Here is a 57,671-nt window from a genome sequence, read left to right on the forward strand (position 1 = left end):
CCGGGGTCGCGCGCGTGGGAACGGCTGCGGGTTGGGGATCCAACGCGATGTCCGCTGGTTCTTGGTGGGCGTCGAGGAGGTAGGCGTGAAGACGGCGATGCTCGCGGGCAAGGACGTGGTGCTTCGCGTAGGTTGGCGAACCCGCCTCGCGCAACTTTACCTGGGCCGTGACCCGGTCGTGCCCTTGAGCCAGGTCGAGTGGGTTGCGTCGGTTGGTCGCCTTCACCGCATCGACGCGACAGCGTTCGTCGAGTTCAGCGTGATGGGCTCGCTGAGCGTTGCGCAGACCTGGTCGTACTCCGATGTCCGTGCGAAGTCCTCGCACGGAAGGGGGCGAGCCTATGTACGGGTGCGGTTCCGCAAGCCTGTGTACGTCGTCAAGGTGCGCTCCGGCGGAAAGTGGGCCTTGCTTCTGTTCTCTGCCCGTAACGGTGACGAGCTCATGGCCGCGATACTCGCCGCGAACCCGCGGGTACGTAGGCGACAAGCGCGAGAGCTCATCAATCCACGCCTTCACCCGTGACGTGCGCCTCGGGACTCGCGGGCGTGTAGTCGCGGAGTCGACCCCGTCGGCCGGGATCAACCCCGATGCCGTGACCGAGTTCAACCGGACCTACTCCTACGACATGGCCGGGCGCCTGATCGAGGTCACCGACCGGACCGCGACGCTCGGCGAGGTGCTCAACACGGATGCGTCCGCCGGTGATGTCACGCCGTGTGTCACCCGCTCGTACGCGTTCGATGTGCGCGGCAACCGCCTGTCCCGCACCACAGGCGTGTCCGACGCTGATGGGGTGTGCGTGACGGCGGGCGCCGGTGCCAGCGAGAGCTGGACCTATGACAGTGCCGACCGCGTCCAGACCGGCGCCAACGCTACCGGCGCCTACGTGTACGACCCGCTGGGCGGGGCTGCCCCAGGGGTGGGCGATGACGATAAGCCTGGGCAGATCGAAGTTGCCTCACCCGCACATTTGCCTCGCGGTTCTCGCGTCCCACGCCGAAGTTGCGTCGAGTGTGGCCCGGTTGCGTCGGGTTCCCCGCTCTGTTCTGCGGACGTCGAGCTCTCGAGGGCCCGTCGTCGCAGCTCGGCTCGGGCCACCGTCCCGTGGGAAATCGCACCGCCCGCCGTGGGAAACGGACATCCGACCCTGGGTGTCACCCCAGGTACCACGATTGTCCGAACCAGCCACCATTGAAGAAGGCCCCCGGGGTGATCCCCGGGGGCCTTTCTCGTCGCCGGGCGGTGTCAGAACCGGAGCGACCTCAGGTAGGCGAGGCCCTCGACGGACGGTCCCCACGGGTCGTACGCCGGGTCGTCCACCGGGTCACGCTCCACCACGTAGAACGCGATGTCCGGGCCGGCCGCTTCGAAGATCGCTGGGAAGTCGATGATGCCCTCGCCCACCGTGGTGATCTCGCCGTCCTCGGACATGTCCTTGACGTGGAGCAGCGCGATCCTGTCGCGGTGCGCGGCGACGAGCGCGGTCGGGTCCTCGCCCGCGGCGGCCGCCCAGTAGAGGTCGAGCTCGAAGGCCACGTTCTCGGGAGAGGTGTGCTCCAGCAGGACGTCGAAGGCGCTCTGGCCGTCGTACACGGACGTGAACTCGTAGTCGTGCAGGTGGACCAGGTAGCGGATCCCTTCTGCGGCGGCCATCTCACCCAGGTGGTCGATCCTCTCCGCGAACGCCACCCACTCCGCACGCGAGGTGAACGTGCGCGGGTTCTCGCCGGCGCCGACGTATCCCGCGCCGAGCGTCGCCGCGGTGTCGAGCTTGCCCGCCCACTGCTCGTCGGTGGTGGCCATGGTCACCGAGGTGTGGAGCGAGCTCGCCTGGAGGCCGTTGGCGTTGAGCAGCGCGCGGTACTCGCGTGCGTCGAGGCCCTGGAAACCCGTGTAGTCGACGGGCTCGACGAAGCGGTAGCCCGCCTCCGCGAGCGAGGCGAGCACCTCCTCCTGGCGGGCCTGCGCGGCCTGGTCCTCCCCGAACCCGATCTCATAGAAGAAGTTGAAGAGCTGGACGCTGATCCTCGAGTCGGGGATGGACGATGCGCCGGTGGCGGAGGTGTCCGGCTCGGCGGGGGTGGTGGGCGCGCACGCGGTGATCAATGCCGCCATCACGAGGGCGAGGGCTCCGCGCAGCGACATGCCTCTCCTCCCGGACCGGGCCGTGGATCGGCCTCCGTCACCCTAGGGCACGGGCAGGGACCCGACACGAATCGCACCCATGGAGGCCGTGCGCTCGCCCGGGGCGACACGATCCGCACCCGTTCTTTGGTGGTGCAAGACCGCGCCGGGAACGGGTGCGGATCGTGTCGTGTCCGGGCACGCGGTCCGGACAACGGGTGCAGATCGTGTCGCCCGGCTACCCCGCCGGGATCTCGCAGGCGTCGAGGATCTCCTTCTCCGTCTCGCGCAGCGGGCCCGCGGTGGCGGTGGGCGTCGGCTCCGCGGAGGAGTCCGGGGTCGCCGCGTCCGAGGGCGACGGCGTGGCCGAGGGCTCCGGCGACTGCGTGACGTTCTCCTCGGCCGTGGTGATGGGCCGGTCCGCGATGATCGCCTGCCAGGTCTCGGTCGCCGCGGGCTCGGTCGCCACCACGTCGCTCGTGCCGTCGCCCGGGTAGTGCCACGGCACCGTGTAGAAGTGCAGGTTCTTCGTGTCGAAGCCGCGCAGGCTGTACGCCAGCCCGACGAGGTTCTTCAGCGAGCCGAGCTCGGTGTCCATCGACAGCGACTCCGCGCCCGCGCGGATGAACTGCGTGAGCGCGGGCGCGTTGGTCAGGTAGTTGAGCCCGAGAACCTTGCGCGCGGTGTTGGTGAGCAGCTCCTGCTGGCGCTCGATGCGCGCGAGGTCGGTGCCGGTGCCGCCCAGCCCGATCCCCTTGCGGGCGCGCGCGAACGCGAGAGCCTGCTTGCCGTCGAGCACCTGCGCGCCGGCCTGCAGCTCGAGGTGGGCGTCCTTGGAGTACATGTACTGCGTGATGCACATGGGCACGCCGTCGATCGCGTCGACCATGCCCTTGAACCCCTCGAAGTCCACCATCATGAAGTGCCCGCCGAACTCGACCCCCGTGGTCTCGGTGACGGTGGTCATCACGCACGCGGCGGCCTCGCCGAGGTCGCCGTTGCGGCCGCCGATCATCAGCGCGGCGTTGAACTTGCCGGTCTGGGCGTAGGACGTCGAGCCGTCGTAGAAGCGGCAGGACGGGATCGCGGTGCGCAGGTCGCGCGGGATGGACACGACGTCGATTCGCTCGCGGTCCTTGCTGATGTGCAGCACCAGGGTGGTGTCGCCGCGCATGCCCTCGACGTCCCCGTCGCCCGAGTCCGGATCCGTGCGTTCGTCGGAGCCGATGAGCAGGATGTTGAGCGCCTCACCGCTCGCGAAGTCCGTGGGCTCGGCGTCCTCGGCCGTGCCGTCGTCCGCGACCACGGTGCTCACGGGGTCGTGGCCCAGCAGCGAGGAGATGTCGTGCGTGTCGAAGGCCCGCTGCACCAGGACGGCGTTGGTGCCCACGTACGTGAGCGCGAACCCGGTCACGCCCGCGACGGTGCCCCAGAGCCCGCGCAGCAGGCGCCGCCGCATCGGCCGGACCGAGTGCCGTGCCCGCGTCACGCGCGAAGCTCCATGGATGCGCCCCCTTGGCTGCGACCGCGGGGGCCGCCTCGGCGACTCTATCCCGCGATCTGTCAGGACCGACGCATTTCGCCCAGGCGCCGGAGGCGCAGCCCGATCAGCCGTACGACTCGCAGCCCCAGCCGTCGCCGTCGGCATCGAGCCGGTGGTAGTCCGGCGGGTAGACACGGACCTTCTTGCGGATGTCGCTGCAGTCGAGGTCGGGGCCCGGCTGGTTCCACGGCTGCGATGCGGCCGACGAGGACGTGCTCGACGACGATGAGGTCGAGGCGAGCGTCACCTTCGCGCGCGCGGGCTTGATGACCGAGAGGTTGCTCCCGCACCAGCGCGTGAGCTGCGTGCTCAGCGCCGTCTTCTCGTTCGCGTCGACCGCGAGGTCCCAGCGCCACTTCACCGCGATCCACTGCTTCACGTACGTGCAGCGGTACGCCTTGTTCGCGGGCAGCCACTGGCCGGGCTCGCGCGCGCCCTTGGCGCGGTTCGACGCGGCGGACACCGCGATGAGCGAGCCGAAGTAGCCGAGGTCGTTGGCGTAGCGCGTGAGCGTCGCGGTGTTCCACCGCTTGGCGCCCGAGCCCCACGCCTCCGCGAGCGGCACCATGTGGTCGACGTCGAACGTGGACGGGTTGGTGGTGACCTTGCCGTCGTAGCGGGAGACCCAGCGACCGCCCGAGAGCTTGCACGTGGAGGACACGCGGGGAGTCTTGGCCGCCTCGGCGATGAGCACCTCGTAGCGCGCGTTGCACACGTCCTTGTCGGCCGTGTCGATCCAGTGGCGGAACTTCGCGCGGTCGTAGCCCGCGTTCGTCTCGGCCTTGACGTCGAGCTGGCGCAGCAGCGTGCGCGCGCTCACCTTGGTCGAGGCCGCCTCCGCGGTCGCGCCGCCGTCATGGGCGGGGCCGATGACGGCGCCCACCGTGAGGGCGCCGAGGAGCATGAGCGTGGCAAAGCGTCGCATGCCGCACCCATCGACCGCCGCAACCCCTCGGTGAGGACGATGCGGGTTCAGGTCCCGATCGGCGCAGTGCCCGCCGGCTCAGCGCCTCTCGGCTCAGTGCCCGCCGGCGGCGATGTACGCCACGGCGCCGAGCACGGTCAGCGCCGCGATGCCGAAGCAGATCCCGCTGAGGATCTTGCGGCCCGTGGGGATGTGGCCGTCAGCGTCGCGCGCGCCCGGGCCCTCGGCGATGCGGACGCCCAGCGCGAACAGCGCGGGCAGCCCGGCCCCGACGATCAGGCCCCACAGGAGGATGTTGCCCAGCGCGTCCCACTCGACGTAGGTGCTCATCGCTTGCCTCCCAGCTTGCGGCGCTTGCCCTTCTTGGACACGCGCATCAGCTTCATGTCGTGGTCGACCACCGACTCGGCGAGGATCGACTCGTTGTCCTGCTTGGGCTTCCAGTCCTCGTTCACGTTGTGGTGGCCCACGGCGTCCTTCCGCGAGGCGAACCAGATGGCCGCCGAGGCGATGATGAGCGCGGCGAAGACCACGAACGAACCGGCGCCGCCGCCCACGAGCGCGCCCAGTCCGTACGCGAGGGCGCCGACGGTGCCTGCGGCGGGGACCGTGATGAGCCATGCGAGGAACATGCGGCCCGCGACGGACCAGCGGACGGACGCGCCCTTCATGCCCACGCCCGAGCCGAGGATCGAGCCGGTCGCGACGTGCGTGGTGGAGAGCGAGTAGCCGAAGTGGCTCGACAGCAGGATCACCGCGGCGGACGAGGTCTCCGCGGCCATGCCCTGGCGGGACTCGAGCTCGACGAGCCCCTTGCCGAGCGTGCGGATGACGCGCCAGCCGCCCAAGTAGGTGCCGAGCGCCATCGCGAGGGCGCAGGACAGGATCACCCAGAACGGGACGCCGGAGTCCTCGGGGACGGCGCCCGCGGCGATGAGCGCCAGCAGGATGATGCCCATCGACTTCTGCGCGTCGTTGGTGCCGTGCGCGAGCGAGACGAGCGAGGCGGAGCCGATCTGGCCCCAGCGGAACAGGCGGTCGTTGTCCTCCTGCTTCACGTCGTTCGTGAACCGCGTGACCAGGCGCGTGCCGACCGACGCCACGAGGATGGCGACCACCGGCGCGATGAGCGCGGGGAGCAAGACCTTCGAGATCAGGCCATCCCACAGGACGCCCTGCGTGCCGGCCGCCGCGAGCACGGCGCCGACGACGCCTCCGATGAGCGCATGGGACGAGCTCGACGGCAGGCCGAGCAACCATGTGAGCAGGTTCCAGAGGATGCCGCCCGTGAGGCCCGCGAGGACGACGCCGAGCGTGACCACGTTCGAGTCGACGATGCCCTTCGCGATGGTGGCGGCGACCGTGAGCGACAGGAACGCGCCGACCAGGTTGAGGAGCGCCGAGAGCAGGACTGCCTGCTTGGGCTTGAGGGCGCGTGTCGCGATGGACGTCGCCATCGCGTTGCCGGTGTCGTGGAAGCCGTTCGTGAAGTCGAATGCGAGGGCCGTCGCGACGACGACGGCGAGGAGAAGTGGCTCGGTCACGGCATCCATTGTGGGGGGTCTCCGAGGGTGCTTCGGGTGCAGAAGGTCATGCAGTCCTCTGGACCCTACTCCGGGTCTGGCGCAAGGTGCCGTTAACCTGATGTTTACCTGGGAGGATGGTGATCCTAGGAATCAGTCGAGATCTCCGTCGACGTACAGCCAGCGGCCGTCCGCGCGCACGAATCGGCTGGTCTCCCGGTGCCGACCCAGCGAGATCGCGCCCGTGGCGTGGTGCGCCACGAAGGTCACGGTGCCCGCATCGTCCCCTTCGAGGCCCTTGGTGGTGCCCAGGATCTCGAGGCCGCGCCACTCGGCCTCATCGAGCCCTTCCGCCACGTCGAGCGGTCGGGTGCTCGGGTGCCACGTGCTGGCGAGGTAGGCGGCGTCGCGGCGGACGAACGCGGTGTAGCGCGAGCGCATGAGCGCCTCCGCGGTGGGGGCGTCGGCCTCGCCGCGCAGGTAGGGACGGCAGCACTCGGCGAACGATGCGCCCGAGCCGCACGGACAGGCCGCGGCCACTAGCGCGCCCCCGTCGGTACGGCCTCGACCGCCTGCTGGACGGCCGCCGCGAAGCCGTCGACGTCCTGCGCGGTGGTGTCCCACGCGCACATCCAGCGGGCCTCGACGCTGTCGGGCGCGGTGCCGGGCTGCCAGTCGTAGAACCGGAACGCGGCGCGCACGGCATCGGCCGCCGCGCGGGGCAGCTCGACGAACACCGCGTTCGACTGGGTCTCCTGCGTGAAGCGCAGGGCCCCCGCGTCCGCGAGGGGCGCCAGCGCCGCGCGGAGCCGCGTCGCCATGGCGTTGGCGTGCGCGGCGTTGCGGTGCCACAGCGGGTCGCCGGAGACGTCGGTGGACGTCAGCAGCGCCGTCAGCTGGGCCGAGACGTACCGCATCTTGGAGCCGAGCTGCATGGTGGACTTCCGCAGGTAGGGGAGATCGTGCGCGAGCGAGCCGCGCAGGTCCTCCGCCAGGATCACCACGGCCTCGCCGAGCATCGCGCCGTTCTTGGTGCCGCCGAAGGACAGGACGTCCGCGCCCTTGACGGCCTCGGCGAGGCTGACGCCGAGCGCCGCGGCCGCGTTGGCCAGGCGTGCGCCGTCCATGTGGACGCGCATGCCGAGCTCGTGAGCGGCGTACGTGAGCTCGGCCATCTGCTCGAGCGAGTAGACGGTGCCGAGCTCCGTCGACTGCGTCACCGACAGGACCACCGGCTGAGCGCGGTGAGGGTCGCCCAGGTCGTCCGCGTACCGGCCCAGCTGGTCGGGCGTGAGGCGGCCGTCCACGGAGGGCAGCGGCAGGATCTTGAGCCCGCCGACGCGCTCGGGCGCACCGTTCTCGTCGACGTTGATGTGGGCGTGCTCCGAGGCGACCACGCCGCCCCAGCGCGGGCTCAGCGCCATGAGGGACACGATGTTGGCCCCGGTGCCGTTGAACACGGGGAAGCCGAGCGCGTGATCGCCGAAGGTGGAGGCGATGGCGGCGTCGAACGCCGCGGTGGCGAGGTCGGCGCCGTACGCGACGTCGTGACCCTCGTTGGCGGCGGCGATCGCCGCCATGACCTCGGGGTGGACGGCGGCGTAGTTGTCGGACGCGAAATGGACGATGCGGTTCACCTCAGAAGTGTGTCACGCGCCGATGCCCGCGCCGCGACGGCCTACAGCTCCCGCACCCAGCGCGTGCCCTGCGTGCTGAAGCCGACATTGCGCAGGTACTCGCGGTCCAGCTCGGGACGGGTCTCGATCTCGACGCGTCGGAAGCCGGCCGCGGTGAGCGCGCCCGAGTCGCGGTAGACGAACTCGCCCGGCGTGAAGTCGCGGAAGCGCGGCTTGACCCAGTCGAGCTCGACCAGGCCCACGCCGGCGCCCTCGTCGTGGAGCGCGACCACGCCCACCGCCTCGTCGCCGCGGGTCACCAGGAAGGTGGTGCGGCGACCGGCCGTCGCCAGGGTCTTCGCGACGAAGTCCGGGCGGTGCTTCGCGATGTCCGCCGCGTGCACGCGCAGCACATGCTGGAGGAACGGATCGTCGGGGGCGAGGGGGAGCACCTGGTAGACACCGGGATCGTGGCGCTCGCGCTGGAGGCGGATGATCCAGTAGGTGTTGATGATCGCGATCGCGCCGTTCATCGCGACGAACGGCCAGATCTGGAAGACCGCGTTGTACCCGGTCGCCAGGATGGAACCCGCGAGGTTCATCCAGCGGAAGCGCAGCACGCGCGACTGCGTGAGCGACCACACGACCAGGATCGAGCCGATCCAGCCGATGACCTCGAAGACGGAGTCCATGGCCCCAGCGTAGGCGCGTCCAGGTACGATGCGCCGGGTAACCTCGACGGATGGCCGAGTCGGTGCGGGTGGACGCGTGGGTGTGGGCGGTGCGCCTGTACAAGACGCGCTCGCAGGCGACCGCGGCGTGCCGCGCGGGCCACGTGCGCATCGACGGTGAGCGCGCGAAGCCCGCCCAGAAGGTGGGCGTCGGCAGCACTGTCGAGGTGCGCGGGCAGGAGCGCGTGCGGATCGTCGAGGTGCGTCAGCTCCTGGTCAAGCGCGTGGGCGCGCCCGTGGCCCAGGCGGCCTACCTCGACCACAGCCCGCCGCCCCCGCCCAAGGAGCTGGCCTCGCCGTTCGGGCAGCGCGATCGGGGAGCGGGCCGGCCGACCAAGAAGGAGCGCCGCGACCTCGACCGCCTGCGGGGCCGCGCGCCGCGCTGACCCTCCGCGGTCCTCGCGCCTTTCCTGCACGAGGGGCGGCTCGGTGGTGGGGTGTGTGCCGGGGTCCTCGCGCCTTTCCTGCGCGAAGGGCGGCTCGGTGGTGGGGTGTGTGCCGGGGTCCTCGCGCCTTTCCTGCGCGAAGGGCGGAGGCTGGGGCGCGCCGCGCGCTCGCCCTTCGTGCAGGAAAGGTGCCAGCGCGCGGACGCGAGGGTGCCGGTGCCGCGCGACACGCCGCGCGGGCCGCGCGCGCCCGCCCTGCGATGATGACGGCATGACCTCCCCCTTCCGGATCATGACCGTCTGCACCGGCAACATCTGCCGCTCGCCCATGGCCGAGGTGGTGCTCAAGGCGCGGCTCGCGGAGGCGGGGCTCGGCGACGCCGTCGAGGTTACGTCCACCGGCGTGAGCGACGAGGAGCGCGGCCGTCCCATCGACCGTCGCGCCGCCGCGGTCCTGCGTGAGGCCGGCTTCACCGTCCCGCGCCGCGCCGCGCGCAAGGTGACCGCGGCGGACCTCGGCAGCGTCGATCTCGCGCTCGCGATGACCGAGGGCCACGCGCGCCGCCTACGCGTGCTTACCGACCGTCCCGTGGTGCGCCTCTACCGTGAGTTCGACCCCGACGCCCCCGCGCTGGTCGAGGGCCGCGAGCAGGAGCTCGACATCGACGATCCCTGGTACGGCGGCATGGAGGACTTCCGCACCACGCTCGCGCAGGTCGAGGCGGGTGCCGAGGGCATCGTCGCCGCGGTGCGCGCGGCGCTCGCGGTCAGGTAGCGCGCACGGCGGGCCCCGGAGGACCCGCCGCGCGACGGACGATGCGGGGGCTCAGCCGGCCTGGTGGACCGGCTTGGCGCCCCAGATGCGGTCCAGGTAGTCCTGGATCGAGCGGTCCGAGCTGAAGAAGCCCGAGCGGGCCACGTTGAGGACCGCGGAGCGGCTCCAGGCCTCGTGGTCCGCGTACGCCTCCTCGACCCGGTCCTGGGCGTCCATGTACGAGCGGAAGTCCGCCAGCGCCATGAAGCGGTCGCGCTCCGTGAGGCTCGAGAAGATCGAGGCCACCGCGCCGCCGCGCTCGCCGCCCGTGAACGCGCCCGAGGCGATGAGGTCGAGCGCCGCCTTGAGCTGCGGGTCCGACTCGTAGTACTTGCCCGGGTCGTAGCCCGACGCCTGCAGGTCCGCCGCCTCGGGCTCCGTCATCCCGAACAGGAAGAAGTTGTCGTCGCCCACGAGCTCTCGGATCTCGACGTTCGCGCCGTCGTCCGTGCCGATGGTGAGTGCGCCGTTGAGCGCGAACTTCATGTTGCCGGTGCCCGACGCCTCCTTGCCGGCGAGCGAGATCTGCTCCGACAGGTCCGCCGCGGGGATGAGCGTCTCCGCGAGGCCCACGTTGTAGTTCGCGGGGAAGGCGACCTTGAGGCGGCCCTGAAGGGACGCATCGTTGTTGATGGTGGCGCCCACCGCGTTGATGAGCTCGATGGTCTCCTTGGCGCGCACGTAGCCCGGCGCGGCCTTCGCCCCGAACATGAAGGTGCGCGGCGTCACCGACTCGAGCGGGAGACGTCCCGACGTGATGCCCTCGTACAGCGACACGATGTGCAGCAGCTTGAGCGACTGGCGCTTGTACTCGTGGAGGCGCTTGACCATCGCGTCGAGCATCGCGTCTCCCGCGATCTCGATGCCGTCGCGCTCCTTGAGCACCGCGGCCAGGCGCGTCTTGTTGGCGCCCTTGATCTCGCGGAAGCGGCGCCGGAACTCGGCGTCCTCCGCGAGCGGCTCGAGGCCGCGCAGCTGCTCGAGGTCCGTGATCCAGCCGTCGCCGATCGCCTCCGTGATGAGCCCCGACAGCCCCGGGTTCGCGAGCCGCACGAAGCGCCGGGGCGTCACGCCGTTGGTGACGTTCGTGAACTTGTCCGGCCACAGCTCCGCGAAGTCGTTGAGCACCTTGTCGCGCAGCAGCTCCGAGTGCAGCGCCGCGACGCCGTTGACCTTGAAGCCCGCCACGGTTGCGAGGTGCGCCATGCGCACCGAGCGCTCGGGCTGCTCGGCGATGATCGACATGCGGCGCACGCGCAGCTCGTCGCCGGGGTAGGCGGTGCGCAGCTCCTCGAGGAACTCCTCGTTGATGCGGTAGATGATCTCGAGGTGGCGCGGCAGCAGGCGTCCGAGCAGGTCCACCGACCACACCTCGAGCGCCTCCGGCAGCAGCGTGTGGCACGTGTACGCGAACACCTTCTGCGTCACGGCCCAGGCCTCGTCCCACGCCCAGCCGCGCTCGTCGACCAGGATGCGCATGAGCTCCGGCACCGCGATGACCGGGTGGGTGTCGTTGAGCTGCCACGTGATGCGGTTCGGGAGGTTGTGCAGGTCGTAGTCGTCCGGCAGCACGGTCTCGAGGAAGTCGCGCAGCGACGCCGCGACGAAGAAGTACTGCTGCTGGAGGCGCAGCTCCTTGCCCTGCGGCGTGGAGTCCTCGGGGTAGAGCACCTTCGAGATGTTCTCCGCGAAGGTGCGCGCGCGGACGGCCTCCGCGTAGTCGCCGGCGTTGAAGATCTGCAGGTCGAACTCGTGCTGCGCCTTCGCGCTCCACAGCCGCAGCGTGTTGACGCGCCCGTTGCGGTAGCCGGGGACCATGTAGTTGTACGGCACGGCGGTGACGTGCCAGTCGGGCACCCACACGCGCGCGTCGGGTGAGCCGCCCTCGACCTCCTCGGTGCGGCCGCCGAACGCGACGTCCACCGCGTTCTCGGGGTGCGGGATCTCCCACGGCGAGCCGAGCCGCAGCCAGTGGTCCGGCTTCTCCACCTGCTTGCCGTCCACGAAGGTCTGACGGAAGATCCCGTACTCGTAGCGGATGCCGTAGCCGACCGACGGCACGTTCAGCGTCGCGAGCGAGTCGATGAAGCACGCCGCGAGGCGGCCCAGGCCGCCGTTGCCGAGCCCCGGCTCGATCTCGACGCTGCGCAGCTCGTCGATGTCGACGCCCAGCAGGCGCAGCGCCTCCGCCGCGATGTCCTCGAGGTCCGTCGCGAGCAGCGCGTTCTCGAGCTGCGGGCCCAGGAGGAACTCCGCCGACAGGTACGCGACGGTCTTGGCCTGGTCGTGGTACTGGTTCCGCAGCGCCTCGAGCCAGCGCGTCGACAGGTAGTGCCTGACGGTACGGGCGAGCGCCAGGTACTTGTCGTTCGCCGAGGCGCGGTCCAGATCCACGCCCTGGCCGTAGTTGATCTCATGCAGGAAGTGCCAGGTGAACGCCTCGACGGAGTGGTCGGGCGCGGCCATGGGCGGAGGGAATGCGTTCACATTGGCCAATGTATGCGCTTGCGGTCCTGGTCGTCCTGGTCGTCGCACACTTTTAACATTCCGTGCGGACGATGCGAGGGCGGGCCGGGCGCCGCTGGCGCCGCATCGTCCCCGCACGGCAGACTGGCGCCCATGCGCGGCATCATCCTCGCGGGCGGCTCAGGGACGCGCCTGCACCCCATCACCCAGGGCGTCTCGAAGCAGCTGCTTCCGGTGTACGACAAGCCGCTCGTCTACTACCCCCTGTCGACGCTCCTGCTCGCCGGGATCGACGAGGTGCTGGTCATCAGCACGCCGCACGACCTCCCGCAGTTCGAGCGCCTGCTGGGCGACGGCTCCCGCTTCGGGATCCGGCTCGAGTACGCGGTGCAGCCCGAGCCGAAGGGCCTCGCGCAGGCGTTCACCATCGGCGCGGAGTTCATCGGGGACCAGAAGGTCGCGCTCGTGCTGGGCGACAACGTGTTCTACGGTCCCGGCCTGGGCCTGCACCTCCAGAGGTTCGCCGACGTCGACGGCGGCGCGGTGTTCGCCTACCACGTGGCCGATCCGCGCGCCTACGGCGTGGTCGAGTTCGACGCGGAGGGCCGCGCCCTGTCGATCGAGGAGAAGCCCGAGCACCCGCGGTCCGAGTACGCGGTGCCCGGGCTCTACTTCTACGACAACGACGTGGTCGAGATCGCGCGCTCGATCGAGCCCTCTCCCCGCGGGGAGTACGAGATCACGTCGATCAACCAGCACTACCTGGAGCGCGGCCGGCTCCACGTCGAGGTGCTGCCGCGCGGCACCGCGTGGCTCGACACCGGCACGTTCGACTCGCTGCTCGAGGCGAGCCAGTTCGTCCAGGCGGTCGAGCGCCGCCAGGGGCTCAAGATCGGCGCGCCCGAGGAGATCGCGTGGCGCCGCGGCCTCCTCTCCGACGACGAGCTGCGCTCGCGGGCCGAGGCGCTCGTGAAGTCGGGCTATGGGCAGTACCTGCTGTCGCTGCTCGAGCGGGAGCGCGCGACCCTGGGGACCGTGCGATGAGGCTCCTGGTCACGGGAGGCGCGGGCTTCATCGGCGCGAACTTCGTGCGCCTCACGCTCGCGACGCGGCCCGACGTGAGCGTCACGGTGCTGGACCTGCTCACCTACGCCGGCAACGCATCGTCCCTGCCGGACGATGCGCGCGTCACCCTGGTCAAGGGGGACATCGCCGACCCGGAGATGGTCGACGCGCTGGTGCGCGAGGCCGATGCGGTGGTGCACTTCGCCGCCGAGTCGCACAACGACAACTCGCTCGACGAGCCGTGGCCGTTCGTGCACACCAACCTGGTGGGCACGTTCCAGCTGCTCGAGGCCGCGCGCCGTCATGGCGTGCGCTTCCACCACGTCAGCACCGACGAGGTCTACGGGGACCTGCCGCTGGGCACGCCCGATCGGTTCACGCCGGAGACGCCGTACAACCCGTCCTCGCCGTACTCGTCGACCAAGGCGGGCTCGGACCTCATGGTGCGTGCGTGGGTGCGGTCCTTCGGGCTCGAGGCGACCATCTCGAACTGCTCGAACAACTACGGGCCCTTCCAGCACGTGGAGAAGTTCATCCCGCGTCAGATCACCAACCTCATCGACGGGGTGCGACCCAAGCTCTACGGGGCCGGGCTGAACGTGCGCGACTGGATCCACGTCGACGACCACAACCGTGCCGTGTGGACCATCCTCGAGAAGGGCGCGATCGGGGAGACCTACCTCATCGGCGCGGACGGCGAGGCGTCGAACAAGGACGTGATCGCCGCGGTGCTCGAGCTCATGGGGCACGCGCCCGACGACTTCGAGCACGTGCCCGACCGCCCGGGGCACGACCTCCGCTACGCGATCGACGCGACGCGCCTGCGCGAGGAGCTCGGCTGGGAGCCCCAGTACGGGGACTTCCGCGCCGGGCTCGCGGCGACCATCGCCTGGTACCGCGAGCACGAGCCCTGGTGGCGGCCCCAGAAGCTCGAGACCGAGCTCAGGTACCAGCGCCTCGGCCGGTAGCGCCGCGGCCGCGGACAGCACCGCCGGCCGTCGTCGGTCCGGCCCCGCGCCGCCCCGCGGAAATGGTAGGTAGTGGTCGGTTTCCGCGGATCGCGGCGCCGCAGTGGTACGCCATTGTCGCGGCGTGGGAGACCCTTCACGGCGGCGACAACCACGCACCACTGTGAGGCGAGGATTGCCCGAAGCCGACAACCATCTACCACTTCCCGAAGCGGGAGGGGGAGGGGGAGGGGGAGAGGGAGAGGGCGGGAGGCTCAGCCGATGACGGACCGGAACAGCGCGCGGTACCTCTCGCCCACGGCCTCGACCGAGTACTCCCGGGAGCGGGCTCGCGCCGCCGCGCCCAGTCCCGCGCGCAGCTCCTGGTCCTCGGCGAGCACCTCGAGGCTGCGGGCGAGCGCGTCCGCGTCGCCCTCGGGGACCAGGACGCCGGAGCGGCTGGCCTCGATCGCCTCGTTGAGCCCGGGCAGGTCCGAGGCGACGATCGCGCAGCCCGCGCCCATCGCCTCGAGCATCGCCACGGGCAGGCCGTCCTGATCGCCCGAGGCCGCGCGGCGGGACGGGAACACCGCGATGCCCGCGCGCGACAGCGCCGCGTCGAGGTCGGCGCGCCCCAGCTGGCCCAGGAACGTCACGGGCAGCCCCGCGGCGAGCTCCTCGAGGCGCGATCGCTCGGGACCGTCGCCCACGATGGTGACGTCGAGCCGCGCATGAGTGCGCCGCATCGCCTCGAGCAGGACGTCGAAGCCCTTCTTCTCCACCAGGCGGCCCACCGCGAGCACGTGCACGGGATGCTTGCGCGTCGCGGGCTTGGTGACCTGACGGTCGTCGTGCGCGATGGACCCGAAGCGCGCGCCCATGGGGATCACGTGGGTGGTGGCGGCGTCCGCGCCCAGCTCGATCACGCGCGCCCGCATGTCCTCGTTCATCACGGTGACGGCGGCGGCATCGCGCACCACGAGCGACTTCTGCGCGCGGGCCGGGCCGGAGTTGAGCGCGTACAGGTCGCCGCCGAGCGTGGTGACGACAGTCGGCACCGCCCGCGCGACCCGGCGCGCGACGATCCCCTGCGGGATGATCCAGTGCGCGTGGATCGCATCGGGCCGGAAGTCGCGGATCTCGCGTCGCATCGCCGTCGCGAGACCGCCCAGCAGGAAGGGCACCTGCGCGAGGCGCGAGCGCTTCGCGCGGACGTTCTCGAGGATCGCGCCGTCGGCCAGGTCCTCCCATCGCGCGGGGAAGTAGCGGTACCGGACCACCTCGACCGTGTCGCTCAGCCACTCGCACTCCGGGGCCCCCGGAACCGCGGGAGCGAGCACCTTCACCTCGAACTCGCGCCCCAGCTCGCGCGACAGGTCCGCGACGAACGCGGGCGTCCCGTCCCCCTCCCGCGCGGGCAGCGTGGAGGTCAGGACGAGCACGCGCGGGAGCGCCATAGGATGAACTCCGATGTGGAGAGGCGGGTGGGTGAGCACAGTGTATGACGTGGCCGTCGTCGGCTCCGGCGGCTTCCTGGGCTCCGCGATCACCGCACACCTCGGCGCCCGCGGCGCCTCCGTCACGGGCTTCACCAGGGACGACCCGATCCTCGCGGACGATGCGCTGGCGCCCCGCGCGGCCGACGTCCCGGTGATCGTGTGGGCGGCTGGGGGCATCACCCCGACCGTCGCCGCGGACGATCCGGACGCGGTCGCCGCCGAGCTCGAGGCCTTCCGCGCCTTCGCCCGCGCGGCCGCCGCGCGCCCCGTCCCCCCGCGCATCGTCCTGATGTCCTCGGGCGGAGCGATCTACGGCCGCCCGGCGCTGCCCCCGTACGGGGAGGCCGATGCGCCGCACCCGCCGAACGCGTACGGCGCCTACAAGCTCGCGCAGGAGGCTGTCCTCGCCGAGGCGGGCCTCGACGCGACCGCCATCCGCGTGGCGAACGCCTACGGCCCGGGTCAGCGCGGCGCCCACGGCCAGGGGGTGCTCGCGATCTGGATGCGCGAGGTCCGCGAGGGCCGCGCGATCACCTTGCACGGCGACGGCTCGGTCGCGCGCGACTACGTGCATGCGGACGACGTCGCCGACCTGGTCGCGCGCGTGATCGCGCACCCCGCGCCGCCGGCGGTGGTCAACTGCGGCTCCGGGAGCCCGACCTCGCTCGCGGAGCTCCTCGAGCTGCTCCGCGCGGCCGTGGGCGACGCCCTCCGCGTCGAGCAGCTGCCGCACCGCGGCGTGGACCCCGACTCGACCTGGCTCGACGCGACGCTCGCGCGCGAGGCGCTCGGCTGGGAGCCGCGCATGGCCCTCGCGGACGGCATCGCCGACATGTGGGCCAGGACGGCCGCATGGCACGGGACATCCGCATGAAGGCGGCGCTGCGCTGGGGCTTCCTCGCAGTCGCCGTCGCGCTGCTCGCGTGGGCGGTGATCACCGGCTGGGACGAGGTCTCGGTCGCGCTGCGCGACCTCACGTGGGGCGCGATCGCGGGCGCGCTGCTCGCGTGCGTGGTCGCGCTGGGCATCAACGCGATGTCCTGGCGCGCGGTGATGCGCTCGATCGGGCTCACGGCGACGGTGCCCGAGGCGATGCGCGTCTTCCTGCTGTCCCAGGTGGGCAAGTACGTGCCCGGATCGGTCTGGCCGGTGCTCGCTCAGGCGGAGTTCGCGCGCGATCACGGCGTCAGCAGGCCGCGCGCGATGACCGGGTCGATCGTCGCGATGGTCGTCGGGGTGGTGACGTCCGCGGTGGTCGGCGCGGTCGGGCTGCTGGTCGCGGTGCCGGACGCGCTCGCGACCTACTGGTGGGTGCTCGTGGTCGCGGCGGCGCTCGCGGCGATGCTGGTGCCGTCCGTCCTCGCGCGCGTGGTCGCGCTCGCGTTCCGCGTGACGCGCCGCACCGAGGAGCCCGCCCGCATCGGCGGCCGTGCGCTCCTCGTCTCCGCCGCGTGGTCCGCGCTCATGTGGGTGGTGCTCGGCGTCCATGCGTGGCTGCTGCTGCGCGAGCTCGCGCCCGGCGCGGGGCTCGCGGTCGCGACCGGCGCCTTCGCGTTCGCGTGGCTCGTGGGCTTCCTCGTGGTGATCGCGCCCGCCGGGGCAGGCGCGCGGGAGGTGGCGCTCGCGCTCGCGCTGGGTCCCGTGGCGACCCCCGCGCAGGCCCTGAGCCTCGCGCTCGTGAGCCGCTTCGTCATGACGGCGGCCGATGCGATCGGCCTGGGGATCGGGATCGCTATCGGTGCGCGGGGTCGCGCAGCGGCTCCTCGGGAGCCGCGGCCGGAGCAGGCTCCTCCCGCATGACCGCGGGCCGGCGTGCCGGCCCGTACTGCTGCTCCTTGAGGCGCTCCAGCTGGTCCTCCGCGAGGATGCGGTTGGTCTTCTGCAGGTCCGAGAGCACCCCGAGCGCGACGCAGATGATCGCGGCGGACAGCAGCGCGAGGCCGAGCATGAGCGACTGGATGTGGTTGCCGTCGTCCCCGAGAAGGCGCAGCACCGCGAACCGCGCGTACGGGAACACGCCGGCGAGCCCGAACAGCGTCGCGAGCGACGCGAAGATGCCCCACGGCTTGAACATGATGTACGAGCGCAGGATCGCCTGGCCCGACTTGAGCATGTGCTCGAACATGTTCTTGAACAGGCGCGACTCGCGCGTCTTGGGGTTGGTCTCGACCGGGATCGACGTGATCGCGAGGCGCTTGTTGCCCGCCTGGATGATCGTCTCCATGCAGTAGCTGAACTGCGTGACGATGTTGAGGCGGTACAGCGAGAACCGCGAGTACGCGCGGAAGCCTGAGGCGGCGTCGGGCAGGCGCGTGCCGGCCGCCTGGTTGACCACCCACGAGCCGAACCGCTGCATCGTCTTCTTGAAGGGCGAGAAGTGCGCGATGGTCTGCGTCTGGCGGTCGCCGATGACGATCTCGGCCTCGCCCGCGAGGATCGGCGCGACCAGGTCGGGGATGCGCTCCTGCGGGTACTGGTTGTCGCCGTCCGTGTTGACCACGATGTCCGCGCCGCCGCGCAGCGCGTGGTCCACGCCGTCGCGGAAGGAGCGCGCGAGGCCCATGGTGCGTGCATGGCGGATCACTGTCGCGCCGTACGAACGCGCGACCTCCGCGGTCCGGTCCGTCGAGCCGTCGTCGATGACCAGCACCTCGAGCTCGTCGACGCCGGGGATCGAGGTCGGGATCGTCTCCATCACGAGGGGCAGCGTGGCCTCCTCGTTGAGGCAAGGAATCTGGATGACCACCTTCACAGGGCCAGGGTAGTGCGCGCGTGCGCCGGAGATGTCCGCTGTGTGTCGCCGCCGTGAGCGTCGGGTGAAAAGTCCCTTTCACCCATGTCGCCGCGTGGCGCGAGGCCCTAGTGTCAGGAAGGTCCTGTATGGGATGACACGAAAGGATATGAACCAGAATGTCACGACACGTCCCCACGAAGACGAAGGCCCTGGGGGCCGCCGGCGTCGCCGGCCTCCTCGCCGTCGCTCTCGCCGTCCCCGCCACCGCAGCCGAGGAGGGCCAGACCGAGATCCAGATCCTGGGCATCAACGACTTCCACGGGCGCATCCTGCCCGACTCCTTCGGGGAGTCCGCGGGTGCCGCCTCCATGGCGACCGCCGTCGCCGAGCTCGAGTCGCTCTACCCGAACACCGTGTTCGCGGCGGCGGGCGACCTCATCGGCGCCTCGACCTTCGAGAGCTTCATCGCGAAGGACAAGCCGACCATCGACGTCCTCAACGCGATGGACCTCGACGTGTCCGCGGTGGGCAACCACGAGTTCGACCAGGGCTACGAGGACCTGGTGGACCGCGTCATGGCCCCTTACGACGCGGTGACCAACCCCTACGGCGGCGCGTCGTGGGAGTACCTGGGCGCGAACGTGCGGTTCGTCGACACGGGGGACCCGGCGCTGCCGGAGACGTGGATCCAGACCTTCGGGGACATCGAGGTCGGCTTCATCGGCGCGGTGACGGAGGAGACCCCGTCGCTCGTGTCGCCCGACGGCATCGAGGGCCTCGAGTTCGAGGACGAGGCCGTGGCCGCGAACCGCAGCGCCGCGGTCCTCGAGGGTGAGGGAGCCGACGTGGTGATCCTCCTGGTGCACGAGGGCGCGCCCACCACGGAGTACGCCGACGCGGTGGACACGTCGAACAACTTCGGTCAGATGCTGGCCGACCTGGACCCGAGCATCGACGCTGTCGTCTCGGGCCACACCCACATGGCCTACGACCACGACGTCCCGGTGGCGGAGTGGGCCGGCAACGCCGTCACCGAGCGCCCTGTCGTCTCGGCGGGCCAGTACGGCATGTACCTCAACCAGCTGATCTTCACGGTGGACGATGCGACGGGCGAGATCGTGTCGATCGACAGCGACCTGATCGACCTGTGGGAGACGGGCGCCTCCGCGCCCGTGTACCCGGAGGACCCGGACGTCGCGGAGATCACGGCGCTCGCGGCCGCCGAGGCGGATGTGCTCGGCGCGGTCGAGCTCGGCGACCTGGACGGGCCGCTGTACCGGGCCCGCATCGAGGGCGGCTCGTCCGGCTCCTCGCGCGGCGCCGAGTCCACGCTCGGCAACGCGGTCGCGGAGGTCCAGCAGTGGGCCACCGAGGGCCTGGGCGTCGAGGTGGCGTTCATGAACCCGGGCGGGCTGCGTGCCGACATGCTCGGCGCGGCGGCGGGCACGGGCGACTACCCGAGCCCCGTCACGTACAAGCAGGCCGCGAGCGTCCAGCCGTTCGCCAACACGCTGGTCGCGATGACCCTGACGGGCGAGCAGATCGCCGCCGTCCTGGAGGAGCAGTGGCAGCCCGAGGGCTCGTCGCGTCCGTTCCTGCGCCTGGGCACGTCGGACGGGTTCGCGTACACCTACGACCCGACGGCGGCGGCCGGCGAGCGCATCCTCGAGATCACGCTCGACGGCGAGACCATCGCGGCCGATGACGAGGTCCGCGTGGTGGTGAACTCGTTCCTCGCGGCCGGTGGCGACAACTTCGGCACCTTCGCGGAGGGCGCCGACCGCGCCGACTCGGGGCGCATCGACCTCAACGCGATGGTCGACTACCTCGCGGACGCCGGCTCGATCGGTCCCGACTACGCGCAGCACTCGGTGGGCATCACGGGCACCGACGGCCTGACGGCCGGGTCCGAGGCCACGCTCGAGCTCTCGTCGCTCGCCTTCACGGGCGCGGGCGAGCCGGTGGACCAGACGGTCACCGTGACGCTCGGCAAGTGCGTGATCGGGGTGTTCGAGGTCGACGGCTCGCTGCCGACCGACCTGTACGACGAGCAGGGCACCGCCACCGTCACGTTCACGGTGCCCAAGCGCCTCAAGGGCGAGCAGACGCTCACCATCACGGGCGACACGACGGGCACCGAGGTGTCGATGACCGTGGACGTCGCCAAGAAGGCGAAGTCCAACAACGGCAAGGGCCACGGCAAGCCGAAGGGCAAGCACTAGGCCATGAGCTGAACCGATCAGGGCGACGGGGTCCGGCCGCGAGGCCGGGCCCCGTCGCCGTGTGTCGACCGTGTGACGCGGCGGTAAGGACTGGGTGAATAACAGGCGCTTCGCCTTCTCGGTGGCACTGAGCGCCGATACCGTGCGACTGCGCCGGGTGACCCCGCGCGCCCACGTTCGTCAAGGAGACAGCATGAACCGACCCGCGCCGCATGCGCTGACCCTGGGGGCCGCCGGCGCGGCGGGCCTCCTGGCGGTCGCGCTCGCCGTACCCGCCCAGGCCGCCGTGACCATCGAGGAGGCCGTGTCCGTCCAGATCCTGGGGATCAACGACTTCCACGGCCGCATCCTGGTCGACACCTACAACGGCTCCGCGGGCGCGGCGTCGCTCGCGACCGCGGTCGCGGACCTCGAGTCGGAGTACCCGAACTCGGTCTTCGCGGCGGCGGGCGACCTCATCGGCGCCTCGACGTTCGAGAGCTTCATCGCGCAGGACAAGCCGACCATCGACGCGCTCAACGCGATGGGGCTCGACGTCTCGGCGGTGGGCAACCACGAGTTCGACCAGGGCTACGAGGACCTGGTGGACCGCGTCATGGCCCCCTACGACGCCGTGACCAACCCGTACGGCGGCGCGACCTGGGAGTACCTGGGCGCGAACGTCCGCTACGTCGACACGGGCGACCCGGCGCTGCCGGAGACCTGGATCCAGGAGTTCGACGGCGTCGAGGTCGGGTTCATCGGCGCGGTGACGGAGGAGACCCCGTCGCTCGTGTCGCCCGCCGGCATCGAGGGCCTCGAGTTCGAGGACGAGGCGCTCGCGGCGAACCGCAGCGCCGAGGTGCTCGAGGAGGAGGGGGCGGACGTCATCGTGCTCCTGGTGCACGAGGGCGCCCCGACCACGGCCTACGCGGACGCGGTCGACACCTCGAACAACTTCGGCCGGATGCTGGCCGACCTGGACCCGAGCATCGACGCGGTCATCTCGGGCCACACCCACATGGCCTACGACCACAAGGTCCCCGTGCCGGAGTGGATCGACGAGGGTCGCGCCGTCACCGAGCGCCCGGTCGTCTCGGCCGGCCAGTACGGCATGAACCTCAACCGCCTGATCTTCACCGTCGGCGCGGACAGCGGCTCGATCGCCGAGGTCGAGACCAGCATCGTCGACCTGGTCGAGTCCGGCGCCTCCTCTCCGGTGTGGGCGGCCGACCCGGACGTCGCGGCGATCGTGTCCGCGGCGCAGTCGAACGCCGAGGTGCTGGGCGCCGAGGTGCTCGGCGAGATGGACGCGCCGCTGTACCGCGCGAAGACCGAGTCCGGCTCGTCCGGCTCGAGCCGTGGCGGCGAGTCGACGCTCGGCAACGCGGTGGCCGAGGTCCAGCGCTGGGCGACCGAGGGCCTGGGCGCGCAGATCGCGTTCATGAACCCGGGCGGCCTGCGCGCCGACATGATCGGCGCGGACGGCGACGGCACCGGTGAGATCACCTACAAGGCCGCGGCGAGCGTGCAGCCCTTCGCCAACACCCTGGTGACGATGACCCTCACGGGTGAGCAGATCGCCGCGGTGCTCGAGGAGCAGTGGCAGCCGTCGGGCTCGTCGCGTCCGTTCCTGCGCCTGGGCGTCTCGGAGGGCTTCGAGTACACCTACGACGCGACCGCCGCGGAGGGCGAGCGCATCCTCCAGATGTGGCTGGACGGCGGCCTCATCGACCCGTCCGACACCTTCACGGTCACGATGAACTCGTTCCTCGCGGCCGGCGGCGACAACTTCACCACGTTCGCCGAGGGCACCGACGTCGCCGACTCGGGGCGCATCGACCTCGCCGCGATGGTCGACTACCTGGCGGACAACGGCTCGCTGGGCACGGACTACGCCCAGCACGCGATCGGTCTGCAGGGCCTCGACTCGTTCGATGTCACCGCGGGCGACGCGCTCGCGTTCGACCTCACGTCGCTCATGATGACCGGCGCGGGCGACCTCACCGACGCCAACGTGATGGTGTCGATCGGGGGCGAGGACCTGGGCACGTTCCCGGTGACCAACACGCTGCCGACCGACATCCTCGACGAGCACGGCACCGCCGAGGTCGACGTGACGCTCCCCGAGGACCTCACGGACGGCGTCCACGAGCTCCTCATCGAGGGTGACGTGACCGGCACGTCGTTCGCGGTCGCGCTCGACGTGACGGCGCTCGAGGCGGAGCCCGAGCCCACCACGGAGCCCGAGCCCACCACGGAGCCGGAGCCCACCACCGAGCCCGAGGACGGCGTCACGAGCGTCTCGCTCGAGGGCGTCACGCTCACCGTCTCGGACGGCGACATCACCACGTTCACCACGATGGAGGAGTCGGCGCTCGGCGTCCAGGACGCCGATCACGACTTCCCGGCCGGCCTGTTCGCCTTCCGCATCGGGAGCCTCGAGCCGGGCGCCACGGTGAGCGTCGAGATCGCGCTCGACGATCTCTACGACACCGAGGGCTGGACGCTCCGCAAGCTCATCGGCGGCGCGTTCATCGACGGCCCGGACGCGACGTTCGGCACGTCGGGCGGCGTCACCACGATCACGTTCGCGATCACCGACGGCGGGATGTTCGACGCCGACGGCGAGGCGAACGGCACGATCGTCGACCCGGTGGGCCCGGCCGTCGCGGCCGCGGCCTCCACGGGCGGGCTGGCGGAGACGGGTGCGGACGGCGTCGGGAGCCGCCTCGCGATCACCGCGATGCTCATGCTCGCCGGCGCGGCGCTCGTGCTCGCAAGCCGCCGCCGCAGCGCGCTAGGCTGACGCTGGACGCGACGGGGCCGGGCCGCATGGCCCGGCCCCGTTCGCGCGTCCGGGCGCGGGCCGTCCGCCGCGCCCGGGACACGCGGGTGCGACGATGCGCAAGAATGGCCCGGTGACCTCCTTCGCCGACCGCCACATCGGACCCGACGCCCATGCCGTGGAGACCATGCTCGAGGCCGTCGGGCATGCCTCGCTGGACTCCCTCGTGGACGCCGCGGTGCCCGCATCGATCCGCCGCGACGACGTGCTCGTGCTGCCCGAGCCGCGCACCGAGACGGAGGTCCTCGACGATCTCCGCGAGCTCGCGGCGCGCAACCGCGTGCAGGTGTCGATGATCGGCCAGGGTTACCACGACACGATCACGCCCATGGTGATCCAGCGCAATGTGCTCGAGAACCCAGCCTGGTACACGGCCTACACGCCGTACCAGGCGGAGATCTCGCAGGGCCGCCTCGAGGCGATGCTCAACTTCCAGACGATGATCGCGGACCTCACCGCGCTTCCGGTCGCAGGCGCCTCGCTGCTCGACGAGGCCACGGCGGTGTCCGAGGCGATGCTGCTCATGCGTCGCGCGGTCCGCGGCAAGGACGGCGGCCGCATCGTGCTCGATGCCGAGGTCCTGCCGCAGACGCTCGAGGTGGTGCGCGCCCAGGCCGAGGCGATCGGGCTCCCGCTCGACGTTCAGGAGCTGGACGAGGGCTGGGAGGCTCCCGAGGACCTGGTGGGCCTCGTGATCCAGCAGCCCGGCCGCACCGGCGTGGTGCGGGAGATCGCGCCGCTCATCGAGTCGGCGCACGCGGCCGGCGCGCTCGTCACCGTCGCGGCGGACCTGCTGTCGCTGTGCGTGATCAAGGCGCCCGGCGAGCTGGGCGCGGACATCGCGGTCGGCTCCGCCCAGCGCTTCGGCGTGCCCCTGTTCTTCGGCGGCCCGCACGCCGCGTACATCGCGGTCCGCGAGGGCCTCGAGCGCCAGCTGCCCGGGCGACTCGTCGGCGTGAGCGTCGACGCGGACGGCGACCCCGCCTACCGCCTCGCGCTCCAGACCCGCGAGCAGCACATCCGCCGCGACAAGGCGACCTCCAACATCTGCACCGCGCAGGCGCTGCTCGCGGTCATCGCGAGCTTCTACGCCGTCTACCACGGCCCCGAGGGGCTGCGGGAGATCGCGCTGCGCGTCCACACCATGGCGGCGACCCTCGCGGACGCGCTGCGCGCCCGCGGCGTCGCGATCCGCCACGAGCACTTCTTCGACACGGTCGTGATCGAGGTGCCGCGCGGCGCCGACTCGGTGATCGCGCGCATCGCCGCCCGGGGCATCAACGTGCACCGCCTCGACGGCGACGCCGTCGCGATCGCATGCGACGAGAAGACGACGCCCGAGATCCTCACCGCGCTCGTCGAGGCGATCCTCGACCGGCGCGCGAACTGGCCCGTCTACACGGGCCCGTCGGTCACCATCCCCGTGGGGCTGCGCCGCACGTCCGAGTACCTCGAGCACCCGATCTTCCACGCGCACCGATCCGAGACCTCGCTCATGCGCTACATGCGCCGGCTCGCCGACCGCGACCTCGCGCTCGACCGCACGATGATCCCGCTCGGCTCGTGCACGATGAAGCTCAACGCCGCGGTCGAGATGGCCGCCGTGAGCTGGCCCGAGTTCGCCCAGATCCACCCGTTCGCCCCCGCCGACCAGACCGCCGGCTACCGCGAGATGATCGCCCAGCTCGAGGACCAGCTCGCGGAGATCACCGGCTACGCGGCCGTCTCCGTCCAGCCGAACGCCGGGTCGCGTGGCGAGTACGCGGGCCTGCTCGCGATCCGCGGCTACCACCGCTCGCGCGGCGACCTCGACCGCGACGTGTGCCTCATCCCCGCCTCGGCGCACGGCACCAACGCCGCGTCGGCGGTGCTCGCAGGCATGCGCGTCGTGGTGGTCGCGACCGCGGAGGACGGCGAGGTCGACCTCGCGGACCTGCACGCCAAGCTCGCGGCCCACGAGGGCCGCGTGAGCTGCATCATGATCACCTACCCGTCGACCCACGGTGTGTTCGAGGAGCACGTGGGCGAGGTCTGCGCGGCCGTGCACGAGGCCGGCGGTCAGGTCTACATCGACGGCGCCAACCTCAACGCGCTCGTCGGGCTGGCCAAGCCCGGGCGCTTCGGCGGCGACGTCTCGCACCTCAACCTCCACAAGACCTTCTGCATCCCGCACGGCGGCGGCGGTCCCGGCGTGGGCCCCGTCGCGGTGGCCTCGCACCTGGTGCCGTTCCTGCCGCGGTCGCTCGCGCCCGTGCAGTCGCCGGCGGAGCTCCAGCGCGAGGGCGCGGCCGTGTCCGCGGCGCCGTACGGCTCGGCGGGCATCCTGCCGATCTCGTGGGCCTACATCGCGCTCATGGGTCACGAGGGCCTGCGCCGGGCGACGGAGACCGCGGTGCTCGCCGCGAACTACGTGGCCACGCGCCTCGAGCCGCACTACCCGGTGCTGTTCCGTGGCCCCGGGGGCCTGGTCGCGCACGAGTGCATCCTCGACGTGCGCCCGCTCACCAAGGCGACGGGCGTGACCGCGGAGGACATCGCGAAGCGGCTCATCGACTTCGGCATCCACGCGCCGACCATGTCGTTCCCCGTCGCGGGCACGCTCATGGTGGAGCCCACGGAGTCCGAGGACCTCGTGGAGATCGACCGCTTCATCGAGGCCATGATCGTCATCCGCGAGGAGATCGCGGCCGTCGAGCGGGGCGAGATCGCCGCGGCGGACTCGGCGCTGCGCCACGCGCCGCACACGGTCGCGATGGTGGCGTCCGACGCGTGGGATCGCGCGTACCCGCGCGAGCAGGCCGCGTTCCCGGTGCCGTCGCTGCGCGTCGACAAGTACTGGGCGCCGGTGCGACGCATCGACAACGCCCACGGCGACCGGAACCTGGTGTGCGCGTGCCCGCCGCTCGAGGAGTACGAGGGCTGAGCCGCCCGCGGCACGGAGGGGAGCGGACGGCGGGGTGCTGGGCGGTATGCGAGCCTTGCGCCGCTACCCTGGCGTCATGAACCCGTCGCACGCTCGTCGTCGCCCTCGCGCCGGGTCCCGAGGGTCATGACGCGTCCGCCCCTCCAGCCGCCGGTGCTGCCCGGCTACGCGCATGTGCGCCCGCTCGGCCAGGGCGGCTTCGCCGACGTGTTCCTCTACCAGCAGGACATGCCGCGTCGACAGGTGGCGGTCAAGGTGCTGCATGCGAAGATCCGCGACACCGCGGTGCGCGCGCTCGGCGTGGAGGCGGACGTCATGGCGGCGCTGAGCGCGCACCCGTCGATCCTCACGCTGCACGAGGCCTCCGTGTCCGCTGACGGGCGTCCCTACATGGTGGTCGAGTACTGCCCGGGATCGCTCGCGAACCGCTACCGCGCCGAGCGCATCCCCGTCCCCGACGTGCTCGCGGTGGGGATCCAGATCGCCTCCGCGGTCGAGGCGGCCCACCGCATCGGCATGCTCCACCGCGACATCAAGCCGTCCAACATCCTGGTGACGCAGTTCGGGCACCCGGTGCTGTCCGACTTCGGCGTCGCGACCGCGGTGATGGCGGGCGACGCGGACGACGTCGCGATGAGCCCGCCGTGGAGCGCGCCCGAGGTGGTGGACCGCATGAGCTCGGGCACCGTCGCCTCGGACGTGTGGTCGCTCGCCGCGACGGTCTACACGCTGCTCGCGCAGCACAGCCCGTTCGACGAGCCGGACCGGCGCCTCTCCCAGGACGACCTCAAGGCGCGCATCGTGAAGGCCCGCTACCGCAACGTGGGCCGGGAGGACGTCCCCGCCTCGCTCGACGCGGCCCTCGCGGGCGGCATGCGCAAGGATCCGGGCGACCGCTACCGCAGCGCGCTCGCGTTCGGGCAGGCGCTCCAGGCGGTCCAGCGCGAGCTCGACCTCCCGGTGACGCCGCTCGAGGTCCCCACGGAGGCGTGGGCGCACGCCTCACGCGTGACGGTCGACGACGGCCCGCGCGGCCCCAAGCGCTCGCACGTGCCTATCGCGCAGCGGCGCCGTCCCGCGCCGACGACGGGCACGCTCACGCGTCAGCCGCACACGACCCCGCGCACGCTCGTCGCCTGGGTGGTGGGCGCGGCCGCCGCCGCGACGGTCACCACCGTGCTCGTGATGACGCTGGCGGGCGGCGGGTGACCGACCTCGGCCGCGCCACCGCCGCGCGACGCCGCAGGACGATGCGCATCGTCACGGGCGTCGCGCTGGTCGCGGCCGTCGTGGGCGTCGCCGTCGCGCCCGGCTTCGACGAGCGCGAGGCCGATGCGATCGACCCGACGGTCTGGGCGCTCCAGACCGCGTCGGGAGAGCGGTACGCCCGCGTCAACACCGCGCTCGCGGAGGTCGACACGGTCAAGGAGGTCGACGCTCCCAACGACATCCTCCAGTACCGCGACCGCCTGCTCGTCGTGTCCTCCGGGCTCACGCGCGCCGTCGCGCTCGAGGCGAGCCGGCCGCGCGATCTCGATGCCGCGGCCGAGGGCGCGGTCGAGACCCCGGCCGGGACCACCGCCGTGGTGTCCGAGGGCGACGCGGTCGCGTACCTCGCCGCCGATGGCGACGTCCTGGTCGGCCGGATCTCCGACGACACGGTGCTGTCGCCGCGCGAGGTCACGCTCGCGAGCGGCGACGGCCTGCGCGCGGTCGCGGTCGCCGTGACGGCCGACGGCGACCTCGCCGCGTACTCCCCCGCTCACGGCGGCGTGGTGCGCGCGGGGCTCGACGGACGCGTGGACGGCATCGACGCGGTTGTGGGGGCGCCCGAGGACGCGGCCTACCAGGTGTCCTTCGCGGGCGACGACTGGGTGCTGCTCGAGGCGGACTCGGGCGAGCTGTGGCGCGCGTCGGTCGACGGCGCCGTCGCGACCGGGACCGAGGCCGACGCGCGCCTGCAGCACCCGACCGCGTCGGCCGACGTCGCGATCGCCGACGGGTCGGGCCTGGTGGTCGTGCCGGCCGACGGGGGCGCGGCGACGCGGGTCTTCGGCTCGTCCGCGGCCGCGGGCGCGCCCGCGGCACCCGCCGAGCTCGACGGCGTCGCCTACGCGGCGTGGCTGCCCGCCGGAGGAGGCTCCGGGACGCTGTGGAGCTCCGCGGGGCCGACCGTCTCGCTCGACTATGCCGACGGCACGCTCGGCGAGAGGCGCGAGCCCTCGCTGCGCTCGAACGGCTCGCGCATGGTGCTCAACGAGGTGCGCAGCGGCTGGGTGTGGGACGTCCCGTCGGGCACGCTCGTCGCCTCGTCTCAGGACTGGGACCCGGAGGACCCGGCGACCACCACCGAGGACGAGCAGCAGCAGGCGTCCGAGGTGCGCGATCCGCGCCCGCCGGTCGCCGAGGACGATGCGCTCGGCGTGCGGGCGGGGCGGCAGGTCCGGCTCCCGGTGCTGCTCAACGACCACGACCCGAACGGCGACCTGCTCACGGTCGACATCGCGTCGCTCACGCAGCCCGCCGACGACTTCGCGAGCATCGCGATCGGCGACGACGGACAGTCGCTCGTCGCCACGGTCGCGCCGGGCGCGACCGGCAGCGCGACGTTCTCCTACGCGGTCTCGGACGGCTCCGGCCCCGAGGGGATCTCCCCCGCGGCGGAGGTCACCCTCACGGTGTCGGAGTCCGAGGCCGCACCCGAGTGGTGCGGGACGGAGGGGTGCCTCGCGCCATGGCCCGCCCCGCGACTCGAGAGCGGCGGCACCGTCACCGTCGACGTGCTCGAGGCGTGGGTGGACCCGGACGGCGACCCCCTCTACCTCGCCGCCGCCGCATCGTCCGATCCCGACGTCGCGGTCGCCGCGACGCCGGACGGCACCGTGGTGGTGCGCCATGGCGGCGAGGCGAACCTCGTGGAGGTCGAGGTCACGGTCGCGGACTCGCGCGGGATGACGGCGACGCGCACGCTCACGGCGTCCGTGGTGACCTCGCCCCGGCTCAGCGTCGATCCGCTCGCCGTGACCTCGCTGCAGGGCGTGCGCACGCTCATCGACCTCACGGGCCACGTCACCGGCGGCGCGGGGGCGCCCCTGGTGACCGAGGCCAGCGTGGACCCCGCCGACAACGCGACGGTCGAGGTCGCGCCAGACGCCGCGGGCGTGCTGTTCGCGGCCGAGGAGCCCGGGACCTACACCGTGCAGCTCACCGTGGTCGACGGCGCGCTGCAGGCACGCGGCACCGCGCGTGTCACGGTGGTCGCGCCCGAGGAGGAGGCGCTCGCGACGGTGCCGCTCACGGCGTTCGTGCGCCCGCATGAGGACGTCACGGTCGATGTGCTCGACGCGGTCACGAACCCGGGAGGCCGGGTGCTCCTGCTCTCCGACGCCTCGGTCGACGCGACCGACGGCGCGCGCGTGGAGGCGTCGATCGTGGGACACGGCGCGCTGCGCCTGTCGGGCACCACGGGCGACGGCGAGCCGGGGGTGCTGGGCGTCGTGTCCTACACGGTCTCCGACGGCTCGGGCCGTGCCGCCATGACCGTGCGGGGCGAGATCACGGTGATGCTGCTCGACGGCTCGGTGCCGTCCCCACCCCTCGCGGCGGACGATGCGATCACGGTGCGCGCGGGCGGCCAGGTGGACGTGCGGGTGCTGGCGAACGACGTCGCGGGCGCGGGCGCCGTGGTGGCGCTCGACCCCGGCTCGGTGGCCGCGTCCGACGGCGACGGGCTGGCGTTCGCCGCGGGCTCGATCGTGCGCATCCTCGCCCCCGACGCCCCCGGCACCTACCGCATCCCGTACGCCTCGTACGTGCTCGGCTACCCGTCCCAGCGCGACACCGCGACCGTGGTGGTCACGGTGACCGACGGCCTGGACAACGCCGCGCCGACCCCCGAGGACATGGCGGGGCGCGCCTCGTCGGGCGAGGAGGTGCGGCTCGCGTTCGACGGCACCGGGATCGACCCGGACGGCGACGAGGTGCGGCTCGACGCGGTGGTCACGCAGCCCACCAACGGCGCCGCGCGCGTGAGCGCGGACGGCACCGCGCTCGTCTACACGTCGGTCGCGGGCTTCGCGGGCCAGGACGCGTTCGAGTTCCGCGTGGTCGACGCGCGCGGGCGCGCCGCGACGGCGACCGCGCGCATCGGCGTGGTCGCGGTGGAGGCCGATCCCGCGCCCGTCACCTACTCGGACCTGGTCCAGGTGCAGGCGGGCACGGGCCGGCGCGTGGTGGTCCAGCCGCTCGCGAACGACATCGACCTCACCGGCGGCGAGCTCGAGCTGGTGGGCGTGCGGCCGGACGCGGTCGAGGGCACGCGGGAGCACTCGTCCCTCGAGGCGCTCCTGGGCGACGCCGCCGCGCTCGAGGCGTCGTTCGCGGACGGGCTCGTGTCGTTCGAGGTGCCCGAGGACGTGGGGACCTACGCGTTCCTGTACACCGCGCGCAACGCGACGGGCTCGCTGTCCCAGGGGCGCATCGTTCTCAAGGCGGTGCGTGAGCGCGTGGTGGACGTGCCGATCGTCGCGGACACGGTGCTCTCCCTCGAGGACCGCGACACGTTCCCCGAGGGCGTCGACGTGCTCGACGGCACCGTCGCCTGGGCGAGCGGCGACGCCCCCTCGCTCTCGCTGTCGCTGTGGCGCGACGAGCAGGACCTCACGGTCGACGGCTCGACCATCGCGGGCCCCCTGCCGGAAGAGACGCGGATCATCCCGTTCCGCGTCGACGGCGAGGACTTCGCGGGCGAGCCGTCCACGGGCTACGGCTTCCTCAGGGTGCTCGGCGGCCAGGACCTGCGCCTCGCCCTGCGCGAGGACGCGCGCATCCAGGTCGAGGAGGACGGGGAGGCGACGGTCGACGTCATCCCGCTGCTCGCGGCCCCCGTCGGCACCGCGATCGAGGTCGATGCGACGCAGGTCGCGGCGGGCGGTGCGCGCGAGGCCGGCCGCTGCGTGAGCGCGGGCGGCACCGCCGTCCGCTACGAGGCGGGCCGCGGCGCGCCGTACACGGACACGTGCCTCATCGCGGTGCGGCTGGCGGGCCAGGACTCGTGGGCGATCCTGCCGGTGCCGGTCACCGTGGTGCCCACCGACCCGGTCCCCAGCCTCGTGAGCGCGTCGCTCGAGCTCTCCCCGGGCCAGTCCGCACGGTTCGACCTGGGCGACATGGTGCGGTGGCCGGACGGCGCGACCGCGTCGACGGTCGTGGTCGACGCGACCTACTCGGGTCAGCTCTTCCGCGTGACGCGAGACGGCTCCACCCTCGCGATCGCCGCCGAGGACTCCGCGGCGCCGGGCCGCGCGGAGTCCGTCACCGTGTCGCTGCCCGACCACCCGGAGGTCCAGCCGCGGGTGCTGTCGCTCGTGGTGGGGCCGGCGCCGTCCGAGCTGCCCAAGGGCGGATCGGTGGTGCAGCGGTGCTCGCAGGCCCAGGGAGACGGCTGCACCATCACCGTGATCGGCGGGGCGGGCGAGGTGAACCCGCTGCCCGGCACGCCGCTCGAGGTCGTGGACGTCACGGGTGCCGACGACTGCCCCGACGTGACGTTCGCCGTGACGTCCAGCGGCGCCGTGCGCGCGAGCTGGACGGCCGACGCCGCGGGAGGGGTGTGCGACGCGGTCTTCCGCGTCCGCGACGCGCAGGGCCGCGTGAGCAGCGGCGAGCGCGTCGGCACCATCTCGCTCGACCTCCAGGGCTACCCGCGTGCCGCCTCGCGCGTGGTCCAGAGCGACTACGGCGACGGCACCGCGACGCTGGCCGTCACCCCGGGACCAGCCTCCGGCGCCTATCCCGCGCTGCTGGGCTTCGACATCGTCGCGAACGGCACGACCGTCGCGACCTGCACGCCGCAGGGCGCGTGCACCCCCATCACCGGCCTCACCAACGGCGCCAAGGCGACGTACACCGCGCTCGCCGTCAACGCCGTGGGGCGCGCGCGCTCCGGCCCGAGCGTGCAGGCATGGGCGTACGCCGCTCCCGCGCAGCCGCGCCTCGTGTCGTGGCAGCCCTCGGTGACCTCCGGCGACGGCGGCAGGATCGACGTGGTCCTCGATGTCGCGGACGCCTCGACCAGCGCCGTACGGATCGTGGCGGGCGACTCCGAGCAGACCGTCGCCGTCACGGGCGGGCAGCAGCGCCTCGACGGGATCGCGATCGGCTCCAACGCGCCCGTCGCGGTGACGATCGAGCCGCTCACGGGGCTCGACCTGCCCCCGACGGGCGAGCCCGACGCCGCGGGCGAGGCGCTCACCTTCACCGCGAACGGCATCGGCCGTCCCACGATCGCCTCGGCGACCCATGCCTACACCCCGGGCGACGCGGACGCGACGATCACCGCGACCGTCACCACCGGCGGTGCGGGATCGACCACGTGGGTGGGCCACGTCACCGGTGGACGATGCATGGACATGGTCGAGGCGGCCGGCGGCACCGCGACCTTCACCGTCGCCGTCGACGGCAACACCGCGAACACGGTGACCGTGTGCGCCGAGAGCCGGGCGGGTGACCGCACCTTCGGGGAGGCAGCGACCGTGGACGTGGTCTTCGCCGCGTTCCAGGACCCCGGTGCGCCCGTCCTCCAGCGCGGGTACCGCGTCGCGTCGACCTGCGTGGGCACCGGCACCAGCTGCACCACCGCGCTCGCGGGCCTGCCCCAATGGCAGCCCGCGCCCGGCCTCGAGGTCTGGTACCGGGGCTCCGACGGCACCACGTCCCGTACGTTCGCGGACGTCATGGTCGCCGGCCGCGACGTGTCCGTGGTCGCGTACTACTGCGTCGACTTCGGCGGCGGGCAGCGCACGTGCTCGACGCAGACCACGCCCGTCACGCCGGAGTCGGGCGCCTCCTACCGCCCGACCGTGACGTTCGCGGCGTGCGCGGTGGGCACCGCGCCGCGTCCCACGTACGGTGGCACCGCAGGAGACTTCGCGGCGACCGTGTTCATGCTCGACGCCGATGGCGCGGTCACCGACGACGCGACCCTCATGCGCACCGCGCTTGTGACCGTCGGCTTCCAGGGCGATCTCGCGGGCATCGCGGACTGGACCAGCGCCTCCGTGACGTGCACCGGCGCCCCGCCCGAGCCCACCCCCGATCCGACGGTGACGCCATGACGGCGCGCGCCATGCATCGGCCCCGACCGGGCCGTCACGAAAGGAGGCCGCTGTGGCCCTGACCTCCGAGCACACGCAGTGGTTCGAGTCAACGTTCGGCAAGCTGGTCGACAACGTCGAGCGCGCCGTGGTCGGCAAGCGGCACGTGGTCGAGCTGGCCTTCACCGCGATGATCGCGCAGGGGCACCTGCTGCTCGAGGACGTGCCGGGTACCGGCAAGACGTCCCTCGCCCGGGCGATCGCGCAGACCGTCAAGGGGACAAGCACGCGCCTGCAGTTCACGCCGGACCTGCTCCCCGGCGATGTCACGGGCGTGACGGTCTACGACCAGGGCCGCTTCGAGTTCCATCACGGGCCCGTGTTCGCGAACGTGGTGCTCGCCGACGAGATCAACCGCGCCTCGCCCAAGACGCAGTCCGCGCTGCTCGAGGTGATGGAGGAGCGTCAGGTCACGGTGGACGGCGTGACGCGGGAGGTCGGCGAGCCGTTCATGGTGGTCGCGACCCAGAACCCGATCGAGCAGGCCGGCACGTACGCGCTCCCCGAGGCCCAGCTCGACCGCTTCCTCATGCGCACCTCGCTCGGCTACCCGGACCACGCCGCGACGCTGCGGATCCTCGAGCCCAAGCGCCGCGCACGCGTCGTCGTGCCGTCGATCGCCGAGCTCGACACCATCACCACGATGTCCGAGCTGACCCACGACGTCCAGCAGCATGCGCTCATCTCCGACTACATCGCGCGCATCGTCGGCGCGACGCGCAGCGCGACCCAGGTGCGGCTCGGGGCGTCGATGCGCGGCGCGCTCGCGCTCGCGGGCGCGTGCCGCACGTGGGCCCTGGCTCACGGCCGCCACTACGTGGTGCCCGACGACGTCAAGGCGCTCGCGGAGGTGGTGCTCGCGCACCGCCTGATCCTCGATCCCGAGGCGGAGTTCGACGGGGTCACCCAGGGCGCCGTGATCGGGCAGATCCTGCTCGACACCGCGCCGCCCAGCCAGCGGGACCTCGTGTGACCGAACGCCCCGACCTCACCGCGACCCGGACGCGCACCTTCGCGACCGGGACGTACTCGACGCGCACGGAGGTCGCCGACGCGCCGCGTGGACGGGTGGTCGGGGCGCGGCTCACGCTCGATCGTGCGGGGCATGCCGTCGGCGCCGTGGCCGCGGGAGCCTGGCGGACGCTGCGCGGGCTCGTCACCCCCGCGGGGTGGATGGTGGCCGGGTGGACCCTCGCCGGACTGGTGCTGGGGCTGTCCTTCGGATGGGAGGAGGCGTTCGTCGCGGGGATCGCCGGGCTCGTGGCGCTCGCGGTCGCCGTGCCCTTCCTGCTGGGCGAGCTCAGCTACCGCGTGACGTTCGCGCTCGACCGGGACGCCGTGGTCGCGGGCGAGCCGACCGCGGGATCCGTGATCGTGGTGAACGAGGCCCGCCACGCCGCCGCCCCGGGCACGGTCGAGCTTCCCGTCGGCGAGGCGCTGGTCGAGCTGCATGTGCCGCTCCTGCGCGGCGGGGTCGAGTGGGCCGACCGCGTGGTGGTCCCCGCACGCCGGCGCGGCATCGTCGAGGTCGGCCCCGTCTCGTCGGCGCGGACCGATCCGCTGCGCCTCCTGCGCCGCCACCGCGCGTGGGACGAGGTCCAGACGCTCTACGTCCACCCGCGCACGGTCGAGGTCCCCAGCACGTCGCTGGGGTGGGTGCGCGACCTCGAGGGGCAGGCGGTGAGGATCCTCACGAGCGAGGACATCTCCTTCCACGCGGTGCGCGAGTACCAGCGCGGCGACGCCCAGCGGCACATCCACTGGAAGTCGACGGCCAAGACCGGCACGCTCATGGTCCGCCAGTTCGAGGAGACCCGTCGGTCGCTGCTCACGCTCGTGCTCGACGTCGACCTCGGCTCGTACCGCGACGAGGACGAGTTCGAGATGGCCGTGAGCGCCTTCGCCTCGCTCGGCACGCGCGCGATCCGCGACGGCCGCGAGGTGCGTGCCGTCGCGAGCGGAGAGGTGCCCGAGTTCGCGCGCGCCTCGGTGCGGTCGGTGCGCGCGCTCCGCGTCGGCGCGCCGCGCGCGCTGCTCGACGATCTGTCGGGCATCGAGGCGAGCGACGCCGCGATGGACCTCGCGACGGTCACGCGCATGGTCGCCGAGGACGATCCGGGCACGTCGCTCGCGGTGCTGGTGACCGGCTCGTCGCTGGGCCACGAGAGGCTCCGCACCGCGGCGCTGCGTTTCCCCGCCGACGTCTCGGTCGGCGCGATCGTGTGCGCGCCCGCGGCGGAGCCGCGCACGCACGCGCTGGGCGCCCTGCAGCTCGTGAGCCTCGGCGTGCTCGACGACCTCCGCCACCTGCTCTCGCGAGGGGCGGCGCGCGCGTGAGCCGGGGCGAGAGCACCCGCCGCCCCGCGGTCGCCGTCGAGGTGGCCGTCGGCGCATCGGCCTACGCCGCCGCGATGGGGGCGGCCATCACGTTCACGCTGCGTCCCGTCTTCGTCGCCTCGGACGGCGCGCCCGCGCGGTACGGCATCGTCATGCTCGTCGGGCTCGGGGTGGGGCTCGTCGCCGCCCTGGCGGCCGTGCTCGCTCGGCGCGGACCCGTGCTCGCGATCGTCCTCGCCACGGTCGGCTACCTCGCCGCGGCCGTGCTGATCGCGATCCCGGGCGCGCTCCGCACCCCGCAGTCCTTCGTGCGTGCCGCGATCGAGGCGGTCCGCGCACCCGTGACCGGGTGGAAGGACATCGTCACGCTGCCCGTGCCGATCGGGCAGTACGGGGCGACCCTCGCCGTGCCGCTCGTGCTCGTGATCGCGACGGTGACGGGCATCGTCTGGGCCGGCACGCGTGCGCGGTGGTGGGGCCTCGGCGCGGCGGTGGGAGGCGCCGGCTTCGCCGTCGCGGTGCTGCTCGGTCCGGCCGCGCGCACCGACTTCGACCTGCTTCCCGGCGCCGCCGCGGGCCTCAGCCGCGAGATCCTCATCGGGCTGTGCGCGTGGGGTGCGACGCTCGCGTGGATGTGGTGGCGCATGGCCCAGCAGCGCCGCGCCGCGCTGCGCGCCGCCGGCGGCGGCGTCCGCGGCGAGCGGGCGCCGTTCCGCGCGCTCGGACGGCTCGGGCTGGGCGCGGGCGTGCTGGTCGCGGCCGTGCTGGTCGCGGTCGTGGTCGCGGTGCCGGTGGCGCAGTCGCAGCCGCGCGACGTCGCACGCACCACCGTCACGCCGCGGCTCGTGGTCGACAGCTCGGTGTCGCCGCTCACCACCTACCGCGCATCGTTCAGCGATGCGCTCTTCGACGCCCCGCTCTTCACCGTCAGCGACGTCTCCGGGGACCTCGAGCGCATCCGCATCGCGACGCTGCCGTTCTTCGACGGCAGCGCCTTCACGGCGGTGGCCCCCGACGGCTTCACCCCGCTGCGCTTCCAGCGCGTGCCGTCCAGCCTGCCGCTGGAGGGGGACGATGCCGTGTCCGTCACCGTCGCGGTCGAGGGCCTCGAGGGGCCCTGGGCGCCCATCCCCGGTGCGCTCGGCGAGGCGCGCTTCAGCGGTCCCCGCTCGGGCTCGCTCGCCGACTCGTTCTACTACGCGCCCGAGGCGTCGGCCGCGGTCATCGCCCTCGACGGCGGCGTCGCCGCGGGCGACACCCTCACCGTGACCGCGTCCGCCCCGACCGCCACCGCGCTCGCCGACGCCGGGGCGTCGCCCGGAGGTGCGGGCATCCCGCGCGACCTCATCCCGGCCTCGCTCAGCGAATGGGTCGAGGAGCAGGGCGTGACGCGCGATGGCCGCGGCCTCGCCACGCTCGTCGAGCGGCTGCGTGCCCGGGGCTACCTCAGCCATGCGCTCGCGGCGGACACGACGCCGCTGTGGGCGGCGAGCCTGGGCGACTACGCCTTCGAGCCGTCAGCATCGGGACACTCCTACGACCGCATCGACCGCCTGTTCGCCGCGCTGCTGGAGCGCGAGGCCGAGGCGGGTCCGGACGCGTCCGACGCGGCGCTGGTCGCCGCGGTCGGCGACGACGAGCAGTTCTCCGTGGCGGTCGCGCTCATGGCCGCCGAGCTGGGCTTCCCCGCACGGGTGGTGGTCGGGGTGAGGATCGTCGACACGGATGCGCAGGGCTGGACGCCCGAGGCGTGCACCGACGTATGCCGCGGGCGCCACCTCAGCGCGTGGACCGAGGTGCGGTCGGGCTCGGGCGAGTGGATCGCGGTCGACGTCACCCCGCAGCACACCGAGCCCGTGCGGCCCACCGTCGCGACCGAGGCCGACCCCGAGCTGCCCACCGACACGGACCCCGACCGCGCCGAGCCGATCGACGCCGTGGCGGCGCTCAAGGGCCGCAGCGCGGGCGACGACGTGGCGCCGGCCGTCGAGCACTCGCCCTCGTGGTTCACGGGCACCGTGCGCACGGTCGCGCTGCTCGCCCTCATCGTGGTGCTGCTGCTCGGACCTCTGCTCGGCGTGCTCGCCGCCAAGGCGCTCCGTCGGCGCAGGCGCCGACGTGCGGCGCCGACGGCGGCGGCGCAGGGCGGCTGGGACGAGTACGTGGACCTCGGCATCGACGCGGGGCTCCCGCCGATGCCGCTCGCGACGCGCGCCGAGGTGGCCGCCGCCTACGGAACCGTGAACGGCGGCGCGATCGCCACCGTCGCCGACCGCGCGACATTCACCGTCGAGGGGGTCGAATCGGACGATGCGGACCTTGTCTGGGAGCTCCTGGCGCGCGACCGCGCGGAGCTACGGGCGCGTCAGGGGGCGTGGCGTAGGCTCGGCTCGCGCCTGTCGACCCGCTCGCTCCTGGGGCGCGGCTCGGTGGTGAGGGACGAGCAGCACCGCGAGCGGGATCATGGCGACGAGCGATGGCGGACCGTGCCGCCACGCGGAGCTTCCTCATCGACGAGGAGACGCCGATGACACGGGCGAGGGAAGGAGCGCGAGGATGACCGAACGGGTCGCCATGGACGTGACGGGCGAGGTGGTCACCATCGGACTCGAGCCCGCCCTCCTCGCCGGTGGGCTCATCGGCGCGTTCGTGATCGCGATCGTCTGGATGGGCGTCGCGCTCGGCGCGGTGTACTCGAAGGTGGGCGCGCGAGGCAGCCTCGCCTGGATCCCGGTGGTGCGCTACGCGGTGCTGGCGCACCTGACCCAGTCGTCCGTCGCAGGCACCGTGATCGCGCGCATCGTCGCCGGGCTCGGCTCCCTCACCTGGATCCTGGGCCTCACGGTCGTCGACAGCTCGACCGTGGCGCTCGCGGGGCTCGGCACCGCGTCCGTGGCGGGGATCGTGGCCTGGGCGATGTGGATCGTCCAGACCCACCGCTTCGGTCTCGACCACGCGCTCTCCCCCTCGCTGCCCGTGCTGGCCGCGATCGCGCCCGGCATCTGGGCCGCCGTGGTGGGCTGGGGATCGAGCCTTCCGCAGGCCGCGCCCGTGGCGCCGGCCGCCGCGCCCGCATCGTCCACGCCTCCCGCCGCGCCTCCCGCGGTGGCGCCGCCCGTCGCGCCCGTGCCGCCGCCGTTCCCCGCGGCCATGCCCACCGCGCCCCCCGCCGACGAGCCGGCCGAGCCGGACCCCGCGAGCCAGCAGGCGATCTGGGGAGGTACGCCGGCCGCGGTCCTGTGGGCGCGCGCGCCCGAGCCCGCCGCGAACGTCGACGACATGTACCCCGTCGAGCCGTTCACCGGCACGGACGGGTATCCGCGTCTCAACGCCCAGGAGCGGACCGGGCCCTCGGCGCTGCCGCCGGCGGGGCCGTCCCTCCCGCCCGCGCCCGCGCCCGCGGCCCTCGCCCCGTGGGAGCACCCGGCGCCGAGCACGCAGCCGGTGGAGCAGGCCCCGGCGCCGGAGCCCGATCCCGACGCCACCGCGGAGCCCGTGGCGCGCGTGTCTCCGTTCGCGTCGCTCGCGCCGGAGGTCCTGGCGCGCTCCGCGGAGGAGCGTGCGTGGGACCAGTCGGCGCCCGAGGAGGTCGCGCCCGAGGCTCCCGCGCCGGAGCCCGAGGCCGCGCCCGCGCCGGTCGCCCCCGCGTTCCTTGCGGCGCCCGCTCCGGAACCGACCGAGCCGGAGCCCGAGGTGGAGCCCGCGCCAGAGCCGGAGCCGGAACCCGAGCCGCCCGCGGTGCCCCCCGCGCCGTACATCGAGGCCACGCCCACCCTTCCCATCAGCCCGTACCTGCGGGGAGGGGCCGCGGCGCCGCCGGAGGCGCCCGCCGCCGTCCCGAGCTTCGAGATGCCGGTGGTCCCCCCGCTCGCAGCGCCGCCGGCGGCCGAGCCCGACACCGAGCCCGTCGAGCCCCCGCACGCGGCATCTGCTCCCGCGCCGGCGACCGAGCCCGGCCCGGGCCTCGTCCCCCCGCCCCCGGTCGCGCCCGAGGCGCCGATCGCGGCGATGCCGATCCCGCTCGACGACCACCCCGACGACCGCACGCAGGTCTCGGCCCGCCAGCGCGAGGCCTGGGAGCTCGTGACGTCGGAGGGCGGCGTCTACGGATTCGACGCGTCCGCGGTGCTCCTGGGCCGCAGCGGCGGGCTTCCCCCGACCGACGGCACCCGCCGCCTCGACCTGGCGGACTCGACGCGGACGGTCTCGAAGTCCCACGCGCGCCTCACGCTGCAGCGCGGCGTGTGGTGGGTCGAGGACCTCGGCTCGACCAACGGCACCTACGTGGTCGACGCCGCGGGTCACGAGTCGCAGGCGCCCGAGGGCGTGCCGACCGAGGTGACCGGGCGCCTGATCCTCGGCGACGTCGAGGTCGAGATCCGACGCCGGGGCGGGGCATGACCGCGGGCGGCGCGCCCGAGGTGCTCGGCGGAGGCGCGACCGCCGTGGGCGGACGTGCCCGCAACGAGGACGCGTACCTCGCGGAGGCGCCCGTGTTCGTGGTGGCGGACGGCATGGGCGGCCACGTCGCCGGGGCCGAGGCCGCGGGGGCGGCCATCGCCGCGTTCCACCCGTTGGCGGGCGCCGTCGCCGTGACGCCGTCCGATGTCGAGCGCGCGCATCTCGAGTCGCGCCGGCTGGTGGCGCGGGTGCAGGCGGAGGTCGGCGCGGCGTCCGGGACCACCCTCACGGGCGCGGTCGCGGTCATGCATGACGGCAGCCCGTGGTGGATGGTCGTCAACGTGGGCGACTCGCGCACCTACGCTCTCGACGGCGGCACGCTGCGGCAGGTGAGCGTGGACCACTCGCACGTGCAGGAGCTGGTCGACGAGGGCTACATCACCCCCGACGAGGCGCTCGTGCACCCGGACCGGAACCTGCTGACCCGCGCCATCGGCGACGACATCCCCGAGATGGACGCGTGGCTCGTGCCCCAGGTCGCGGGCCGACGCCTCATCGTCGCGAGCGACGGCCTCATGAAGGAGGTCGAGGACCGCGAGATCGGCGAGCTGGCCGCGCTGATCGGAGATCCGACCGAGGCCGCCGCGGCCCTGGTCGAGCTCGCGGTGGGCCGCGGGGCGCGCGACAACGTCACCGTCGTGGTGGCCGATGCGGTGTCCACCACGGCGCCGGACGCCGATCCCGCGCCGTGGCCGGCGTGGGGCGTCGAGGCGCACGAGGACACGACGCCGAGCGCGCGCCGACGAGGAGGGTCATGACGGGCGACGAGACGCATGTGTCCGCGCGCCGCGCCGCACGCGACGCGGAGGCCGCGCGCCAGGCGGACGCCCTCGCGCCCACGGACGCGGACGGCGAGACGCGCCTGTCCCGCCGGCGCCTCGCCGAGAGCGCGACGCAGCCCGCGACGCAGCCCAGCACCGAGCCCATGGACATCAGCGACACCGTGGCGCCCCGCCGCCGCCCGCGGAGCCGCGCCGAGGATCAGGTCCTGCGCCCGCCGGCGGACCTCGCCTCGCCCGAGGAGGACCGCGACGCCACGAGGTCGGCCGCCTTCGGGGGGCCTCCGCAGCACTACTACCCGCGCATCCGCCATACGCAGTCCGCGACGGGCGCTGGGGTGTGGCCGCAGCCGCCGCGCCTCGACGCGCCCCCGACCGAGCATCAGCCGCAGGTGCTGGACGCCGCGGGCCGGGCCGAGCGCACCGAGGAGCGGCTGGTCTCGCGGCGACGCCGGACGCTCGCGCTCGTCGCGGGCTCCGTGGTGGCCGTCGCCGCCGCCGTCGCCGTGGCGCTCACGCTCCTGTAGCGCGCGGCAGCCGGTCGCGCATCGTCCCGCCACTACGCTGAGACGCATGTCCGCCGCCATCCTGCGCTCGCCTCTCCATGACCAGCACGTCGCGCTCGGCGCGACGCTCGTGCCCTTCGCCGGCTGGGAGATGCCGGTCCGCTACAGCGGCGACATCGCCGAGCACACCGCGGTGCGCACGGGTGCGGGGCTGTTCGACCTCTCCCACATGGGAGAGATCTCCATCCGCGGCGCCGAGGCCGCCGCGTTCCTCGACTACGCGCTCGTGGGGCGGCTGTCCGCTCTCGCGCTCGCCGGCGCGAAGTACACGATGCTCTGCACGCCCGCGGGCGGTGTGATCGACGATCTCATCGTCTACCGCCGCGACCACGACCACTTCGTGATCGTCGCCAACGCCTCGAACAAGGACGTGGTGGTGCAGGAGCTCGACGCGCGTGTCGACGGCTTCGACGCGAGCGTCGAGGAAATCTCCGCGGAGATCGCGCTCATCGCGGTCCAGGGTCCGCTGGCCGAGGGCATCGTGGCGCGCATGTGCGCCCGTGGTGACGACGACATCCGCGCGATGCGCTACTACTCCGCGGCGAACGTCATGCTCGAGGGCGACGTCCACGCGTTCGTCGCGCGGACCGGGTACACCGGCGAGGACGGCTTCGAGCTGTTCGTGGGCGCCGACGAGGCCGCCGCCGTCTGGGAGCTCGCGCTCGCGACCGGAGCCGCGGACGGCATCGTGCCGTGCGGCCTGTCGTCGCGCGACACGCTGCGGCTCGAGGCCGGAATGCCGCTGTACGGGCAGGAGCTCACGCGCGAGACGACGCCGTTCGACGCGGGCCTGGGACGCATCGTCGTGTTCGGGACGGCCGCCAAGCCGCGCGGGGACTTCGTGGGCCGGGAGGCGCTGCTCAAGGCCAAGGTCGAGGGGCCGTCGCGCGTCCTCGTGGGGCTCGTCGGCGACGGCCGCCGCGCCGCTCGCGCGGGCTACCCCGTGCTGGACGACGCGGGGGAGGCGGTCGGCGAGGTCACCTCGGGCGCGCCGTCGCCGACGCTCGGCCGTCCGATCGCGATGGCCTACGTGCCCGCCTCGCTCGCGGAGCCCGGCACGAGGGTCGGCATCGACGTGCGCGGCAGGCGCGAGGACATGACCGTGGCGGCGCTACCGTTCTACTCGCGGGCCTCGTAGGCTCATCCCAGGACGGGCCCCCGCGTCCTCAGATCTTCATAGACCCGACCCGAGAGGGGTTGTCATGTCGAACGTTCCCGACGAGCTCGCGTACTCCGCTGAGCACGAGTGGGTGGCCGGTGAGCCCGATGCGGGTGCGGAGGTCACGGTGGGCATCACCGAGCACGCCGCGGCCGCGCTGGGCGACATCGTCTACGTCGAGGCGCCCCGCGTGGGCGACACCGTCATCGCGGGCGAGGTCTGCGGCGAGCTCGAGTCGACCAAGGCCGTGAGCGAGCTCTACTCGCCGGTCTCCGGCACCGTCACGGCGGTGAACGAGGGCCTCGAGAGCGCCCCCGAGACCATCAACTCGGACGCGTACGGCGAGGGGTGGATCTTCAAGGTCGAGATGACCGAGACCGCGACCGACCTGCTCGACGCCGAGGCGTACGCGGCGACGATCGCGTAGCCGGCGGGCCGACGCATGGGAGTCAACACGCGCCTCGTGGTCGCTGCGGCGATCACGGACTCGCTCGACGCCCCGCGGAGGCTGCTCGCTGCGCGTCGCAGCGCCCCGTCCGCGCTCGCGGGCCTGTGGGAGTTCGCGGGCGGCAAGGTCGAGCGCGGCGAGACCGCCGAGGCCGCGCTCAGGCGCGAGATCCGCGAGGAGCTCGGCGTGGAGATCGAGATCGGCGAGGAGCTCGTGGGTCCCGACGACGGCACCGGCGTCGAGGCCTCGTGCGACTGCCCGGTGTGGATGCTGCGCCCCGGCGATGCCGACGTGGACCGCCTGGTGATGCGCGTGTGGTGGGCACGGATCCTGCCCGGCGCGGACGGCGCGCCCGTCGAGCCGCGTCCGCTCGAGGACCACGACGAGCTGCGCTGGCTCGAGCCCGGCGCGTGGCGCGACGTCCCGTGGCTGCCGGCCGACAAGCGCATCGTCGAGGCGCTCCTCACGGACGCCGTCGAGCGTCACCGCCGCGCGTACTGCTGAGGTTCGCGCACGCTGCGCGCCGCGCCTTCGCGCATCAACTCGGACATATCCACATCAAGTGGATACAAATGTGGACAACGTGCCATTTCCGACGATGCAGAGGCCCTAGCCGCGCGCCGCGACGCACCCCGCGATGTGGTCGTCGACCAGGCCGCACGCCTGCATCGCCGCGTACATCGTCGTGGGTCCCACGAACACGAATCCTGCCTTCTTGAGCGCTTTCGCGAGCGCCGCGGACTCGGGTGTCGAGGCCGGCACGTCCGTCCAGCTGCCAGGGGCGACGCTCCTCGGTTCGGGCGCGAACGACCAGAAGAGCGCGTCCAGGGAGGTGCCGGCCTCGCTCAGCGCGACCGTCGCGCGTGCATTGACGATCGCGGACTCGATCTTGCGCCGGTTGCGCACGATCCGCGCATCGTCCATGAGCCGTGCGACGTCGGCCTCCGTGAAGGCCGCGACGGCGGCGGGGTCGAAGCCCTCGAACACCTCGCGGTACCCGTCGCGCTTGCGCAGGATGGTGATCCAGGCCAGCCCGGACTGCGCCCCCTCGAGCACGATGCGCTCGAGCAGCGCCGCGTCCCCGTGGACCGGGACGCCCCACTCCTCGTCGTGGTAGCGCTCGTACAGCGGGTCCCCTGCGCCGAAGCAGCGGAGCGCCGCCGCCTCCTGCGTGCCGTTCGTCTCGGTGGTCATGGGTCCAGTCTGGCGTGACGATGAGACAGCCACTCCCCCTATTTGTGGCACTTGTGGACAGTTTTGTCCCAGGAAGATCCGGGGACATCGGGTGTGGAGCCGGACCAATGTCCCGGGTATCGTGAGCGCGCCATGACGATCCGTGACCTCCTCGCCCTGCAGCGGCCGACGCTCTCGTACGAGCTGTTCCCGCCGCGCTCGCCCGCCGCTGAGTCGACCCTCGAGGAGACGATGCGCATGCTGGCGGCGACGCGCCCGGACTTCATGTCGATCACGTACGGCGCCTCGGGCTCCACGCGCGGCACCTCGCGCGGCGTGGTCCACCGCCTCGCGGTCGAGCACACCGTGCCGCCCCTCGCGCACCTCACGTGCGTCGACCAGTCGCGGGCCGAGCTGATCGAGGTGATCGAGGCGTACCTCGAGGACGGCGTCCTCGACTTCCTCGCGCTGCGGGGCGACCCTCCGCAGGGGCAGGCCGACTGGCGCCCGCACCCCGACGGGCTGCTCTACGCGTCGCAGCTGGTCGAGCTGCTGCGCGAGGTCGCGCACGCGCACGGGATCACGGATCTCAGCGTCGGGGTGACGGCCTTCCCGGCGCAGCATGCGGTGGAGCGCTACCGGCAGCTCGGCCTCGACGTGCTGCGTGCCAAGCGCGACGCGGGCGCCGACTTCGCCATCACCCAGGTGTTCTACGAGGTCGACCAGTACGTCGCGCTGGTCGAGGACGCGCGCGCCCAGGGCATCGGGCTGCCGATCATCCCCGAGGTGATGCCGCTCGTGAGCGAGCGTCGTGCCGTCCGCGCGGAGGAGCTCACGGGCGTCGAGACGCCGGCGGACCTGTTCGCCGCGCTCGAGGCGGCGCCCGACGAGGACGCGGCCCGCGCCGCAGGCGTGCGCCATGCGGCGCAGCTCTCGCGCGACCTGCTCGACGCCGGCGCGCCCGGCATCCACATCATCACCTTCAACCAGCATCGCGCGGCGCTCGAGCTCGTCGACGCGATGGGCCTGGTGCGCGACTGAGCACCCTCCGGGCGTGTGCGACCATCTCTGCATGACCCGCAGCTCATCGCCCCGCACCGTGTCCCTGTCCCGTGAGTCCGAGGGCGTGTACCTCGCCACCAACGCGAAGGGCGACACGCTGCGCTTCGGACGGGGCGAGGGGCTGCTGTCGCCCGTGGAGCTCATGCTCGCGGCCATCGCCGGCTGCTCGTCGATCGACGTCGACGTCATGACGTCGCGTCGCGCCGAGCCCGAGCGCTTCGACGTCACCGCGTCCGCGGAGTACGTCACCGAGGACGGCGCCAACATCCTCGAGGACATCCGGGTGCTGTTCGACCTCGCCTTCCCCGCGACGGAGGAGGGCGACGCCGCGCGCAAGCGCATCGGCGCCGCGCTGCGGTCCTCGCACGAGAAGTCCTGCACCGTCTCGCGCACCGTCGAGGCCGGCGTCCCCGTCGCCCTCGAGCAGGTCCCCGGCGCGGAGTGACGCCCGGGCCTGCGGAGCCATCCGTCGAGATCGACCTCGACGCAGGCCCGCTCGCCGCCGACGATGCGATGGCGGTCCTGCATCGCGCCTTCGACGAGTACACCGCGAAGGGCGAGACCGCCGGCGTCATGCTCGAGACTCCCGACACGCTGCGCGAGGAGCTCGCGGCCGGGACGGGCCTTGCCGTCGCGCGCCTCGACGGGCGCATCGTCGCGGTCGCCAAGCACCATGCGACCGAGGACGGGTTCCGGTACTTCGGGCGCCTCGGGGTCGATCCGGCCGCGCGCGGCCGGGGCCTCGCGGGCGCCCTCGTGAGGGCGCTGCGGGACGATGCGCGCGTCGCCGGGCTGGCGGGGCTCACCTGCACGGTCCGTGCGGTCGAGGAGGGCAACATCGCGCTGTACCGGCGGCTCGGCATGGAGGTCGTCGGCTGTGGCGAGCGCGTGAGCCGCACGGGCGCGACCATCCCTGTGGTCGAGATGCGCGACGCCTGAGCGGTCCGCCGCTGGTGGACACCTGCCCGACAAGTGTCCACCAAGTGGGACGCGTATTCCAGAATTTGGACACACCCCCTAGCGAACGCCGCCAACCCGCGCTAGTCTGTCCGCGCAACTCGGCGCGAACCGCGTCGACCAAGCGCAATGGCGAGCCCGCCGCGCACCAAGCCTCTATGAGGAACCATGACTGAGCAGAACTCCGTCCGTGTCCCTGCGCCCGCCTTCCCGGGCGGCACCATCCTGGGCTACCCGCGCATCGGCCGCATGCGCGAGCTGAAGAAGGCGCTCGAGTCCTTCTGGAAGGGCGCGACGAGCGCCTCCGAGCTCGAGGCCGCCGCCAAGGACCTGCGCCTCGCGACCCTCGCGCACCTCGCCGAGCTGGGCCTGGGCAAGGACGACGCGTCCATCCCGAGCAACTTCTCGTTCTACGACCACGTCCTCGATGCCGCGGTGACCCTGGGCGCCGTGCCCACGCGCTTCGCCGACCTGCGGGCCGAGGACGGCGGCGTCGACCTCGCCGGCTACTCGACCATCGCCCGCGGCGTGGGCGACAAGGCCCCCCTCGAGATGACCAAGTGGTTCGACTCGAACTACCACTACCTGGTTCCCGAGATCGGCCCCGAGACGGTCTTCGCGCTCTCCAGCACCCGGTGGGTCGACCAGTTCCTCGAGGCCAAGGAGGCGGGCTACCTGACGCGTCCCGTCATCACCGGCCCGCTGACGTTCCTCTACCTCGCGAAGGCGAGCGACGAGGCGCCCGAGGGCTTCCGCCCGATCGAGCGGCTCGCGGACGTGCTCGAGGTCTACGGCAACCTCCTCGAGGCCTTCAAGGCCGCCGGCGCGCCGTGGGTCCAGATCGACGAGCCGATCCTGGTCGCCGACATCGACGCCCCGCGCGACGAGGTCCTCGCCAACGCCGCGACGGTCTACGGCTCGCTCGCGACGCTCGCGAACCGCCCTGCGCTGTTCGTCGCCGCGCCGTACAACTCGCTCGACGACGCCCTCCCGGTCCTCAAGGACTCCGGTGTCGAGGCGATCGGCCTGGACCTGGTCCGTGGCGCTGTGCCGTCGGGCACCGACCTCGCGGGCGTGACCGTGGTCGCCGGTGTGGTCGACGGCCACAACATCTGGCGCACGGACCTCGACGCGGCCCTGCGCAAGGCCGCGGAGATCGAGGCGTTGGGCGCGACGGTGACGGTGTCCAGCTCGACGTCGCTGTTCCACGTGCCCCACACCCTCGAGGGTGAGGAGCACCTGGGCGCCGAGCTGCTCTCCTGGCTCGCCTTCGCCGACCAGAAGGTCGCCGAGGTCGCCACGCTTGCGACGGCCCGCGCCGAGGGCGAGGAGGCGGTGGCCGATGCGTTCGCCGCGACCCGCGCCGCGCTCGCCTCGCGCAAGGCGCACCCGGGCACCAACAAGGCCGACGTCCGCGCGGCGCTCGCGGCCGTGACGCCCGGCGACCTCGACCGCCCCGCGTACTCGGTGCGCGCCGCGGCCCAGGACGCGCGCTTCGCGCTTCCCGAGCTCGCGACCACCACCATCGGCTCGTTCCCGCAGACGCAGGACATCCGCAAGGCGCGTGCCGCGTGGGCCAAGGGGCAGATCGACGATGCGGCGTACGAGGAGGCCATGAAGGTCGAGATCGCGCGCGTCGTGAAGCTTCAGGAGGACCTGGGGCTGGACGTCCTGGTGCACGGCGAGGCCGAGCGCAACGACATGGTCCAGTACTTCGCCGAGCTGCTCGACGGCTTCGACGTCACGGTCAACGGCTGGGTGCAGTCGTACGGCTCGCGCTGCACGCGACCCTCGATCCTGTGGGGCGATGTCACGCGTCCCGCGCCGATGACCGTCGCCTGGACCGCCTATGCGCAGTCGCTCACCGACAAGCCCATGAAGGGCATGCTCACGGGCCCGGTCACCATCCTCGCGTGGTCGTTCGTGCGCGACGACCAGCCGCTCGGCGTGACCGCCAACCAGGTCGCGCTCGCGCTGCGGGACGAGATCCGCGACCTCGAGGCGGCGGGCATCGGCATCATCCAGGTCGACGAGCCCGCGCTGCGCGAGCTCCTGCCGCTCAAGAAGAAGGACCAGGCGGCGTACCTCGAGTGGTCGGTGAACTCCTTCCGTCTTGCCACCGCGGGGGCGCAGGACGACACGCAGCTGCACACCCACCTGTGCTACTCGGAGTTCGGCGAGATCATCGACGCGATCGACGGCCTCAACGCCGACGTCACCTCGATCGAGGCGGCGCGCTCGCGCATGGAGGTGCTCCCGGCGATCCAGCAGCACGGCTACGAGCGCCAGATCGGTCCGGGCGTCTGGGACATCCACTCGCCGCGCGTGCCCTCGACCGAGGAGATCACCGAGCTGCTCGCGCTGGCCAAGGACTCGATCCCGGGCAAGCAGCTGTGGGTCAACCCGGACTGCGGCCTCAAGACCCGTGCGTACGCGGAGACCACCGCGTCGCTCGAGCACATGATGGCGGCGACGGCGGCCGTGCGCGGCTGACCCTGCGCCGTACCCGGCGGCCCGGTCTCCTCATGGGGGCCGGGCCGTCGGTCTGTTCGCGGGCACCTGTTCCCCGGCGTGCCCAGGAGTGGCACCATCGGACTCATGAGCGATGACGAGCAGGGCTTCTCCGCGGAGGAGCGCGCCGCGATGAAGGAGACGGCGGCCGAGCGCCGCGCCCAGGCGAAGCGCGCGAAGGCGGCCGACAAGGAGGCCGCGGATCTCCAGGACGTCCTCGACAGGATCGCGGAGATGCCCGACGATGACCGCGCCCTCGCCGAGCGTGTCCACGCGATCGTGGGACGGGTGGCGCCCGGCCTCGCGGCACGCACCTGGTACGGCATGCCGGCGTACACCAAGGAGGGCAAGGTGGTGTGCTTCTTCAAGCCCGCGGGCAAGTTCAAGTCGCGCTACGCCACGCTGGGCTTCGAGGACGCCGCCGCTCTCGACGAAGGAGCGATGTGGACCACCTCGCTCGCGATCCTGGCGATCGGCGACGCGGAGGAAGAGAGGATCGCGGAGCTCATCGCCCGCGCCGCCTCCTGAGGGTCCTCGACCCTGGCGCTCGCGCGCCGTGGTTGGCCACCGGCGGCTTCGGCGCGCGCTCGGGTGGTTCGCTCCGTGGTGCTGGCACCTTTCCTGCACGAAGGGCAGGGCCGACGCGGCGGCCGGAACCGACCCGCGGGTGACGCGCCGCGCCCGCCAGCGCGTCTCTGCGCGCGCTCGGGAGCTTCGCTCCGCGGTGCTGGCACCTTTCCTGCACGACGGGCAGGGCCGACGCGGCAGCCGGCACCGACCCGCGGGGCACGCGCCGCCGCTGCTGCCGGGAAGCTCGTCGCGCGGTTGTCGCCGCCGCGCCCGTCGCGCAGTTGTCGCCGTCGCGCCCGTCGCGCAGGAAAGGTGCGAGCACTTCGCGCGCTACATCAGATGAGCATGCTCGCCGATGTCCCGAGGCGCCAGAGAGCACGGCGTCGTCCACAGGACGTGGGCCCGCCGGGGCCCGCCGGTGAGGGTTGCGCCACGGTGGGCTTCGGCGCCACGGCGCTTCGGTGAACCGACGTAGAGAGGTCGAGGATGCGCGACGACGTGCCGGCGTGGAGCGAGCTCGTCGGGCGGGAGGCAGCCGAGCCGGTGGCGTACCCCTACTTCGAGACACGCGACGTCGGAGCGGTCAGGCGGCCGTCCCGCCAGTGGCTCCGCAACGCCGTCGCGGGGCGTCGTGTCCTCACCCTGGCGCGGGGCAAGCATCTGGCGCTGCCCCGCTACGCCGCGCCCGAGTGGCGGGCCGATCCCATCGAGGTCGCCTGGATGATGGCGGCCGCGCGCTTCGGGAGGCAGGCGCCGTACGTCAGCGCGCTCTCCGCGGCCTTCGTCCACGGTGCGGCGCCGCGCGTCCATGGCGAGGTGCATGTCACCGTGCCGCGATGGACGCGGTCCGTCGCGCTTCCCGGTCTGGACACCACGGTGACCTTCCATGAGCGCGATCCCGAGGAGTGGCTCAAGCACATCGCATGGCGCTTCCTGCTCGCGCGCCGCGGGGAGGAGGTCGTCATCGGCGAGGCCGGCGACATCGATGGGGCGGTCGACATGGTGCAGCCCGTCGGCGTCGACGTCGAGACCGTCGTGGGCGAGCTGTGCAATCCGCGCGTGAGCTCCCCCGCGCAGACGCTGCTGGACCTGGCGCACAGCCCGATGCGCGCGGGCGAGCCCGCGGTGGCGACCGACGCCGCCGCCGCGCTGCTCCGCCTGGTCGACTTCCGCGAGCTGCGCAACCTCGCGTCGCGCCAGCGCCGGCACGACGCGGTCGAGAGGGTGGGCGGCTTCCGAGAGCCGCGGCGGCGGCCCTAGAGGACCAGCTGCCAGAACCCCACATCGATCCAGCGGTCGAACTTGAGACCCGCCTCCGGGATGGTGCCGACGTGGCGGAACCCGAGCTTCTCGTGCAGCGCGACGGAACCCGGATGCGGCAGCGCGATGCCGCCGAGCACCGAGTGGACAGGCGCGTGCACCGAGTCCGTGAGGCTCCGCAGCCGCTCGATGAGCTCCGTGTAGAGCGCGGTCCCCACGCCTCCACGACGCACGTCGGCATCGAGGTAGATCGAGGCCTCGAGCGTGTGGTCGTAGGCGGCGCGCTCGCGGTACGGGCCTGCGTAGGCGTAGCCGACCACGCGTCCCTCGTCCTCGATCACGAGGTAGGGCAGGCCCTTGGATCGGATCTTCTCGATCCGTGCCCACATCTCGTCACCGGACACCGGCTCGACCTCGAAGGTCGCGGTGTCGTGGCGCACGTAGTGTGCGTAGATCTCCGCGATGCGGGCGGCGTCGCGGGCGGGGTCGGCGTCTCTGATCACGGCGCCATTATGCGGCCACGGGGAGAGGGTCGTCGCGGGACACCTGCTCCTCGTAGGCGCGTCGGTCGCGGAGGTAGCGCCACGACGCCAGCGCGATGACGACGCCCGCCGCCCCGGCGCATGCCGTCACCTGGAACCCCGCCGAGTAGCCGGCCCGGTCGATGACCGCGCCCGCGAGCCACGCGCCCGCGGCGACGCCCAGATCCATGCCCGTGCGCGTCCACGTCATGCCCTCGGTGAGCCTCGAGCGCGGCACCAGCGCATGCGTGACACCGTCCCCGACCGCCATGGTCGGGGCGATGGCGAGGCCCGTGAGGAACATCAGCAGGCCCAGGATGGGGAGGTTCGGCGCGAGCATGAAGGACACCGCGCCGATGCCGGTGATGGTCACGCCCCACAGGAGCCGCGAGGCGAGGGTGCGCGCCCACACGCGCGAGCCGTACGCGAGCCCGCCGACCAGCGAGCCCACGGCCCACACCGCGAGCACCAGGCCCGCCATGTCCTTCTGGCCCAGCTCCTCCGCGAACGCGACCGTCGACGCATCGACGGATGCGAACATCGCACCCTGCGTCGCGAAGATCGCGGTCGTGACCACGAGCGCCGGGGTGGTGACCAGCAAGTGGCCGCGCAGCGCTCCGCGGTACCGCTTGAGCCCGCGCGGCCGCGGCGGCAGCCCCACGCGCTCGAGGGTGCCGTCGATCACCAGCGCGGTCGAGTGCTCATGCTCCGCCTGGAAACGGCGCGCATCGGCCCGGCGCGCGGGAGGCTCGGTCGCGGTGAGCGACAGGAACCCGTACCCGCCGATCGCGAGCGTCACCACGGCGACCACGCTCGGGACCCACGAGGCGACCTGGGTGGCGAGGACCGTGGCCAGCGCGGGACCCGCGATGAACAGCACCTCCTCGAGCGACGACTCCAGGGAGAACGCGGTGTTCAGGGCGTCCTTGTCGGGCACGATGTGCGTCCACCGTGCCCGCGTGTGCGTCGACTGCGTGCCGCCGGCCGCGAGCAGCGGCGTGCACAGCAGCAGCACCCACAACGGCTGATGCGTGAGCGCGGCGGCGATGAGCGCCAGCCGTCCGGCGATCGCGATCGCGAAGCCGATCCGGAGCACGCGCGACTGACCGTAGGCGTCGATGAGCTTGCCCACCTGGGGCGAGATCGCCGCATACGACAGGGCGGTGGTCGCGAGCACCAGCCCGCCGTACTCGTACCTCCCGTACTCGATCTGCACCAGGAGGAACGTCGCGAGCCCGGTCAGCCCCATCTGGATGCGCGCGACCAGGCCCCACGCCGTGAACGCGCGCGCGCCGGGGAGCGCGAGGATGCCTCGATAGGGAGAGAGCATGACGGAACCTCACAAGACCTGAGATCTCGCGCGTCCTCGCGCGGAAGCCACGCCAACTGCGCGACGTGGCCGGCGCATCGTCCCCGGGGCACGGCCACGGCGGAGACGACGGCTCATCGTCTCACACGGGAACCGCTGCCGCGGACGGGGGTCTTGAGCGGCGAGGGGATGCGGTCGGCGAAGCGCATGAGGATCGAGCCCGCCACCGCGAGCGTGAGGACGTAGGCCGCGGCGAGCGGGCCGAGCAGCGGCTGCGCGCCGGCCGCGACGCCCAGGCCGGCGATGACGATCGAGAACTCGCCGCGCGGGATGAGCGACATCGCGGTGCGCCACTGGCCCTTGGGGCCGATGCCCGCACGCCGCGCCGCCCACACGCCGGTCCCCGCCTTGGTGACCGCCGTGACCACGGCGAGGATGAGCGCGGGCACGATGACGGGTCCCAGGTCGCGCGGATCGATGCCGATGCCGAAGAACACGAAGAAGATCCCGCCGAACACGTCGCGCAGCGGCGGCATGAGGCCGCGGATCTGGTCGGCGACGTTGCCCGACAGAGTGAGGCCCAGGAGGAACGCGCCGACCGCGGCGGAGACCTGCACGGCCTCGGCGAGCCCGGCGACCAGGAACGCGAGCCCGAGCACGCCCAGCAGGAGCAGCTCGCGGGAGTGCGAGTGCACCACGGCGGACACGTGGCGCGAGAAGCGCACGGCGAGCAGGAACGCGACCGCGACGATCGCGATCGCGATGCCGGCCGCGACCGCGCCCTGGAGGAACGTCGCGCCGGCGAGCATCACCGCGAGCAGCGGGAGGAACACCGCCATGGCGATGTCCTCCATGACCAGCAGGCTGAGGATCACCGGCGTCTCGCGGTTGGCGACGCGGTCGAAGTCGTCGAGCAGGCGCGCGATGATGCCCGAGCTCGAGATGTACGTCACCCCCGCGAGGATGATCGACGCCTGGACCGACCACCCGAGCAGCTGCGCGACCACGAAGCCGGGCACCGCGTTGAGCACCAGGTCGACGATCCCCGCCTGCCACGTGGTCCGCATGCCGACCTTGAGGTCGTCGGGCGAGTACTCGAGCCCCAGCAGCAGCAGGAGCAGCACCACGCCGATCTGGGCGCCGATGGACAGGAACTCCTCGCCGGCGTCGATCGGGATGAACCCGCCCTCGCCCATGACGAGCCCCGCGAGCAGGTACAGCGGGATCGACGGGATGCCGATGCGGTTGGCGAGCCGGCCGAGCAGCGCGAGGACGATGAAGACGAGCCCCAGCTCGATGAGGACGGTCGACGTCTCCGCGTGGGCGCTCGCCAGCTCGACTCGCAGTCCCGGCACGGGAGCGGTCGCGGCGAGCATCGCTCAGCCCGTGAGGATCGCGGCCGCGCGGTCGACGGCCTCGTCGGATCCCATCACCAGGACGACGTCGCCCGGCTCGAAGATGAAGGAGGGCTCGATCCCTGGGATGCCCTGATCCCCGCGGATCACGGCGACCACGGAGGCGGAGGTCTCGGTGCGGATGCGGCCCTCCGCGAGCGGCCGGCCGACGAGGCCCCCGGTCGCGGGCATCGTCACCCACTCGATCGCGAGCCCGACGATGGTGTGCCTCAGGTCCTCGAGCCGCGCGATGATGTTGGACCCGCCCAGGAGCTCGGCCATCTTGCCGGCATCGCCCTCGGACAGCTCGACGGTGCCGCGGCACGAGTCCGGGTCGTCGCGGTCGTACAGCGCGATGTCGCGCTTGCCGTCGCGACGCACGACCACGCCGACGTGGTCGCCGCCCTCGGCCGTGAACTCGTAGCGGACGCCGACTCCGGGGAGCGGGGTCTCGAAGATGTCCATGGGGCTAACTGTCCCACGTACGAGGGGCAACCGGCTACGCCGCGGGACGGGTCACCCGACCTCGACGCCGTGGACCTCGACCGCGTACTCGTCGTCGTAGGTGTCCTCGTCGGGGTCGAGCTCGATGCGCCGCGGCATGCCGTCGTCGTCGCACTCGAGCACCGCGATGTGAGGGTCGCCGACCGCTACGAGGTTGTAGTGCTCGATGAGCCCGACGAGCGTGGGGAACTCCTCGGGCAGGGGGACGTAGTCGCTCGCGGAGTACTCGGCGATGTCGTCGAGCGGCTCGGCGGACGCGACCTCGCGATCGCGGACCGTGATGCGCCACGTCCCCGCGGTGGGGCCGAACACGGTGATGGTCGCCTCGTACGTGTACGCGGCGGGCTCCGTCCAGGGTTGGTCCGGCGCGGACGATGCCGGTGCGGTCCCCGGCACGGCGCAGCCGCCGGCCATGAGCGCGAGCGCCGCGATCCCCGCCCGGCCGCGCCCGCGCATCGTCCCTACGCCTCGTGCGCAAGGCCGAGCTCGATGAGCCGCTCCCAGGCCATGCGGGCCAGGAACGGATCGTCGAGCTCGATGTGGGTGAGCGCGGCGTAGAGCTGGTAGGACTGCGCGCGCCAGGCGGTGGCGGTGCTGACCTCGCCGTAGCCCGCGTAGAGCTCGTCGCGCATGTCGAGCGGGACCACCGTGGCGGCGCCGCCCAGGTCCGCCGCGGGGTCGCCCGCGCCGAACCGGTGCCAGATGAGGATCCCCGCGAACTGGCCGCGGTCCGACTGGATCGAGCGAGGCTCGAGGCGTCCATGGGTCCACGTCAGCGGCACGTCGAGCGGCGCGACCGCGCCCACGCGGAACAGCGAGTCGACCGACTCGACATCGAGGACCCGGTTCTCGGGCGCGCCGCGGAGCGAGGCGAACACCAGCAGCCGGTCCCACTCGCTCAGCAGGCTCGCGAGGCCGGTCGCCGTCGCGGGGTTGGTCGGGGCGTCGGCGGGTGCGGGGACGTGGATCTGGCGGATCGCCGCGCCGAGCGAGCGCGCGGAGCTCGCGTGCAGCGGCACGAACGCGGCCGTCGACGCCGAGACCCATCGCACGAGCGTCCAGTGGTACGGGAAGCCGTGACCCGGGCGGCCCATGTCGATCGGGGCGCTCACGGGGAAGGTGAAGCGGGCCAGGTGGGGCGCGATGACGTCCGCGGAGCGGGCGAACAGCGGGTCGTCGAGAGCGAAGCGCGGGAACAGCGCGCCGTGGTGGTCGCCGATGCGCACGGCGATGTGGTCCTCGTGCGTGTAGCGCCGGCCCACCTCCTGGTCGGCCAGGTGGGGGAACTGATCGTCGATGAGCGCGCGGACCTGATCGTCGTCGACCGTGACCGGCCGGGCGATGCGCGAGCTCGGGAGCATGGGCGCCACCCTAGCGAAGATCACGCTCGCCGTGTGAGATGCGCCACAGATCACGCGGGCATGTGACGGGAACGCGGTTTTTGCCCGTGTTTCTGCGGTAAAGGGGTGCGCGCGGCGCCGTCATCGAGGACGGGCCGCGGGGAGCGTGAGCGTGAACGACGCGCCCCGACCCACGCCGTCCGAGGCGGCCGTCACGTCGCCGCCATGCGCGCGGGCCAGGGACCGCGCGATGGTCAGCCCGATGCCGCGGCCGGACCGCGCGCCCGCCGCGGGGCCGCGGTAGAAGCGCTCGAAGACGCGCTCGAGCTCGTCCGGGGCGATCCCTGCGCCCGTGTCGGTCACGGTCGCGACGGCGGCCTCCCCGTCGAGCGCCGCGCGCACGACGACGTGGCCGCCCTCGTCGCTGTGCGCGAGCGCGTTCCCGAGCAGGTTGACGAGCACCTGGATGATGCGGTCCGGATCCGCTACGACGGGCGCTTCCGCGGGCGCGTCGACGGCGAGCGCGACCCCGCGGTGCTCGAACTGGGGGCGGAGGCGATCGGCGGCATCGACGGCGAGCCGGGCGAGGTCGGTCGGGACGATGTCGAGCGCGAGCGTGCTCTCCTGCGCGCGCGACAGCGTCGACAGGTCCTCCGCGAGCCGCCGGAGCCGTGAGGCCTCCGCCGCGACCCGCTCGTACGCCTCCGGGCCCGCCTCGATCACCCCGTCGAGCAGCCCCTCCATGGTGCCGCCGATCGTGGTGAGCGGCGTCCGCATCTCATGCGCGACCTCGTCGATGAGCCGCGCACGACGCTCCTCGGCCTCCCCGAGCCTCGCGGCGAGCGCGTTGACGTCGTCCGCGACCGCCGCGAGCTCGGCCTCGGGCGCGCGCGGCACGCGGCGCGAGTAGTCGCCCGCAGCGATCGCGCGCGTCGCCTCCTGCACCTCCGCGAGGGGGCCCGCGATGCGGCGCGAGACCCAGAGGGCGGCGATCGCGGCGGCGACGATGCCCGCGGCCGCCCCCCAGCCGAGCGCGAGCGGGAGGGCGTCGGCGAGCGCCCGCTGGGCCGAGTCGGCGCGCATCATCGCCCCGTGCATCGTCCCGATGCGGCGCTGGTAGGCGACGCCGCCGACCGTGGTGCCCACCACCAGGAGCGCGACGACGCCCGCCGCCGCGACCGCGAGGTGCGAGGCGAGCAGGCGCCCCCGCAGGGAGCTCATGGGGCCGCCAGCTTGTAGCCGACCCCGCGCACCGTGAGGATCATGCGAGGGTCCTCCGCCGGGTCGTCGAGCGCGCGGCGGAGCTTGCGGATGTGGACGTCGACGATGCGCTCGTCGCCGTAGAAGTCCCAGCCCCACACGCGCTCGATGAGCTGGCGGCGTGTGAAGACGCGTCCCGGCGCGGTGGCGAGCGCTCCGAGCAGGTCGAACTCGAGCGCGGTCAGCGCCGCCGGCCGGTCGCCCACCGTCACCTCGTGTGCGGCGGGGTCGATGCGCAGCTCCCCGATCGCGATCCGCTCGTCCCCGGGTGCCGGGTCGCCGCGGCGCAGGATCGCCCGGACGCGCGCGACCACCTCGCGCGGGCTGAACGGCTTGGTGACGTAGTCGTCCGCGCCGAGCTCGAGGCCCACGATGCGGTCGGCCTCCTCGGCGCGCGCGGTGAGCAGCAGGACGGGCACCGAGGAGGTGCGTCGTAGCCGGCGCAGCGTCTCCATGCCGTCGATGCCCGGCAGCCGCACGTCGAGGATCGCGAGGTCGACTCGCGACGTGGCGAGCGCCGCGAGGGCGTCCTCGCCCGAGCCCGCCTCGATCACGTCGAA

At 72.8% G+C, this 57,671-nt stretch carries 48 protein-coding genes (1 of these 48 running past the window's edge); 28 read left to right on the plus strand and 20 right to left on the minus strand.

The genetic code is table 11. The features are described 5' to 3' along the window. Positions 1-85 precede the first annotated feature (85 nt). Complete coding sequence (locus AOM06_RS07055) at positions 86-523, plus strand: hypothetical protein (protein ID WP_156163612.1); 438 nt, start codon at positions 86-88, stop codon at positions 521-523. Positions 524-593: 70 nt separating this feature from the next. Continuing rightward, a complete protein-coding gene (locus AOM06_RS14735) occupies positions 594-1,196 on the plus strand; it encodes a hypothetical protein (protein WP_156163613.1) in 603 nt (200 codons plus the stop codon). Positions 1,197-1,246: 50 nt separating this feature from the next. Here the strand turns inward: AOM06_RS14735 and AOM06_RS07060 are convergent, their stop codons facing one another. The 8 genes from AOM06_RS07060 to AOM06_RS07095 form a co-directional block, all read right to left on the minus strand. After that, positions 1,247-2,146 (minus strand): sugar phosphate isomerase/epimerase family protein, encoded by a 900-nt coding sequence (locus AOM06_RS07060; protein WP_062304051.1) that lies wholly within the window; start codon positions 2,144-2,146, stop codon positions 1,247-1,249. Between the two features lie 217 nt (positions 2,147-2,363). Beyond that, positions 2,364-3,614, minus strand: a complete 1,251-nt coding sequence (locus tag AOM06_RS07065; protein ID WP_062304052.1) for an LCP family protein — start codon at positions 3,612-3,614, stop codon at positions 2,364-2,366. A gap of 118 nt (positions 3,615-3,732) precedes the next feature. Further along, positions 3,733-4,593, minus strand: a complete 861-nt coding sequence (locus AOM06_RS07070) for an HNH endonuclease family protein (protein ID WP_082105386.1) — start codon at positions 4,591-4,593, stop codon at positions 3,733-3,735. A 93-nt stretch (positions 4,594-4,686) separates the two neighbouring features. Next, positions 4,687-4,923, minus strand: coding sequence for a hypothetical protein (locus AOM06_RS07075; protein ID WP_062304054.1), 237 nt, complete (start codon positions 4,921-4,923; stop codon positions 4,687-4,689). Then, positions 4,920-6,146 (minus strand): inorganic phosphate transporter, encoded by a 1,227-nt coding sequence (locus tag AOM06_RS07080; RefSeq protein ID WP_082105387.1) that lies wholly within the window; start codon positions 6,144-6,146, stop codon positions 4,920-4,922. The genes AOM06_RS07075 and AOM06_RS07080 overlap by 4 nt, the downstream gene beginning before the upstream one ends. 123 nt (positions 6,147-6,269) lie before the next feature. Next, positions 6,270-6,656, minus strand: a complete 387-nt coding sequence (locus tag AOM06_RS07085; protein ID WP_062304055.1) for a YchJ family protein — start codon at positions 6,654-6,656, stop codon at positions 6,270-6,272. Next, the gene (locus tag AOM06_RS07090; protein ID WP_369401401.1) at positions 6,656-7,753 is read right to left on the minus strand and encodes a threonine aldolase family protein; all 1,098 of its coding nucleotides are present in this window, start codon (positions 7,751-7,753) and stop codon (positions 6,656-6,658) included. The genes AOM06_RS07085 and AOM06_RS07090 overlap by 1 nt, the downstream gene beginning before the upstream one ends. Positions 7,754-7,794: 41 nt before the next feature. After that, the gene (locus tag AOM06_RS07095; protein WP_062304056.1) at positions 7,795-8,424 is read right to left on the minus strand and encodes a YgjV family protein; all 630 of its coding nucleotides are present in this window, start codon (positions 8,422-8,424) and stop codon (positions 7,795-7,797) included. Between the two features lie 50 nt (positions 8,425-8,474). Between AOM06_RS07095 and AOM06_RS07100 the strand changes: the two genes are divergently transcribed. Together AOM06_RS07100 and AOM06_RS07105 are read left to right on the plus strand one after the other, a co-directional pair. Beyond that, positions 8,475-8,849 carry an RNA-binding S4 domain-containing protein gene (locus AOM06_RS07100; RefSeq protein ID WP_062304057.1) on the plus strand — a complete coding sequence of 125 codons (375 nt, stop codon included), beginning with the start codon at positions 8,475-8,477 and terminating at the stop codon, positions 8,847-8,849. 271 nt (positions 8,850-9,120) lie between these two features. Beyond that, positions 9,121-9,624 (plus strand): low molecular weight protein-tyrosine-phosphatase, encoded by a 504-nt coding sequence (locus tag AOM06_RS07105; RefSeq protein ID WP_062304058.1) that lies wholly within the window; start codon positions 9,121-9,123, stop codon positions 9,622-9,624. A 51-nt stretch (positions 9,625-9,675) separates the two neighbouring features. On the opposite strand, the gene AOM06_RS07110 is transcribed toward AOM06_RS07105, so the two are convergent. Beyond that, complete coding sequence (locus AOM06_RS07110; protein WP_062304059.1) at positions 9,676-12,129, minus strand: glycogen/starch/alpha-glucan phosphorylase; 2,454 nt, start codon at positions 12,127-12,129, stop codon at positions 9,676-9,678. A gap of 153 nt (positions 12,130-12,282) precedes the next feature. Between AOM06_RS07110 and rfbA the strand changes: the two genes are divergently transcribed. Further along, on the plus strand, positions 12,283-13,173 hold the full coding sequence (rfbA, locus tag AOM06_RS07115) for a glucose-1-phosphate thymidylyltransferase RfbA (protein WP_062304060.1): 891 nt from the start codon (positions 12,283-12,285) through the stop codon (positions 13,171-13,173). Further along, on the plus strand, positions 13,170-14,162 hold the full coding sequence (rfbB, locus tag AOM06_RS07120) for a dTDP-glucose 4,6-dehydratase (protein WP_062304061.1): 993 nt from the start codon (positions 13,170-13,172) through the stop codon (positions 14,160-14,162). The genes rfbA and rfbB overlap by 4 nt, the downstream gene beginning before the upstream one ends. 254 nt (positions 14,163-14,416) lie before the next feature. On the opposite strand, the gene AOM06_RS07125 is transcribed toward rfbB, so the two are convergent. Continuing rightward, a complete protein-coding gene (locus AOM06_RS07125) occupies positions 14,417-15,598 on the minus strand; it encodes a glycosyltransferase (protein ID WP_062304062.1) in 1,182 nt (393 codons plus the stop codon). Positions 15,599-15,629: 31 nt separating this feature from the next. Between AOM06_RS07125 and AOM06_RS07130 the strand changes: the two genes are divergently transcribed. Both AOM06_RS07130 and AOM06_RS07135 read left to right on the plus strand, forming a co-directional pair. Further along, the gene (locus AOM06_RS07130; RefSeq protein ID WP_169747735.1) at positions 15,630-16,514 is read left to right on the plus strand and encodes an NAD-dependent epimerase/dehydratase family protein; all 885 of its coding nucleotides are present in this window, start codon (positions 15,630-15,632) and stop codon (positions 16,512-16,514) included. Continuing rightward, the gene (locus AOM06_RS07135; RefSeq protein ID WP_062304064.1) at positions 16,493-17,440 is read left to right on the plus strand and encodes a lysylphosphatidylglycerol synthase transmembrane domain-containing protein; all 948 of its coding nucleotides are present in this window, start codon (positions 16,493-16,495) and stop codon (positions 17,438-17,440) included. The genes AOM06_RS07130 and AOM06_RS07135 overlap by 22 nt, the downstream gene beginning before the upstream one ends. Here AOM06_RS07135 and AOM06_RS07140 read toward each other — a convergent pair. Further along, entirely contained in the window at positions 17,373-18,392 is a 1,020-nt protein-coding gene (locus tag AOM06_RS07140; RefSeq protein ID WP_082105389.1) for a glycosyltransferase family 2 protein, read from the minus strand. The genes AOM06_RS07135 and AOM06_RS07140 overlap by 68 nt on opposite strands. Positions 18,393-18,550: 158 nt before the next feature. Between AOM06_RS07140 and AOM06_RS07145 the strand changes: the two genes are divergently transcribed. From AOM06_RS07145 to AOM06_RS07210, 14 genes are all read left to right on the plus strand, one after another. After that, positions 18,551-20,596, plus strand: a complete 2,046-nt coding sequence (locus tag AOM06_RS07145) for a bifunctional metallophosphatase/5'-nucleotidase (protein WP_062304065.1) — start codon at positions 18,551-18,553, stop codon at positions 20,594-20,596. Positions 20,597-20,789: 193 nt separating this feature from the next. Continuing rightward, positions 20,790-23,384, plus strand: a complete 2,595-nt coding sequence (locus AOM06_RS07150) for a bifunctional metallophosphatase/5'-nucleotidase (RefSeq protein WP_062304066.1) — start codon at positions 20,790-20,792, stop codon at positions 23,382-23,384. A 94-nt stretch (positions 23,385-23,478) separates the two neighbouring features. Then, positions 23,479-26,346, plus strand: a complete 2,868-nt coding sequence (gcvP, locus tag AOM06_RS07155) for an aminomethyl-transferring glycine dehydrogenase (RefSeq protein ID WP_062304067.1) — start codon at positions 23,479-23,481, stop codon at positions 26,344-26,346. A gap of 126 nt (positions 26,347-26,472) precedes the next feature. Beyond that, positions 26,473-27,555, plus strand: coding sequence for a serine/threonine-protein kinase (locus tag AOM06_RS07160; protein WP_062304068.1), 1,083 nt, complete (start codon positions 26,473-26,475; stop codon positions 27,553-27,555). Next, positions 27,552-33,461, plus strand: coding sequence for an Ig-like domain-containing protein (locus AOM06_RS07165; RefSeq protein WP_062304069.1), 5,910 nt, complete (start codon positions 27,552-27,554; stop codon positions 33,459-33,461). The genes AOM06_RS07160 and AOM06_RS07165 overlap by 4 nt, the downstream gene beginning before the upstream one ends. Before the next feature lie 52 nt (positions 33,462-33,513). Further along, complete coding sequence (locus AOM06_RS07170; RefSeq protein WP_062304070.1) at positions 33,514-34,473, plus strand: AAA family ATPase; 960 nt, start codon at positions 33,514-33,516, stop codon at positions 34,471-34,473. Then, entirely contained in the window at positions 34,470-35,837 is a 1,368-nt protein-coding gene (locus tag AOM06_RS07175) for a DUF58 domain-containing protein (protein WP_062304071.1), read from the plus strand. Before AOM06_RS07170 ends, AOM06_RS07175 begins: the two co-directional genes overlap by 4 nt. Then, complete coding sequence (locus AOM06_RS07180; protein ID WP_062304072.1) at positions 35,834-38,368, plus strand: transglutaminase-like domain-containing protein; 2,535 nt, start codon at positions 35,834-35,836, stop codon at positions 38,366-38,368. Before AOM06_RS07175 ends, AOM06_RS07180 begins: the two co-directional genes overlap by 4 nt. 25 nt (positions 38,369-38,393) lie before the next feature. After that, positions 38,394-40,238 carry an FHA domain-containing protein gene (locus tag AOM06_RS07185; protein WP_062304073.1) on the plus strand — a complete coding sequence of 615 codons (1,845 nt, stop codon included), beginning with the start codon at positions 38,394-38,396 and terminating at the stop codon, positions 40,236-40,238. Next, a complete protein-coding gene (locus tag AOM06_RS07190; protein WP_062304074.1) occupies positions 40,235-41,056 on the plus strand; it encodes a PP2C family protein-serine/threonine phosphatase in 822 nt (273 codons plus the stop codon). Before AOM06_RS07185 ends, AOM06_RS07190 begins: the two co-directional genes overlap by 4 nt. After that, positions 41,053-41,604 (plus strand): hypothetical protein, encoded by a 552-nt coding sequence (locus AOM06_RS07195; protein WP_062304075.1) that lies wholly within the window; start codon positions 41,053-41,055, stop codon positions 41,602-41,604. Before AOM06_RS07190 ends, AOM06_RS07195 begins: the two co-directional genes overlap by 4 nt. Positions 41,605-41,650: 46 nt before the next feature. Further along, positions 41,651-42,781, plus strand: coding sequence for a glycine cleavage system aminomethyltransferase GcvT (gcvT, locus tag AOM06_RS07200; RefSeq protein ID WP_062304076.1), 1,131 nt, complete (start codon positions 41,651-41,653; stop codon positions 42,779-42,781). A gap of 64 nt (positions 42,782-42,845) precedes the next feature. Beyond that, complete coding sequence (gene gcvH / locus AOM06_RS07205) at positions 42,846-43,229, plus strand: glycine cleavage system protein GcvH (protein WP_062304077.1); 384 nt, start codon at positions 42,846-42,848, stop codon at positions 43,227-43,229. A gap of 15 nt (positions 43,230-43,244) precedes the next feature. Further along, on the plus strand, positions 43,245-43,754 hold the full coding sequence (locus AOM06_RS07210; protein ID WP_062304078.1) for a (deoxy)nucleoside triphosphate pyrophosphohydrolase: 510 nt from the start codon (positions 43,245-43,247) through the stop codon (positions 43,752-43,754). Between the two features lie 105 nt (positions 43,755-43,859). Here AOM06_RS07210 and AOM06_RS07215 read toward each other — a convergent pair whose 3' ends face one another. After that, positions 43,860-44,444: a DNA-3-methyladenine glycosylase I gene (locus tag AOM06_RS07215; RefSeq protein WP_062304079.1), complete on the minus strand. Its 585-nt coding sequence runs from the start codon at positions 44,442-44,444 to the stop codon at positions 43,860-43,862. Positions 44,445-44,576: 132 nt separating this feature from the next. Here AOM06_RS07215 and AOM06_RS07220 point away from each other — a divergent pair, with 132 nt between their 5' ends. The 6 genes from AOM06_RS07220 to AOM06_RS07245 all read left to right on the plus strand — a co-directional run bounded on the left by AOM06_RS07220 (position 44,577) and on the right by AOM06_RS07245 (position 50,783). Beyond that, positions 44,577-45,464: a methylenetetrahydrofolate reductase gene (locus AOM06_RS07220; RefSeq protein ID WP_062304080.1), complete on the plus strand. Its 888-nt coding sequence runs from the start codon at positions 44,577-44,579 to the stop codon at positions 45,462-45,464. Between the two features lie 31 nt (positions 45,465-45,495). After that, positions 45,496-45,930 carry an OsmC family protein gene (locus AOM06_RS07225; protein ID WP_062304081.1) on the plus strand — a complete coding sequence of 145 codons (435 nt, stop codon included), beginning with the start codon at positions 45,496-45,498 and terminating at the stop codon, positions 45,928-45,930. Further along, on the plus strand, positions 45,927-46,424 hold the full coding sequence (locus AOM06_RS07230; protein ID WP_062304082.1) for a GNAT family N-acetyltransferase: 498 nt from the start codon (positions 45,927-45,929) through the stop codon (positions 46,422-46,424). Before AOM06_RS07225 ends, AOM06_RS07230 begins: the two co-directional genes overlap by 4 nt. Before the next feature lie 186 nt (positions 46,425-46,610). Then, positions 46,611-48,935 (plus strand): 5-methyltetrahydropteroyltriglutamate--homocysteine S-methyltransferase, encoded by a 2,325-nt coding sequence (metE, locus tag AOM06_RS07235; protein ID WP_062304083.1) that lies wholly within the window; start codon positions 46,611-46,613, stop codon positions 48,933-48,935. A 105-nt stretch (positions 48,936-49,040) separates the two neighbouring features. Then, on the plus strand, positions 49,041-49,481 hold the full coding sequence (locus tag AOM06_RS07240; RefSeq protein WP_062304084.1) for an iron chaperone: 441 nt from the start codon (positions 49,041-49,043) through the stop codon (positions 49,479-49,481). A gap of 528 nt (positions 49,482-50,009) precedes the next feature. Continuing rightward, positions 50,010-50,783: a hypothetical protein gene (locus AOM06_RS07245; protein ID WP_062304085.1), complete on the plus strand. Its 774-nt coding sequence runs from the start codon at positions 50,010-50,012 to the stop codon at positions 50,781-50,783. On the opposite strand, the gene AOM06_RS07250 is transcribed toward AOM06_RS07245, so the two are convergent. The 8 genes from AOM06_RS07250 to AOM06_RS07285 all read right to left on the minus strand — a co-directional run. Beyond that, positions 50,780-51,286, minus strand: coding sequence for a GNAT family N-acetyltransferase (locus tag AOM06_RS07250; RefSeq protein ID WP_062304086.1), 507 nt, complete (start codon positions 51,284-51,286; stop codon positions 50,780-50,782). The two genes, AOM06_RS07245 and AOM06_RS07250, sit on opposite strands and share 4 nt — an antisense overlap. A 7-nt stretch (positions 51,287-51,293) precedes the next feature. Then, positions 51,294-52,634 (minus strand): MFS transporter, encoded by a 1,341-nt coding sequence (locus tag AOM06_RS07255; RefSeq protein WP_062304087.1) that lies wholly within the window; start codon positions 52,632-52,634, stop codon positions 51,294-51,296. Between the two features lie 113 nt (positions 52,635-52,747). Next, the gene (locus AOM06_RS07260; protein WP_082105391.1) at positions 52,748-53,989 is read right to left on the minus strand and encodes a cation:proton antiporter; all 1,242 of its coding nucleotides are present in this window, start codon (positions 53,987-53,989) and stop codon (positions 52,748-52,750) included. 3 nt (positions 53,990-53,992) lie between these two features. Beyond that, positions 53,993-54,472: a cation:proton antiporter regulatory subunit gene (locus tag AOM06_RS07265; protein WP_062304088.1), complete on the minus strand. Its 480-nt coding sequence runs from the start codon at positions 54,470-54,472 to the stop codon at positions 53,993-53,995. 51 nt (positions 54,473-54,523) lie between these two features. Beyond that, on the minus strand, positions 54,524-54,967 hold the full coding sequence (locus tag AOM06_RS07270) for a DUF6174 domain-containing protein (protein WP_062304089.1): 444 nt from the start codon (positions 54,965-54,967) through the stop codon (positions 54,524-54,526). Positions 54,968-54,972: 5 nt separating this feature from the next. Next, positions 54,973-55,872 carry a phosphotransferase gene (locus AOM06_RS07275; RefSeq protein WP_062304090.1) on the minus strand — a complete coding sequence of 300 codons (900 nt, stop codon included), beginning with the start codon at positions 55,870-55,872 and terminating at the stop codon, positions 54,973-54,975. A gap of 120 nt (positions 55,873-55,992) precedes the next feature. Beyond that, positions 55,993-57,072: a sensor histidine kinase gene (locus AOM06_RS07280; RefSeq protein ID WP_062304091.1), complete on the minus strand. Its 1,080-nt coding sequence runs from the start codon at positions 57,070-57,072 to the stop codon at positions 55,993-55,995. Continuing rightward, positions 57,069-57,671 carry the 3' portion of a response regulator gene (locus tag AOM06_RS07285; protein WP_062304092.1) on the minus strand. It continues 81 nt past the right edge of the window, so 603 of the gene's 684 nt are visible here — the last part of the coding sequence; its start codon lies beyond the right edge, outside the window; the stop codon is at positions 57,069-57,071. The genes AOM06_RS07280 and AOM06_RS07285 overlap by 4 nt, the downstream gene beginning before the upstream one ends.

It is taken from the genome of Demequina subtropica, assembly GCF_000971235.1.
GTDB lineage: Bacteria > Actinomycetota > Actinomycetes > Actinomycetales > Demequinaceae > Demequina > Demequina subtropica.

Coding starts and splice junctions, on each gene's coding strand:
- AOM06_RS07240 (WP_062304084.1), top strand. CDS start 49,041: ATGAGCGATGACGAGCAGGGCTTCTCCGCGGAGGAGCGCGCCGCGATG.
- AOM06_RS07060 (WP_062304051.1), bottom strand. CDS start 2,146: ATGTCGCTGCGCGGAGCCCTCGCCCTCGTGATGGCGGCATTGATCACC.
- AOM06_RS07190 (WP_062304074.1), top strand. CDS start 40,235: ATGACCGCGGGCGGCGCGCCCGAGGTGCTCGGCGGAGGCGCGACCGCC.
- AOM06_RS07265 (WP_062304088.1), bottom strand. CDS start 54,472: ATGGACATCTTCGAGACCCCGCTCCCCGGAGTCGGCGTCCGCTACGAG.
- metE (WP_062304083.1), top strand. CDS start 46,611: ATGACTGAGCAGAACTCCGTCCGTGTCCCTGCGCCCGCCTTCCCGGGC.
- AOM06_RS07245 (WP_062304085.1), top strand. CDS start 50,010: ATGCGCGACGACGTGCCGGCGTGGAGCGAGCTCGTCGGGCGGGAGGCA.
- AOM06_RS07215 (WP_062304079.1), bottom strand. CDS start 44,444: ATGACCACCGAGACGAACGGCACGCAGGAGGCGGCGGCGCTCCGCTGC.
- rfbB (WP_062304061.1), top strand. CDS start 13,170: ATGAGGCTCCTGGTCACGGGAGGCGCGGGCTTCATCGGCGCGAACTTC.
- AOM06_RS07210 (WP_062304078.1), top strand. CDS start 43,245: ATGGGAGTCAACACGCGCCTCGTGGTCGCTGCGGCGATCACGGACTCG.
- AOM06_RS07195 (WP_062304075.1), top strand. CDS start 41,053: ATGACGGGCGACGAGACGCATGTGTCCGCGCGCCGCGCCGCACGCGAC.
- AOM06_RS07185 (WP_062304073.1), top strand. CDS start 38,394: ATGACCGAACGGGTCGCCATGGACGTGACGGGCGAGGTGGTCACCATC.
- gcvT (WP_062304076.1), top strand. CDS start 41,651: ATGTCCGCCGCCATCCTGCGCTCGCCTCTCCATGACCAGCACGTCGCG.
- AOM06_RS07100 (WP_062304057.1), top strand. CDS start 8,475: ATGGCCGAGTCGGTGCGGGTGGACGCGTGGGTGTGGGCGGTGCGCCTG.
- AOM06_RS07150 (WP_062304066.1), top strand. CDS start 20,790: ATGAACCGACCCGCGCCGCATGCGCTGACCCTGGGGGCCGCCGGCGCG.
- AOM06_RS07160 (WP_062304068.1), top strand. CDS start 26,473: ATGACGCGTCCGCCCCTCCAGCCGCCGGTGCTGCCCGGCTACGCGCAT.
- AOM06_RS07080 (WP_082105387.1), bottom strand. CDS start 6,146: ATGGATGCCGTGACCGAGCCACTTCTCCTCGCCGTCGTCGTCGCGACG.
- gcvH (WP_062304077.1), top strand. CDS start 42,846: ATGTCGAACGTTCCCGACGAGCTCGCGTACTCCGCTGAGCACGAGTGG.
- AOM06_RS07255 (WP_062304087.1), bottom strand. CDS start 52,634: ATGCTCTCTCCCTATCGAGGCATCCTCGCGCTCCCCGGCGCGCGCGCG.
- AOM06_RS07110 (WP_062304059.1), bottom strand. CDS start 12,129: ATGGCCGCGCCCGACCACTCCGTCGAGGCGTTCACCTGGCACTTCCTG.
- AOM06_RS07145 (WP_062304065.1), top strand. CDS start 18,551: ATGTCACGACACGTCCCCACGAAGACGAAGGCCCTGGGGGCCGCCGGC.
- AOM06_RS07125 (WP_062304062.1), bottom strand. CDS start 15,598: ATGGCGCTCCCGCGCGTGCTCGTCCTGACCTCCACGCTGCCCGCGCGG.
- AOM06_RS07270 (WP_062304089.1), bottom strand. CDS start 54,967: ATGCGCGGGCGCGGCCGGGCGGGGATCGCGGCGCTCGCGCTCATGGCC.
- AOM06_RS07280 (WP_062304091.1), bottom strand. CDS start 57,072: ATGAGCTCCCTGCGGGGGCGCCTGCTCGCCTCGCACCTCGCGGTCGCG.
- gcvP (WP_062304067.1), top strand. CDS start 23,479: ATGCGCAAGAATGGCCCGGTGACCTCCTTCGCCGACCGCCACATCGGA.
- AOM06_RS07275 (WP_062304090.1), bottom strand. CDS start 55,872: ATGCTCCCGAGCTCGCGCATCGCCCGGCCGGTCACGGTCGACGACGAT.
- rfbA (WP_062304060.1), top strand. CDS start 12,283: ATGCGCGGCATCATCCTCGCGGGCGGCTCAGGGACGCGCCTGCACCCC.
- AOM06_RS07220 (WP_062304080.1), top strand. CDS start 44,577: ATGACGATCCGTGACCTCCTCGCCCTGCAGCGGCCGACGCTCTCGTAC.
- AOM06_RS07260 (WP_082105391.1), bottom strand. CDS start 53,989: ATGCTCGCCGCGACCGCTCCCGTGCCGGGACTGCGAGTCGAGCTGGCG.
- AOM06_RS07225 (WP_062304081.1), top strand. CDS start 45,496: ATGACCCGCAGCTCATCGCCCCGCACCGTGTCCCTGTCCCGTGAGTCC.
- AOM06_RS07075 (WP_062304054.1), bottom strand. CDS start 4,923: ATGAGCACCTACGTCGAGTGGGACGCGCTGGGCAACATCCTCCTGTGG.
- AOM06_RS07095 (WP_062304056.1), bottom strand. CDS start 8,424: ATGGACTCCGTCTTCGAGGTCATCGGCTGGATCGGCTCGATCCTGGTC.
- AOM06_RS07135 (WP_062304064.1), top strand. CDS start 16,493: ATGGCACGGGACATCCGCATGAAGGCGGCGCTGCGCTGGGGCTTCCTC.
- AOM06_RS07105 (WP_062304058.1), top strand. CDS start 9,121: ATGACCTCCCCCTTCCGGATCATGACCGTCTGCACCGGCAACATCTGC.
- AOM06_RS07070 (WP_082105386.1), bottom strand. CDS start 4,593: ATGCGACGCTTTGCCACGCTCATGCTCCTCGGCGCCCTCACGGTGGGC.